This is a genomic window from Streptosporangium sp. NPDC003464, from assembly GCF_053588315.1.
The window spans coordinates 1-42933 of record NZ_JBSFPS010000050.1; the positions used below are offsets into that span (position 1 = coordinate 1).

Genomic DNA, 42933 nt, shown 5'->3' on the forward strand with positions numbered 1-42933 from the left:
CCGCACTTCGCCCAGCGCGACTACGCCCACGGCCACCCCTGGGGCGACGACAGTGACCAGTTCTTCTCCGCCTCCACCGGGACGGTGGCGGTGCTGACCACGCCGGGGGACTCCCGCGAGGACTGGATCATGGCAGGTCAGGCGCTGCAGCGTGTCCTGCTGCACGCCTCCGCCTACGACGTCGGCGCGGCCTTCCACACCCAGGCGCTGGAGATGCCCCACCTGCGGGAGTTCCTGCGGCAGGAACTGCTGTCCGGCGAACACCCCCAGATGATCATGCGTCTGGGCTACACCTCCGGCACGGGCGGGGGCGTCCGGCGGCCGGTCACCGACGTGCTGCAAGAACGCCGACCCAACTGACCTGAAGGGGGTGTCGGTAAGACTCACGCCACCAGGTAAATGTCGATGCCCTGCTCACAGGCGACGGCGGTAAGAGCGTCCAGGGCCTTCACGGGCCGTGCCAGATGCGGCGGCCGGTGATCTCGGCAGGAGTGATCTTGACATAGAGTTCGCGGTCGCCGCCGGCCCAGGGCCGGACATTCAAGGTCATCACGGCCGCCTGTTCCTCGGCGGTGGAGACGTGGTGGACGCCACCCCGGATGAGCACGCTCCAGCCTTCGCTGTTGGCATCGTCGATCCGATCGACCTCGAAGGCGATTTTGAACTCGACGCCGTTCACGCCGGTGCTCAGGTTCGCGTCGAACGGGCCGCCGAAGGCGGTGCGGAAGATCACGGAGCCTTCGTGGAGGACGTAGTTGACCGGCAAAATCATCGGGCCGCCGAGGTCGTTGAAGGCCAGCCGGCCGACCCCGCCGGGGGAGATGAGCCGTAGGCACTCCTCCGTGTCCAGTTTTTCCAGCTCAGGATGACGGGCGGCGGCGCCTCGCCCGGGTGGGAGGTCGATGGTTCCTCCGAGCAGCTCCGCGGTGCTGGTATCCAGAGCGTAGGCCAGGCGATTTATGGTCTCGATGGCGGGTGCGGCCGCCCGCTGCTCCACGTAGGCGAGGTAGGCGGGGGCGATTCCGGCACGGTTCGCCAGCTGCTCCCGGTCGAGGCCGAGGCTTTCACGTCGCCTGGCGATCCGGCGGCCGAGGTCACCAGGAGCATTGAGGCGTTCAGTCATGGGCTTCTCCCAAGAAAAGGCGGAAATCGTCGGCGGAGACCAGGTGCGCGGCGGCGGTCGGCGCTCCTTGCTGCAGCAGCGTTCTTGAACTTCTCTCATACGGTGGGTCTGCTTCGGATACGACGCCGAGCCTTCACGGCCGGCCTCTGAGGATGTCCTTTCATCAAGAACGCTATGGCGAGTCATTGAGAACGCTATGGCGAGGGGAAGCGGAGAGAACAGGGCCAAACGTCCTGTCCATCGCGGCCGGGCGACCTGACTTGTTCAGGTGCTTGACTCGGGTGATGTCCGCGGCCTGTGCGGGAAATCCGGTCGGACTGCTCGCCACAATGGCCACACGGCTCTGTCCTGGGGCTTGAGCAGCAACCGAACGGCCAGTGGCGTTGGTGAGCCAACCGCAGGTCAGTCCCACCCGCACGCCGACGGCACTTCCTCCGCCTGCGGAACGGCCCCATCGCCCTGGTGGTTCCCGCCGTCGTCGGCGGCAGACGCGTTCCGCAAGGCAGCCCTGATCAGCCACGGTTGACAAAGGCCGAAGGTCCCTCACCTCGATGGCCTTCGCCTCCCGCTCCGGCCGCCGGTCCGATGATCTGCTGAACGTATGCAGGCCGACACGGACACCCTGCCGGGCCTCAGCGAGGTTGAAGCCGTCCGACTGCTGGACGGATACGGGCCCAACGAGCTGCCACGGTCACGACCTCCCACCTTGCTCGCCCGCTCGGCCAGGCAACTCGCCGATCCGCTGTCGATCCTGCTGCTGATCGCCGGACTGGTGACGCTGGTGGTCCTGGCCGAGGTCCCCGAAGGCGTGGCGATCCTGACCATCCTGCTGGTGAATGTGGTCATCGGGGTCAGTCAGGAGGTCAAGGCCGACCAGGCGGTCCGTGCGCTGCGCAACCTCACCGCGCCCATGGCCAAGGTACGGCGCGGCGGCATCACCCGGCGCCTCCCCGCCGCAGAGGTCGTGCCCGGCGACGTGATCGAGGTCGCGGCCGGCGACCGGGTGCCCGCTGACGCTCGCGTGGTCAAGGCGAGTGCTCTGGGCGTCGACGAGGCCATGCTGACGGGGGAGTCACAGTCGGCCGACAAGCGGGCCGGCGGCGCCACCGGCCTGGGCACCCTGCTCGGCGACCGTGATGGGGAACTGTTCTCCGGCACCCTCGTCGTCCGCGGCGGGGGGACGGCCGTCGTGGAGCGGACCGGCGGCGCAACCGAGATGGGACGTATCGCCGGCGCCCTCGAAGGAGGGTCGAAGGGACCGTTGGAGATGGATCTGGCGCAGGCGTCCCGGCGGATCGGCCTGCTCGCCGTGGCAGCGGGTGTGGTCATGGTGTTGATAGGGCTGACCCGGGTCGGCCGGGGCGAGGCCGCGCTGCTCGACATCGTGCTGGCCGGGGTCGCGCTGGCCATCGCCGCCGTCCCCGAGAGCCTCGCCGCCGCGGTCACCACCGCCCTGGCTCTCGGTTCGCAGCGGATGGCGCGGCTGGGCGTCATCGTCCGCCGGCTTCCGGCGATCGAGGCTCTCGGCGCCACCACCGTCATCGCCTCCGACAAGACCGGCACGCTGACTACCGGGCGACTTACGGTCGTCGACCGGGTGCCCGTTCCCGGCGCGGACTTGTGGCGGGCCGCGCTGCGCTGCAACGACGCCCGTGACGGGCTCGGCGACGCGGTCGACGTGGCGCTGTGCGCAGCGGCCGAGCGTAGCGGGGCCCGGCTCGCCGACGGCGAGGCGCGGCTGGCCACCCGGCCCTTCGACGCCGAGACCCGGTCCATGGCCGTGGTGACCACCGGGCCGCTGCTGACCGTGAAAGGAGCGCCGGAAGTCGTGCTGGCCCGCTGCACGGCCGGCGGGCAGACACAGCACCTGACGGACGCCGTGGCAGGCCTCGCCCGGCGGGGATTGCGCGTGCTCGCACTGGCCGAGGCGGACACCGCGGATCTGGACACCGACGGGTTGCGCCCGCTCGGTCTGGTGGGGTTGCGCGACGAGATCAGGCCCTCGGCCCGTCAGGCGGTCGCCGACTGCCGCGCGGCAGGCATCCGGGTCGTGATGGTGACCGGAGACCACGGCGACACCGCCCGAGCCGTGGCAGAGGAGGTCGGCATCCAACCTGACCCCGTGGTCACCGGAGTCTCCCTCGACGGGGACGACAGGAACGCGCGGCTGCGCGGGGCGGCCGTGCTGGCCCGCGTGGACCCGGCCACCAAGCTCGATCTGGTCCACGCGCTGCGCGAGCACGGTGAGATCGTCACTATGACCGGCGACGGCGTCAACGACGCACCCGCGCTGCGTCACGCGGACGTGGGCGTGGCGATGGCGGGCGACGAGGGGACCGACGTCGCTCGGGAGGCGGCCGCGGTCGTCGTCACCAACGGTGAGCTCGGCACCATCGTCACCGGGGTGCGCGAGGGACGGCGCCTGCACCACAACGTCGCCTCGATGATCGGCTATCTGCTGACCGGGAACCTGGCGGAGATCATTCTGGTGCTCGTCGGCCTGCTCATCTGGCCAGACCTGATCATCCCCTTGCTCCCCGTGCACCTGCTCTGGATCAACCTGGTGCTGGACGGCATCCCCGCCATCGCCCTCGGTGTCGACAGGCCCGCCGGGGACCCTCTGGCACTCCGTCCACGGCGGGGCGGTCTGCTGTCCGGTGCTGTGCTCGGCCGCGTGGCGGTGCGATCGCTGATCGTCGGTCTGCTCGTGATCGCCGCGGTCGAGGCCACCCGGAGGATGGGCTGGAGCGCGGAGCAGGTCCGCACCCAGGCGGTGCTCACGCTGGTCTTCGCCCGGCTGACCCTCGCCTACGTCGTGCGGGCCCGCAGGTGGACCTTCGAACGAGGCTGGTGGCGCGGCCGCACGGTCCTGGTCGCGGTCACCGCCACCGCGCTGCTCCAGGCGTTCGTCACCCTCGTGCCACCACTCGCCGCCCCGCTGGCCCTGGTGCCAGTGCCTGCGGCCGGGTGGGCGATGGCCCTGGCGGCAGCGGCGCTCACCCCGCTGCTCTGCGACCTCGCACGGCCACTCGGCAGAGAGAAAGTCGACGCCGGCTGACAGCAGAACCCCGCGGCGGGTTCAGCCGCTCGGCACCCTCCGCTTCACGACGGCGACAGCAGGGCGCCGGTTGTTCCGGCGGTGATCGGCAGAGGGGGCTCCAACGGTGACCGGAGGTCCCATGGAGAAAGGACCTTTGCCGGTGTCGCCGCCATGCCGTCCAACGATGTGATGAGAGCGAGGAAGGGAGAACATCATGATCCTGGTAGGAGTCGACGGCTCACAGGCCGCGCTTGAGGCCGTGAGCTGGGCGGTACAGGAGGCTCGGCTCCGCGACGCCGGGATGCGCATCGTGCACGTCATGCCGGCTTGGCCGCTGGAGATGGCCGAGGACGCCCCATACGCCGACGTGGGCCGGTGGATGCGCGACGGGGCCGCTTCCATGCTGACGGACGCGGTGGAGCGAGCCCGTGAACAGGACGACCGCGTCGAGGTGGAGTCGCTGCTGCTGCCGGGCGACCCCCGGCTCGCCCTGACCGAGGCCGCGAAGGACGCCGACCTCCTGGTGGTCGGCAGCCACGGGCTGGGCGGGTTCTCCGGCATGCTGCTCGGATCGGTCGCGCTGGACGTGGCCGGACACACCTCCTGCCCGGTCGCCGTCATACGGAACCTGCCCACGCAGGAGCACAGCGAAGTGGTCGTCGGCGTCGACGGCTCCCCGGCCGGCGCGGCCGCCATCGAACTCGCTTTCGCCGAGGCGTCCCTGCGCGGCGCCGGTCTGCGGGCGGTTCACGCCTGGAGCCGGCCCATCGCCGGCTGCGGCCCCTTTGCCCTGGAGTCCGCGCAGGAGACGGCCGAAGGCGAGCGGCGCCTACTGGCCGAGGCGCTGGCGGGCTGGAGCGAGCGCTATCCGGATGTCAAGGTCACCGAGCAGGTGGAGCACATGCACCCGGTGGAGGCACTGAAGAACGCCTCAGCGCACGCCGACCTGTTGGTCGTGGGATCACGCGGACGCGGCAGCCTCGCCGGGCTGCTGCTGGGCTCGGTCAGCCACGCGCTGCTGCACCACGCCGCCTGCCCGCTGATCGTGACACCTGCTCCGGCGACGCCTCGGCACACCTGATCAGAAAGATCACCCTGGGGGCGGTCGTACGAATGGGTGGAGACACTTCCCCCTTGTCACCGGCCAATCCAGAGCCGTTGCCCGGCAGAGGTCTGAGAGCATCAGAAGCGGACCACGGCAAGGCGGCGCTGCGCGCCTACTGGGCGACATGCTGGAAAGCGACGTGAACGCGACCGCCCTCGCCGGGCTCACCGGCATCTGGCTGGACCGCGGCATCGACTTCGTCACCGGTGGACCATCGCCGACGGCAGACGAGACGGTGCTCCGCATCCAACGACTCACCGACCTCCCCGACCGCCTGTCACGCACGGACGCCTGACCGGTTCTCACGAACCTCAGCGTGGTTTGAGGGCGGGGAGTCCGGTCTTCTCCTCGATTGGGGTTGAGGAACCTGGGGACAGTCGTCGGCGCTGAGACTGGTCTTGGGGGCGGGTCAGCGGCGGTCGCGGCGTCGGGCGGCGCGGAACCCGGCCGCCGTGCCGGTTGATCGCCGTGGCGAATTCTCCCGGGGCGCACGCAGCTGGAGGACGCCCTCGCGCAGGGCGCGGCTACCGCCGCTGGGCTGGCCCGAGCCCAGGCCCGGCACGGAGCCGCCCAGGAGCACCACGTCACCGACCTGCGCGGTCAGTGCGCCGATCTCAAGGCCCAGCGCGAGGCCCTGCGCGCCGAGGTGAATCAGCTACGCACGCGCGTCGACTCCGACTCCGATCGAGCCGGGGAGGACCGGGGAAGAAAGGTGAACCGGGATTCGAATTCCATCGCACTCCCCGAGCTGGGGAGTTGCGACGACCGCTGGAAGGGAAGGGGCCGCCGAGGGCGTGGATGCTGCGAGTGGGCGTGTCCGTTGGAAGCGTGAACGCGTCCGGCTCGCGGAAGCCGGCCAGGCCGGGTCGGTGTGAGGATCGGGACATCCCCGGGCGGCAGTCGCCGCCCCGATCCAGGAGGTCCTCGTGATCATTGCCATTGTCGACTTCGACACCGCCGCTGCCGACCGTGTGGCTGCCCTGGCCCAGCTCGACAGCGTCTGCGACGAGGTGCGCGCGATGCCGGGCAACGTTGCCTTTCGGGCGTACGCCTCCCGGGAGGACGAGACCCGGGTAACCGTGATCCACGAGTGGGACGACGAGGAGTCGTTTGCCGGCTACCTGAGGTCGGACTCCTTCGCGCGCTCCGGTGAGATGCTTCGGCCGATGATGGTCGGGGCGCCGGTGAGCCGGCGCTTTCGCGCGGAGTCGCTGGAGACCGTGGCCTGACCGGTGTCATGGCGGCTGCCTACGATTGGCTCATGCGAGGCTGGTGTCATGGTGGCTCCTACGGTTGGTTCATGCGAGGCTGCGGATGAACCGGAAGGCGTACAGCTTCGTCCGCACGTTCCCGCAGGAGCCTGCTCGCACGCTTGAAGTGGACCGTCACTACCTGCTCTGCGCCTCGGCCGGTGCCCTCCGGCTCGAGGCGCAGGGCCAGGCGTGGCTGCTGCCGCCGGCACGGGCCGCCCTGATCGAGGCGGGCCAGGCGATAAAGGTGAGCATCCCGCAGCCGGTCACGACCGCGTCCGTGCTGTTTGACCCCCGATTCACCGCGGCCCCGCCGGCGCCGTTGACCGTATTCGACCTCAGCTCTCTGGCACGCGCACTGGTCAACGAGTGCGGCACCTGGGGCGAGAGCGACGAACCTCTTACGGCGTACGCCGAGACGCTTTTCACCGCGCTCGGCGCGGTGTGCTGGCGGCTCGCCGAGCGGCCGAGTCCAGTCGTCGTGCCGGCGGGGCGATCACCGGAACTACGTCGCGCCCTGCAGTTGACCGAGGAGCGGCTCGGCGGCGAGCTCCGCTTCGAGGACGTGGCTGAGGAGGTGGGCCTGGCGCCACGGTCGCTGGCCCGGCGCTTCGAGGATGAGACCGGTATGACGTGGCGGGCAGTCCTGCGCCGGATGCGGGTCCTGCGTGCGATCGAAGAACTGGCCGCGGGCGATACTCCGATCACCGAGATTGCGTTCACGGTCGGCTACACCTCACTGTCGGCGTTCAACGCCGCGTTCCGACAGCTGACCGCCCGTACACCCACGGAGTACCGAGCCAGCTTCCGGCCCTGACCAGATAGTCGCCGGCACAGTTCTCTCGCGGAGTTCGCGGGACGGTGACGGGCTGGACGGGCCGGAGTCCGTGCCGCTCGGTGTGGAAGCTGGCCGAGGAGCGGGGACGGACGTCGGGGACCGCATTGACGCAAGCCGCGATCGACCTGGACTGTCTGCCCGCACTCGAAGCTGCCGCTGGATCGGGATCGAAGCAGGCCGAGCTTGTGTGGCCTCGATATGAGCCGGTGATGCGAGTGCTGGACGACTTCCGCGGTCTTCGACAGGTGGGCCGAGGCGCCGGAGCGGGCGCGTCTGCTCGCGGCTGAGCTCCGGCAAGCGGCTACCGAGCTGGAGGCCGATCTATCTCTGGAGAACGATCTGAGTTGATCTTGTGTACCGGAACGCGGATTGGTGTACAAGATCAACTCAGCTGGGGCGCGGGCATACAGTTCGCGCCCGCTATTGCCGGAACGGCTCGTGTTTTGCCCAGAAGGCTCTGTCCGCGGTGGCAAGGCCCGACGAAGGAGGGCCGCGGCAGTTTCCTGAGTCAACCTAGGTGGGCTTCCTCCGTAGATTGCTCCTGTGTAAGCGGCCACGGGAAACCCTGGTCGGCGGACATGTGGGTCTAGGTGGGCGAACATCGGAAATTCTGGTCGATGGCTACGTAAATCTCTCGATCTTGACCGGCCTTCAGCCTCTGCGATCCGCCATGTGGCCGATCGCAGGGTGCAGGGAGCTCACCAGCGCCACGGCCTCGTCGAGGAGTTGTCTCTCGGCCTGACTCAGCGTCGGGTTGGCGGCCCGTATTGCGAGAGCCCATTCGAGGTCGATCGCGTGGTCGACGTCGCTGAGCAGGGAAACCAGGATCATGCGGGCCAAAGGCGCATCGGCCCGGGGGCCCACCGCGACCTCCGCCAGGATCAGAGCGGACATCCCCCAATCCAGCGCGGGCGGGCCCTCCCTGGTATCGGCCCAGTCGATCACCACTGGCCCCTCGGGCGTGAGCATCACGTTCTCCGGGTGCAGATCGAGGTGGAGAACACGATCCGTTGGATCGGTCGAGACCCGCGGCGGGAGAGCGTGCAGGCGACGCAGCAGCCCCGCGAGAATCGCGCCGGCTTCCGCTGGAGTGATCATGCCCTGCTGGAGCGCCTCGACCATGGTCGGGCCGGACAGCCGCTCCATGATCAGGTCCCCGCCTGCAATCGGTCCGACACGCGGCGCCGGATAACCCTGGCTGGAAAGGTGAGACATCACGGCCGCCTCGGCGGAGGCGTCACCGCCGTCCCGATAGCGGCGCAACACCCATGCGTCGTCGACCACGAACACGTCCGCAGTGCGGCCGGAACCGAGTAAAGGACCGGGTTGCATGCCAGGAGCATAGGGCGCACGACGGTATGAACGGCAACCGCCTCTTTGGTGATGTGCACCCTTCCGCTCAGGCCACTCACCACGACACCACCTGGCCACCCACCAGGAAGTTTCGGGCTCTGGGACAAAAGTCGTGAAGCGGTGACGGAACGTGCTCTTCTTCTAGATCGCGGTCAAGGTCTACTGTCCGGCGAGCCCGGTCTCGCGGGCGTAGCCGGGCGACAGGACGACCGGGCCGGTCCACTCGCGGACGACGGCTACCAGCTGGGAACGATCAGGCCTGGCGGGAAGGACGCTGATGCCCCGTGACCAGTTCTCCAGCAACCCCTCGGTCGTGGCGATGCAGGTAGTGACGAGGGTGTGGGGCTGGTGCTGGTTGTTCCAGGTGTGCCACAGGGCCCAGCCCTCGGCGCGTGCTTCGACCCCAAGACGGCCGCAGAGCTCTGCATAGGAGTTTGTGTCCGGCCCGATCAGCCCGGCACCCGCGATCCGGTACAACGGCCGTTCGTCGACGCATCCGTCGCCATCGAAGTGGTAGTGGCGCAAGGTTCGCGCGAGTTCATTGATCGCACGTTGGAGTGGATTTGCATCGTCTAGGTCGGGCGAGTAACTGAGCCGGTCTTCACCGAAGGCATGCTCGACCAGGTCGCGGGCGAGCAGTTCGACGCGGCGCAAGTAGTCAAGTTCATCAAGATCAGATGACACACGGATCAGTCTGCCAGTTGCCCATGCAAGGGGCTCGTGAATATTCCCGGGGTGATCGCGATCCCGTAACAGACTGCGTATGGATGCGGCCGCACCGTAATGATCGGGTTCGACCAAGAATCCGATCATCCGCGAGCGGCCGCGAGGGCTGTTGTGCTGCACTTCCAAGCGGGCGGCGAGAGCTCCCGCTTCGATCTTCTCCCACTCTTGTTCCCCCACCTGGCGGTCGTCCAGGTAGAGAAAGCGACGGAGGACGGAGGCGGCCTGCTGGTCAGCGCACGAGTGAAGACCTCCGAGGCCGGATGCGGCGCCTGCGGCACGCTCAGCCAGCGGATCCACAGCCGCTATCGTCGCCGTCTACAGGACATGACCTGCGGCGAAGTGCCCGTGACCATCGAACTGGAAGTGCGGCGGTGGTCCTGCGTCAATCTCGACTGTCCGGTCCGCACCTTCGCCGAGCAGGTGGCCGAGCTGGCCCCAGGCCGCATGCCTGGTCGGCCGGCCGCCGGGCGCGCGGCGGGACGCGCCGGGCGCGGGCCGCCCTTGATCTTGGTGGTCTGGCTGCCCTGGCACTTCACCGCCGGGGATCGGCCGCTTGTTAGTCTTTCCGATCATGCGAGCCCTCTTCCCAGGATCCTTCGACCCGGTCACTCAAGGGCACCAGGACGTTCTCCGCCGTGCCGCGCTTCTGTTCGACGAGGTCGTCGTCTGCGTGATGTTCAATTCGAACAAGACCGGCCGCTTTCCGATCACCGAGCGGCTGGACCAGCTCCGCGCGGCAGCAACCGGCCTGAGCAACGTCACGATCGACTCCCACACCGGCGGCCTGCTGGTCGACTACTGCCGCCGAGTCGGAATCGACGTCGTCATCCGCGGAGTCCGCAACGTTCACGACCTGGACTACGAAATGCCGATGGCCCACATGAACCACGAACTGGCCGGAGTCGAAACGTTCTTCATCGCTGCAGACCCCGCCCACGCCCACATCTCCTCCACCCTCGTCACCGCGATGAGCCGACAAGCCCTTGGATCGTGTCCTGAATGATGATTTGAGCGAGCTTCTTTCTGCAGGTGAGGGCGGCTGTGAGGGTGAGGAGGGCGGCGAACAGGGGGCCGTGGCGTTCATAGCGGATGGTGAGGCGACGGTAGCCGAGCAGCCAGGCATCCGGTGATGAGGTCGCTGCGGTACTGGATCTCGCGGAGTCCTCGGCGAAGGGAGCGGAGCAGTTGGCCGGGCTCGGTGAAGGTGAGGTTGGTCTGGCTGCTGCGTCGCAGCATGGGCCAGACGCTCTCCACCGGGTTGAGGCCGGGCGCATACGGCGGCAGACAGTAGACGGTGAGCCAATCGCGGGCGTCGATGAGGGCGCGCAGCCGGACATCGCGGTGCACGTTGAGGTTGTCCCCGATGAGCACGGTCGGGGCGCCGAGCCGGCAGTGGACCGCGATCAGCAGATCCCGGTAGTCGCTCCAGCAACTTCGTCAACTGCCGGCCGTCTCAGGAACGGCCCGGCTATGGCCATGGCGGAAACCAAGGCGGAAGGTCCCACGCCGGTGGGACCTTCCGCCCTGCCACGCTGAGGTCTTTGCCGCCGATCCTGGGAAGGGGGTGGAAGGGATGACTGATTCCCGCGACGTCGTCGTCGGCTATGACGGCTCCGACTTCTCCATGCAGGCCTTGGAATGGGCGATGGACGAGGCCGAGCTGAGGAAGCTGCCGCTGACGGTGTCCCACGCGTGGCGGTGGCCGTACGGCGAGGCCGACGAGGAGGCCAGAGGCCACCTGCGCAAGGCCGCCGAGCATGTGCTGTACCACGGCGGCGAGTGCGCCCGCTCGTGCAGCACGATCACCGACGTCGCCGTCGATCTGTACGAGGGAGCCGCCGCCGAGCGGCTGGTGGAGCTGTCGGCCCGCGCGGAGCTGGTCGTGCTGGGCTCGCGTGGCATGGGCGCTTTGGCCAGGACCGTTGTGGGGTCGGTGGCCGGCTACGTGGCGGCGCACGCGTGCTGCCCGGTGGTCGTCGTGCGTGGGCCCGGCCCGATTCCCGTTCCGCGGCACCGCGGGGCGGTGGTCATGGGGATGACCGCGCACACGCCCGACGCGGCGATCGAGTTCGCCTTCGCTGAGGCCGACATCCGGAGGCTGCCCTTGGTGGCGGTGCATGTCGGGCACCTGCAGCCGATGGCGTGGAGCGCGCCGATGCCGCTGGTGCCCGACACACAAGCCATTACGACGGCGGCCGAGGACGATATGCTCGAACGGTTGCAGCCGTGGCAGGCCGCCCGTCCCGCGGTGTCGGTGCGCACCTACTTTGTCGCCGCATCACCCAAGGACGCCTTGCTGGATCTGTCGAAGGATGCCGCTCTGATGGTGGTCGGCGGCGCACGTGGGCACGGCAGGCTCGGCTCGGTGACCGCCTCGATCCTTCAGCATGCGTCCTGCGCCGTCGCGGTCGTCCCTGTCCTGAAGGAAAAGCCACTGCAGGCCGAGGGTTCCCTTTCCGCCTTCCATGCCGCCGAAGGCTGATCAGAACATCCTCATCGAGGAGAAAGCCAGGGAACAGCTCCTGGTGACGCACGTGAAAGACGTCATGGGTGTGGTGGCCGTCGCGGTTCACCGGCAAGCGACGTTCACCGAATTGGTGGCGACCATGCGCCGGTTCAAGGTGAGCGCCGTCGCCGTGATCGACACCGACGGACGCGCAGTCGGGACGGTGTCGGAAGGCAACCTGCTGTTATACCCGAACAATGCAGATGATCAGCCAGGTTCCATCTGAGGGCGTCGGAACCGCCAGGAAACGGGGGGAGAAGCGTTGATCACCGTCAACGCCCGCTGCAATGCCTGTTCCGGGAGTGTGCTGGTGTCGATCTCGACTGCGTCGGGCCAAGGGGCCATCTTCGCCGCCACGGCCGCGCCGATCATCTGATCGGCGTCTGAGACAGCGCCGGTACGGCGGGCGAGGCGCTCGGCGGCGATCTGCGGTAGAGCGGTGCAATGCAAGGCCACCAGGTCGCTGGAGGTGCGCCGGGCGAGGCGCTCGGCCGCTGCCCGGTGCCCGGCGTCACCCCATGAAGCGTCGAGGATGACCGGCTCACCATGCTCAAGCAGCTTCCCGGCTCGCGAGAGCAACTCGTCGTAGGTGCGTTCGGTGTGCTCATGGGTGTAGATGCCTTCGCCGAAGGGAGCGGAGGCGGACTGGTCAGGCGAGATGCCGGCCAGTTCCTTACGGACGCGGTCGCTGTTCAGCAATGTGTAACCGAGACGGTCGGCGAGGGCGGCGGCCAGGGTTGATTTGCCGGTTCCCGGGGCTCCGCCGACGAGGATCAGGGTTATCGTGCCTGCCCGCAGGTGGCGCAGTGTGAGCTCGGCGAACCGGCGAGCCTCCCCGGCCGCACCGGAGTCTCCCTGCCCCCGCCGGAAGCAGGCGACCTTGGCGCGGACGAAAGCTCGGTAGGCGACATAGTGATGCCACAGCGAGGGCGGGGCGAGGTCGCCGGTGAACTCGGTGTAGTGGTGCAGGAACACCTCGGCCAGCCGTGGTGCTCCCAGCCGTTCCAGGTCCATGGCCAGGAAGGCCGCGTCGTCAAGGCCGTCGACAAAGCGCAGCCGTTCGTCGAATTCCAGGCAGTCCAAAATCCGTGGACCATCGTCCAGGCAGAAGATGTCCTCTGCGAGCAGGTCACCGTGGCCGTCCACGATGCGGCCCTCATCGGTACGGACGGTGAACAGGGCATCACGGCCGTCGAGGAAGCGCAGCGTGAGCCGTTCGATCTCCCCGACGATCTCGGGGCCGAGGACCGGCTCGGGAAGTGCCCGGACCTGATCAAAGCTCGCGCTCCACCGTGAACGTAGCGCCTGCCCGCTTCCCTGCTGGTCGATCTGGGGACTGTGGCGAGAGCGTCCGTGCATGCTCGCGACCATCCGGGCGATCTGTCGCAGGTGTTCCTCGACCGGTCTCCCCGAATCGATCATGGTAGCGAGGCGGCGCTCTTCAGGCATGCGCCGCATCACGACGAGATGCTCACAGATCTGACCGTCCGGGCCGAGCACGTCGGCGACTCCCTCGTAGACATCCGGAGCCAGCCGCCGGTTCAGCTCCACCTCCTCATGGCAGCTCATCTCCCGGGCCTGCCGGGTGGTGAAGTCCACGAATCCGAGGTTCACCGGTTTCTTGAGTTTGAAAGCGTGATCCCCGAGGAGGAGCACGACGCCGATGTGCGTCTCCTTGATCTGCGCCCATGGTCTCATCGACGATGCCTCCATGTCCGGGTCCGCCGTCCAGGCGATCGAGACCGGAATGGACAGATGGCGCCCATTTCCAATGCCGGCTCAGGTGAGGGGGACAGGCACCCCCATGCCTGATTTCTCCCCCGGCTGTGGCTGGTGAATCGGGCGGACCGTGACAGACCGTATCGATGACCGGGCGGGGTGCCGGTCCGTGAGAGGGGCCTTCCGGCCTGGCCTTCGGGTCTTTCGGCCCTGCTGCGCCTCTGTCGTGTGGTTGAAAGCTGGCGGTGAGCAGGGAAACCGATGGGGAGACCGGCTGATGATCACGCGAATTCGACTGCGCGGCCGGCACATGACGGGTAAAGCGAAGCCAGGACCACCGAATGAGCCCCCACCTCCGCCGACGACACCGCCGCCTCCCAACTGGCGGAGTTGGCTGCTACCGGCGGCGATGACGATTTTCCTGTTGTGGCTGCTGATACCCGTCATGTTCACCGGGTCGGCGGCCACGCCGTACTCCTACAGCGACTTCGTGACGAAGGTGAGCGCCGGGCAGGTCAAGGCGGTGACGATTGATGATCAGGGTGCGGTGTCCGGCGACCTGAAGGATGGTGCGAGGTTCACGACCCAGATTCCCACAGCCCTCAATGTCGGCCGGCTGGATGCCCAGCTTCAGTCCAATCATGTTCAGATCACCGCGACCCGGTCCGACGGCTCCCTGGGGTCGATCCTGATCAGCTTCCTGCCGTTGGCGCTGCTGGTCGGCCTGTTCATGTGGAGCGGACGGAAGGCGCAGCAATCCCTGGCCGGTGGTCTCGGGGGGTTCGGCCGGTCACGAGCGAAAATCATCGAGGCGGAGCGGCCGACCACCCGGTTCGGCGACGTCGCCGGTTATGACGGTGTCAAGCAGGAGATCAGTGAGGTCGTGGATTTCCTGCGGGCCCCCGAGCGGTACGCGGCGGCGGGCGCGAAGCCACCCCGAGGCGTGATCATGGTGGGCCCTCCGGGGACGGGAAAGACGCTCATCGCCCGCGCCGTGGCCGGTGAAGCAGCCGTGCCGTTCCTGTCGGTCACCGGTTCGGCGTTCGTGGAGATGTTCGTCGGTGTGGGCGCCTCGCGGGTCCGTGACCTCTTCGACGAAGCACGCAGACGCGCGCCCTCCATCGTCTTCATCGACGAGATCGACGCCATCGGCGGCCGGCGAGGCGGGGCGGTCACCGGCGGCAACGACGAACGCGAACAGACGCTCAACCAACTGCTGGCCGAGATGGACGGCTTCGATCAGAGCAGCGGAATCGTCGTCCTAGCCGCGACGAACCGGCCCGAGACCCTTGATCCGGCTCTGCTGCGCCCCGGCCGCTTCGACCGGCAGGTGACTGTGCCGCTGCCCAACCAGGTCGAGCGGGCGGCGATCCTGGCCGTTCACGCGGCTGGAAAGCATCTGGCCCCGGACGTCGATCTCGGGGTGATCGCCCGTGGTACCCCGGGATTCTCCGGCGCGGACCTGGCCAACCTCGTCAACGAGGCCGCCATCAACGCCGTCAGGGCGGGCCGTACGACCATCGACGCCCATGACCTCGACGCGGCACGCGACCGGGTACTGCTCGGCCGCCGGGAGACCTCCAATGCTCTGCTTCCGCAAGAGCGCCACGCGGTGGCCGTGCATGAGTCCGGGCATGCGCTGCTCGCCACGTTGTGCGAGCATGCCGACCCGGTCGCGAAGGTGACCATCCTTCCCGCCGGTCTGACGCTCGGCGTCACCGAGCAACTGCCCGAGGCCGAGCGGCACCTCTACAGCGAGAGCTATCTGGCCGACCTGCTCGCCGTACGGCTCGGCGGCCGGGCCGCGGAACTGGTCGTCTTCGGCGAAGGCTCCACCGGCGCCGCCAACGACCTGGCGGCCGCCACGCAGATCGCCACCCGCATGGTGCGTGACTTCGGACTGTCGCCCGCGCTCGGCCCGGTCGGCTACTCCTCGGCCACTCCCCAGTATCTGGGCGAGGACTCCGAGAACTTCCAGCGCAAGCCGTACTCCGAGCGGACCCAGAAGATCATCGACGAAGAGGTGGCCCGGCTTCTCAGCGGGGCAGAGAAGCGGGCGATCGACCTGCTGCGCGCTCACCGCGGCGCTCTCGACCGGCTCGCGGTGATCCTGGTGGAACACGAGACCATCGCCGGTGACGTCGTCGGCAGTGTGCTGCAGGCTGAGCCCGTGGTCGTGGCGACCGATACGCTGCACAAGGCGATTCAGGCCCGGAGCGGCCCACGATGAGCGGCTCCTTCCTGCTTTCCGACGGCAGGCGCCGAAGCCGGTGCGGACAGGCTGGACGTCCTCGCCGAGCAGACCTGTCGAACCTGAGATCGCCAATGGCGGCAATCACGGTGGACGTGGTTCCGGCCCGATCGGTGATCATAGGGGGAGCGGCCGGGATCGGTCATGACCGCTGAACCCGCGTCCGTCCGCAACGACATCCAGGGCGCCTGGACCGCCTGACACACCGACGTCTGAGGAGCCCCGTCATGAACAGATCCGTAATCGCCGGCACCGATGGCTCTCCTGCCGCGTCGGAGGCGGTGCAATGGGCCGCGCGTGAGGCCGTACTGCACGCCAGGCCCCTGAGGATCGTTCACGTTCGCGAGCAGTGGGCCGGCGACGTCCCCATCCACACGATGAAGAACTACCGGGATCCAGAGGCGAAACACTGCCGTGCGATGCTCGCGGATGCGGCCGAGGCGGCGCGGGTGAGCGCGCCTGGCCTGCAGGTCACCACCGCACTCGTTGACGGAGACCTCGTCCGAAGGCTCCTGGAGGAGTCCGAAGCGGCCGATCAGATCGTGATCGGCAGCCGAGGCCAGGGCGGGTTCGCCGGGCTGCTGCTGGGCTCGGTCGGCATGGGCGTCGCGGGCCACGCCGGCTGTCCTGTCGTCGTCGTCCGCGGTGACTCCGCGACACGCCACGGCCGGATCGTGGTCGGGGTCGACGGATCGGAGGGTGCGGAGGCCGCGCTCGCTCACGCCTTCGCCGAGGCCGAGATCCGAGATGCCGTCGTGCACGCCGTCCACGCCTGGCAGCCCCCTGGCCTGTCCACGCCGGCCGTCGAGAGCGGATCCGCGGGGGAGAGGATCATCGCTGAGAGAGGCGCGTTCCTCCGGCAGGTGCTGGCTCCGTGGCGGGAGCGGTTCCCCCGTGTCACGGTGACCGAGTCGATCGTCTGTGGTCATCCGGCCGGAGTCCTCTGCGACGCCTCCACCGAGGCCGACATGGTCGTCGTCGGCTCCCGGGGTCACGGCCTGCTCGCCTCCGCCGTCTTCGGCTCGGTCAGCCACGGCGTCCTTCACCACGCCCACTGTCCCGTCGCCGTCGTCCGTCCGAAGGGGGCGGCTCCGGAGCCGGCGTAGTCTCCCGAGCGGAGCAGGCGCCCGAATGCGATCGGCGGGAAAGGCGGTGCGGTGGCGCGCCTGATCGGCCGCGGCGCCGGAGAACCCTCAGCCACGTGACCGGACTCTCCGGCAGGGAAAGGGCGAAGGTCCTGTTCATGCCGGGACGATCGCCCCTGGGGAAAACGCCGGCGCCGCGGTCGGATGGAAGCGCAGCAGAAGCGAGAGGAACATGTCATGACCGAATCGATCACCGCTGCGACGGACGGCTCGCCCGCCGCCATGGCGGCCGTGAAATGGGCGGCTGATGACGCCGCCCGCAGAGGGTTGCCGTTGCAGATCGTCCACGTTGTGGACCGCTGGCCGTATGGCGTCGCCGCGTTCCCGCCGCCCGACTGGATCGAGCTCGCGGCGCGCGCCGGCGAGCAGGTGCTCGTCGAAGCGATCACCGTGGTCACGGAATACCGGCCGGACGTCCGGGTGAGGACCGAACTGATCGAGGGATCACCGGCCAAGGTTCTGCGCGAGCAGGCCGGCACGGCCACCGAGCTCGTGATCGGCAGCCGCGGCCTGGGCGGCTTCGTCGGCGCCCTGCTGGGCTCAATGGTCCTCCACGTGGCCGGTCATGTGCCCGGCACCGTCGTAGTCGTCAGGAGGGACGCCGACGAGCCGTACGGTGAGATCGTCGTGGGTGTCGACGGCTCCGCCGAATGCGAGCCCGCGCTGGCCTACGCCTTCGAGCAGGCCAAACTGCGCGGCTGCGCGCTGCGCGCCGTCCACGCCTGGCAGCGGCCGGTGTACGGCCTCATACCGGAGATCCCCGCCGACATAGAAGAGGTCCGCCGTTTCCACCAGCGTATGGTGCGCGACAAGCTGGGCACCTGGCGGGAGAAGTTTCCCGAGGTGGAAGTGGTGGAGGACGTTCAGGGCGCGCATCCGGTCGAGGCCCTGACCGATGCCTCGGCCAGGGCCGACCTGGTCGTCGTGGGCTCGCGGGGGGTAGGTGCGGTCGGCTCGGTGCTGCTGGGCTCCGTCAGCCGCGGCGTGCTGCACCACGCCCACAGCCCGGTGGCGGTGGTCAACTCGTGACCACCGGGCTCGCACGGCAGGCCTGACGAGCCGCCGGCCATCCGCTCACGTCCATCAGTCGCGGTTCGACCGGGGAAGAAAACCTCATGATCGTCGACGGCGTCGACGGCTCGCCAGGCGGTGCCGCCGCGATCGAGTTCGCGTTCGCCGAGGCCGGCGCCGACTGCGCCCGCGCGCGCGGCACGATCGTCAACGTGGCGACCGATCTTTACGGAGGCTCTGCCACGCAGCGGCTCGTCGAGTTGCCGGCCGGCGTGGAACTCGTCGTGGTCGGCTCTCGGGGACTGGGCGCCCCAGCCCGGAGAAGCGTGACCAGATCGCCAACCGCAAGAAGCGCGGCTCCCTCGGTGGCCGGCCGCCGAAGTTCGACGCGGCCGACTACAAAGAGCGCCACGCGGTGGAGTGCGGCATCAATCGCCACCGTGCGGTCGCCATGAGATACGACAAGCTCGCCGTCCGCTACGGGGCGACCGTGCTGGCCGCAGCCATCAACGAGTGGCTGTGACCAGCACTTTCGAAACCCGCCCCAGTGCTTCAGCCGGCACCGGAGCGGTGCAGTCGGCGAAAGTGAGTCCTCACGCGACGGAACGATCAAACTGCGGAAGACTTCGTCGGCGACGGAGGAGGGAGCCGTGATGGTGGGCGATGGTGCTGCAGCGGCCACCGGTGCCCCATGGTCGGCGCATCCGCAAGTGAAGGTGGGGACCGAATGAGTCTGCGCCTCTATCTGGACAGCGCCCGGCAGCCCCGTATGCCGGACGGGTCGGCGGGTGAATGGGCCGATTTCTTCGACGGGGCGATGGAGCTGGAGGCCAAGAACTGGCCGCCGCTGCTGTGGTGGGCGATGTTCAGCCCCGGAGACCTCGTGGATGCGAGGATCGCCGACACCGAGGACGCCGGTACCGATGAGCACGCGGAGTTGCTGAGCGAGTGGGGCGAGGCCACCTACCCGTACCTGGTGGTCGACCAGCGGACGGCGCTGTCGCGACTGCACGCCCGGCGGCAGGGACTGAGCAGTCGGCTCGGCGCGCAGTTCTCGCCCCTCTACGATGAGTTCGTTGCGCTCATCGACGCCCGGTTCGGCCCCTACGTGCTGCTGCGGACCGAGGCGTTGGCCGATGGCGGTGAAGGCGGCATCCGCCTGCTGTTCGAGGAGACCCTGGTAGACCTGGAGCGCCTCGACGTCGGTCGTTCCACAGCGGCCGGCGGGCGGGTGGACGGACTGATCTCGGATTTTCAGCGGTGGAAGCACACGGATCCGGTCTGGATACTGTCAGGTGCTGGCGACGGATGGCCGAGCGTCGCGCTGCGGGAGCGCTACGCCGCCACTGCGGTCAGGCGGTCATCCAGCCGGAGTGCCGAGCGGTCCGCCGTTGTGGGCTGGGTGTGGGGCGTTCTCGTCGTGGTCTGCAGCATCGGTGCTTACTGGCTCACCGGGAGTGTCTGGCCGGTCGTCGTCGCGTCCGGCGTGGTCCTGGCCGTGCTGGTGGCGGGTTTCGTCCGGCGACGGGGGTGAGCGGGCAGGTCGGCACGACGGGTCGGGTGACCAGCACGTGATCACCGCACGACCTTGATCCACATCTGAAACGCGCCTTGGTAGTGCTTTGTCAGGTCAGCCTGTTGTGGCTGGTCAGGTCGGTCGGGTGGTGGTCCGATGCGGGCGTGACCCCCGAACAGCTCGCTCGTATTCGCCGGCGACTGGAAAGGTGCTTCGCACGTCCTCCCGGCGCGCTACTCCTCCGCTGAGGGTTGATCCATCGGGCGCGGCTCACTCACCGTGCTACTTGTTCTGCGCAGATGCACGCCATCGGCCCAGATCCAGGTCCGCACGGTCCGCCCATCGTCATCGGCCCGACTCACCCACGCCTCAGCCACCCCCGGAAGCTGGGACTGCACCACCGCCCAGTCCGACGCCTGCTCCCACGTGGAATTGAGTACCCCGCCGATACCCTCCGTGCCGTCCACCATGGTGGTACCGACCGCATACATCACCGATGCCTCAGGCGAGATCATCCCCATCGGTCGCTGCCCCAGATAAGCGCCGCTGTATGCCTTCTCGTCACTGGCCGACCACCCAGCCCGCAGCATGAGGCCCAGCAGACCAGCCAGTAACGCGATGGCAACCACCACAATCCCTACCGTGCTCATGACACCTCCGAGAGTCGTGTTACCGCTTGCCGACTGCTATTTACGCGTCCGCAACTTGCCCTGCCAGTTCCACTGCAACGCCGTCTTGCTCGTCTGCCTGCCCCCGGCCCAGGTCCACGCCGTTGTCATCCGGGCTACCGGGTCGTCATGGGTCACCCACGCCTCCCGGACGTCCGGCCGCGCGGAGATCTCCTCCGCCCACGCGCGCACCTGTGGCCAGGACAGCACCCATTCCTGCGCATCGCTTCCCCGCCCGTCCGTACTGACCGTGCTGACCAGATAGGTACGCACCGGCCACGGCGCGCCGTTCTCGCGTGTCTCGTGGCTCGCCCCGCTGTCCGGTAGGACCAGGGCCTCTTTGCGCTTCAGCGCCCGCCGTGCCAGATCCAGCCGGACCAGCCGGCCCACCAGCAGCACCGCCAGAGCCGCCCCCAGCAGCAGCATCCACAACTCCAACGGCACCACGACCCGAACAGAACCCATGAACCCTCCAGCCTGTTGACCTGCCGCGTGGGCCGCCGGCCTCAACCTCTTCGAGGCCCTTCGGGTGCTCCGCATTGACGTCGGCCGCTCACGCTCCCGGACCCACTTTCCCGCCGACAACCAAGGTGCCTTCGGCCCGTTTCTCAGCGCGCGGAATCTCCACTGACCGCTGATCTGCCGGGCGCGGTATCCGGCGATCGGCCGTATCCCGTTACCTTGCGTATCTGCTTACCGTTCTGTCATGTCCATGTGGTCACACCCCACCAGGCGTTACAGCGGATCACATACACCGCTCCACGCGATCTTCCAGTTGCCTGGATGTGACACCTGGCCGCCCGCCCGGCCAGGTGTCACAGGACCTCAGCCCTTGATGAAGCGGCGGGTCATGTACCGGCGGACCGGGGGCAGGGAGGCCAGCCGCAGCGGGAGCAGGCTCAGCCACAGCAGCAGGGGGTTGGCCGGGGCGTAGACGCCTTTGACGCGGCGGCCGAGCTTCTGTTTGCGTTCGGCTTCGGGGCGGATGGCGGCCTCCCACGCGGCCAGTGCGGCGGGGATGTCGCCGGGGTGGGCGGCCAGTTCGGTGCCGAGCCGGTCGGCGCCGCCGACGGCCAGCGAGGAGCCGTATCCGGCGAACAGGGTGACGCACCAGGCCGCGTCGCCCAGCAGCACCACCCGGCCGCTGCTCCAGTGCGGCGCGACGACCTGGCTGATGGTGTCGGAGTAGACCGAGTCGGCCCGCTTCAGGCCGGCGAGGGCGTCGGGGATGACCCAGCCGAGGTCGCCGTAGACGCGTTCCAGTTGGGTGGCGACGTCCTCGCCGGGGCGGGCGTGGTCGGTGCGGTAGCCGAAGAAGGCGACGTTGCGGCCGTCGGGGATGCTGATGACCGCTGCGGTGCGGCCGTTGGAGGACAGGGTGCCGGTCGCGCCGGGTGCGATGGTCGCGGGCCGGTGGTCGAGCATGTAGACGGCGACCTTGTGCTCCAGGTCGAGCAGGAAGTCCTCCTCCGGGCCGAACAGCAGGGCGCGGGTGGCCGAGTGCAGGCCGTCGGCGCCGACCAGCAGGTCGGCCTCCTCGATGGTGCCGTCGCTCAGGGTGACGCGGACGGCGTGCTCGTCCTGGTCGAGGTGGGTGAGGGTGGCGCCGAAGCGGATCTCGGTGTGGTCGTGGACCTTCTCGTACAGGACGGCTTCGAGGTCGCCGCGCAGGATGGTGATCGAGCGCGGCCCGGTGGTGGCGGCGATGGTGGCGCGGTCGAGGGCGAAGCGGCGCGAGCCGTCGCTCCTGTGGTAGACGAGCTCGGTGGTGTTGAAGGCTTTGGCTCGCAGGTCGTCCACGATGCCGAGGTGTTCGGCGGCGTCGTAGCCGATGCCGCCGAAGGTGACCGCGTAGCCGCCGCCGCGCCGCTGCGGGGCGCGTTCGACGATGAGGGTGTTCCAGCCGATCTGGTGCAGGCGCAGGGCGGTGGCCAGGCCGGCGATGCCGGCTCCGATGATGATGGCGCGCATGAGAGTCGTCGAGTTCCTTAGTGGGAGAGCTGGTCGAGCAGTCGCTGTTCGGCGGCGGCATCCAGCCAGGTGTCGGGGGAGGGCGCGTCGGCGCGGGGTGCCGGGTCGCCTTCGGCCTGCAGCCAGGCCCAGGTGTCGGCGAGGGTGTCGCGCAGCGGGCGTGTGGTGAGCCCTTCGGCCAGGGCGGCGCTGACGTCGGCGTCGTGCATGCCGCTCGGCGCGCTGCCGTCGGGCAGCCGCAGCCCGAGCTCCATGCCGAGCGGCAGGCCGTGCCGCATGAGCAGCTCCGGCTGGGCCCACACGAGTTCGGTGTCGAAGCCGGTGACCTCCAGCGCCGTGGTGAGCAGGTCGCCGAGGGTGATCGCGCCGGGTGGTCCGGTCACGGTGAAGGCGCCGCTCAGGCCGCGTTCGGCCGAGCGCAGCATCCAGGCGGCCAGGTCCCGGACGTCGAGGTACTGCAGGGATGTGTCGGCGGGGGCGGGGGCCAGGACCCGGCCGCCCTTCTCCAGGCGGCGCAGCCACCACGGGATGCGGCCGACGTCCTCATACGGGCCGAGGATCATCCCGGCTCTGGCCAGCAGCGCCGCTCCGGGGAAGGATTCGGTGACGGCGAGTTCGCCGCCGCGCTTGGCCGCGGCGTAGTCGGCGGCGTCGGTGCTGCCGGGGTCGCCGTCAACCAGGGGCGCGTGCTCGTCGGCGCCCGCGGGCCAGGGCCAGCGGTGCACGCCGCGGCTGGAGACGTATCCGTAGTGCCCGGCCCGGCCGGACAGCAGGCGGGCGGCCTCGCGCACCACCCGCGGTGCCCAGGCCCAGGTGTCGACGACGGCGTCCCATTCCTGGCCGCCCAGCGCCCGGCGGACAGCCTCGGGGTCGGTGCGGTCGGCGATCAGCGCTCGCACGCCGGGCGCGGGGTCGCGGCTGAGGCCGCGGTTGAGCGTGCTCACCTCATCGCCGCGCTCCAGCGCGGTCTCGACGATCGCGCGGCCCACATGGTGGGTGCCGCCAAGGACAAGTACTTTCACGATGCTCCTGGAGTAAGAGGAAGCCAGAGGGCTGACGGATGCTGGTGGTCGTGGAAGATCTCGTGCTGCGAGCCGGACGATGCCGTCGCACACGTTGACCGATCGGCCGCGCGCGTCCACCTCGCACACCCGGGCGAAGTAGTCGACGTTCGGGTTGGCCGAGCGCGCGTGCAACCGCACGCGGACCGGGCCCACGGCCTCGACGTCTTCGACCGGAGGCGCGGTGGTGAAGGTGAGCACGTCGGCTCTGACCTCGATGGCGCGGTTGTCCTTCGCCCCCGCCGAAAGGCCCACCTGCGTGCCACCGACCGTGGGGGTGGGGTCCGCGGGGTCACGGCGCGTCCTGAATCAGCGCGATCCTCCATTCCGGGATGTCGCGGACGGCCGGCTCCCACTGCACGAGGCCGAGGTCGCAGGCGCCCCACGTGGCCGGCTCACCGCCGAACCACGGCCGGGCACGCACCCGGTGACGGAGGGCGGGGCGCACGCCGTACAGACGGCTGAGCAGGGTCATGGCCGGTCAACTTCCTGTCGAGGCTGATGAGATGTCACATCGCCGACCAGGCTTCCCGGCACACCATCGAACCTCTCGAGAGGCCGATGTCAGCAATATACCGACTTTTCAGAAATTTCTGAAGAGTCGAGGTGTTCGGTATCCTGTTCCTCCTCAAGGAGGCGAACACATGGACGACCGGCATGAGCAGTGGCAGGCGGCGGAACGGCTGGCCCTGACGTTGATCGAGGGCGGGCTACAGCGCATGGCCGCGCGCACCCTGGCGGTCTTCCTGTTCACCGACCAGGACAGCGTCACCGCCGGTGAGATCGCGACGCGGCTGGAGGCCAGCGCAGGCTCGGTCTCGGGCGCGATCAAATCCCTGCTGACGGTCGGGCTGATCGAACGCCTGCCGTCGCCCGGCAGCCGACGCGAGCACTACCGGCTCCGTGACGACGCCTGGGCCACCCTGTTCACCAGCCAGAACACCGTCATCCAGGCCATGCTCCAGGCTGCGGCCGCCGGAATCGCCGCCACTGATGAGGGCGATCCCGCCCGTCGGCGCCTGGCCCAGATGCACGCCTTCTACGAATTCCTGCTCGGTGAGCTCCCCGCCCTGCTGCACCGCTGGCACCAGCGGACCGGCTGACCCCAGCCCGAGACGCGAGAAGCGGCAGCCGCGCTCAGCCTGCGGCGAGGAATTCGCGGATCTCCGTGGCGATGCGAGGGTGGTCAGGGCCGAACCAGATCATGTGGCTGTCTGCCCGGCTCTCCATCAGCTCGGCGTTCGGCATGACCGACGCCAGGGCCCGCTCGGCGTCTTCACTGAGATCACCTCGGTGAGTGCTCGCCCGCTGGTTGGCTACCAGGTCCGAGTCTGCCTCGGACAGGCCCGGCAGCTCTCATCGGGCTCAATACAGCCGGGCCGGCCACCCTGACCCGGAACACCCCCGCAAGGGGTGATCGTCTCAGTCTGCCCCCAAGGAAAGCCAATTGAATTATTGGCATATTTCGGAATCGTCAACCCGATATACGGTGACTGACCGACCATTTACCAAGCAATGAGATGAGTCGTGCCAGCCGGGCGACAGGCGCCCAATATGTTTTATCTCGCACAGAAGAGGTATGGCCAGGCGTGCGCTAATCATACAAAAGAGCCAAATGTCCATGTTTGCAATCAATGGCCAATACAACTAAATTCATAACCATTTTAGATAGGAGTTCGGAAAATATATGCCTGAGCTTGTACGGCGACGCTTCCTGCAGATCGGCGCGATCGCCGGGGCCTCCATGCTGGCTCCGATTCGGTTCGCTGAGACATCCCTGGCACGAAGCCTGCCCGGAAGAACGCTTGACCCGACCGCCATCAGAAAGTACGTGACACCGCTGGTGATCCCGCCGGCGATGCCGCCGTCCAAGACAAAACGCAAGCTCGACTACTACGAGATTGCCGTGCGCCAGTTCAGGCAGCAGATCCTGCCTCCGGGCCTACCGTCGACGACGGTGTGGAGCTACGGATCGGTCGACCAGCCGAAGTCGTTCAACTATCCGGCGTTCACCATAGAAGCTCGCTATCGGCGACCGATCCGAGTCAAATGGATCAACGATCTCGTCGACCGGCACGGCTGCTTCCTGCCGCACCTCCTGCCGATCGACCAGACCTTGCACTGGGCCAACCCCCCGGGCGGCAAGCAGCACCGCGACTCGAACGGCACCGATCAGAACCCCTACCGCGGACCGGTGCCGCTCGTCACCCACGTCCACGGCAACCACACCTTCGACTACAGCGATGGATACGCCGAGGCGTGGTATCTGCCGGACGCCTCCAACATCCCAAAGGGATACGCACGCGAGGGCTCTTTCTTCAAGTTCTTCAAGGAGAAGTCACCGCTGGGCCACGACTGGGACACCGGTGAGGTGGTCTTCGAATACGGCAACGACCAACCGGCCAACACGCAGTGGTACCACGACCACACTCTTGGCATGACCAGGGCCAACGTCTACGCCGGGCCGGCCGGCTTCTATCTGCTCCGCGGCGGCCCCAACGACCTGCCACCAGGTTACTTGCCCGGCCCCGCACCGCAGGTCAGCGACCGACCGGGCAAGCGCTATTACGAGATCCCGCTGGCCGTCCAGGACCGCTCGTTCAACAACGACGGTTCCCTGTTCTACCCCAACAGCCGGGCCTTTTTCGATGGGTTCACCGGCCCGTACGCGCCGGACAGCGACGTGCCGCCGATCTGGAACCCGGAGTTCTTCGCCAACACGATCGTCGTCAACGGGAAGACCTGGCCGGCACTGGGGGTGGAGCCGCGACGGTACCGCTTCCGCATCCTCAACGGATGCAACAGCCGCTTCCTGATCTTCAAGCTGGTATCCGACCCGTTGGCGCCGCGTCCCGCACCAGCGGTGTTGCCTCTCTGGGTGATCGGCGCGGAAGGCGGCTTCCTGTCCGCACCGGTATCACTCGACAATCTGCTGATGTCGCCGGCCGAACGGGCTGACGTGATCGTGGATTTCACCGGCCTGCCCGTGGGCACGGAGATCTATCTGATCAACGAGGGGCCGGACGAGCCCTTCAACGGCCAGTCGGGGACCTTCGCCGATCCCGCCACCACCGGCCAGGTCATGAAGTTCAAGGTCGTGCCGCTCACCTCGCGTGACACCAGCACTCCACCGAATCAGCTGAAGCTGCCGGCACCCGCCCCGCTCGGCGCGGAGACCAACCGCCGGCAGGTTTCCCTCAATGAGCAGGATTCGGCCGTCCTGCCGGGTGTGGGCCCGGTTATAACGCTGCTCGGCACAGTGCAGAACGGTACGGCCGTCCCGTTGCGGTGGGACGACAAGATCACCGAGAATCCCGCCCTGAACTCCATCGAAGTCTGGGAGATGTACAACTTCACGGCGGACGCGCATCCGATCCATATCCATGAGGTGCAGTTCCAGGTCGTCGACCGGCAGCCGATCGATGGTAATCCGCGACCGCCGGAGCCATGGGAGCGGGGCTTCAAGGACACCGTCATCGCCTACCCCGGAGAGATCACACGGGTGAAGGCGAAATTCGACCTGCCCGGCCAGTACGTCTGGCACTGCCATATCGTCGAACATGAGGACAACGAGATGATGCGCCCCTACCACATCGGGCCGATCCCGCCGTCCCTGCCATAACCAAGTCGCGTCGATCGTCACATAGGAACAATTTCCGCGGAAGCGGTCTTGACCTATCGAGTGAATTCCGTTTGTCACTTCCGGCCCAACTCCCCCCGAGGGCCGTTGTGGACGCCGATCCCGGAGGGGCCTCGGCTCCCCTGCGCCGCTCATCGACCCACAACCGGCACCGCCGTTGGTCGATTCGCGGGGTGGGCTGAGCACGAAGATTCATCTGGTCACCGGCCGGCGGTGCCGTCCGATCGCGCGGATGATCAGTCCAGGCCAGTACGGTGACGGCCCGTATTTCCGGCGAGTGCTCCAGCGGGTGCGCATCACGCGTCGTGGTCGGGGTTGTCCACGCAGGCGTCCGGCTCGGGTACTGGCCGACAAGGCCTACTTCTCGCGCGCCGGCCGCATGCTGACGGGCGCGGAAGATGGTGGAGTCGATGCTGAAGGTCCACTCCACGGTGTCGATCGAGACGTCCTTGACCTGCATCTCCTCCAGCAGTCGCGCCCAGGTACCGCCCTGAGCCCAGCGCTTGAACCGCTCGTAACAGCTCTGCCGGAGCCCATACCGCTCGGGAATCTCCCGCCAGGGCGCCCCGGTCCGCAACCGCCACAAGATCCCATCGATGGCCTGGCGACGGCCACGCCACGGACGACCCCGCCCGTCCGTCGGGCAGCAACGGCTCAATCCTCCGCCAGGCCTTATCGGTCAGCTCGCCGCGTTTTACCATGAACGATCATCTGACCGCAGCAGCCATGATCATTCATCGGACAGACTCTAGGCCATGGCGCGGTCGATGAGCTCCTGGACCCGTTCGGGGGAGTAGAGCCCGTCCACCAGGAGTTGCGCGAGCCCGAGAACGCCCGTGCGCGGGTCCAGATCGCTGCGGACGATCTGCAGGTTGCGGGTCGCCAGCGGTAGGGACCGCCGGTAGACGATCTCCCGGATGCCGGCGAAGAGGAGTTCGTCGGTGTGGGCGAGCTGGCCGCAGATCGCGATGACGCGGGGGTTGAACAGGTTGACCGTGTCCGCGAGGGCGCCTCCGAGGATGCGGGCGGCCCGGCGGGCGAGCCGTACCGCGACGGGGTCGCCGCCGCGGATCAGCCGCACGGCGTCGTCGACGGTGGTGACCTCACGGCCCGCCGCCCGCAGGTCGCGTACCAGGGCCCAGCCGCCGGCGTAGGACTCCAGACAGCCGGAGTTGCCGCAGCGGCAGACGGGCGGTTCGGCCACTCCCTCGGCCATGACCTGGATGTGGCCGATGTCTCCTGCCGCGCCGTCGGCGCCGCGGTGCACCCGCCCGTCGGCGATGAGGCCGGTGCCCACCCCGGTGCCGATCTTGACCATGAGGAGGTGCGGGACGTCGGGATGGCGCAGGCGCTGCTCGCCGTACGCCATGGCGTTGACGTCCTTGTCGACCAGGACGGGGCAGTCGTACTGGGGTCTGAACCATCCGGGGATGTCGAAACCGTGCCAGCCGGTCATGATCGGCGGGCTGACCACGCGTCCCGTGGCGAAGTCGACGGGGCCGGGAACGTCGAGCCCGACGCCGAGCACCGCGTCGGGGGTCTGCCCGGCGCCGTGGAGGATCTCCGTGAAGAGCTTCTCGACGATCCTGAGGACGGTCTCGGGGCCCGCGGTGACGTCGGCCCGCGTCTCCCGCTCGATCCGCACCCTCCCGCCCAGGTCGCAGAGCGCGGTCCGCAGCGCGGTGGCGCCGATGTCGGCGACGAGCAGCACGCCGAGGTCGCGGCTGACAACGAACTGGCCCGCGGGCCTGCCGCGGGTCCTGGCCTCTCCCGGGCCCGGGATCACCAGCCCGGCGGCCAGGAGGCCCTCGAGCCGTTGGTTGACCGTGGTGCGGGAGAGGCCGGTAAGACGCACCACGTCGGACTTGGTGAGGCCGTCGGGGACGTCCCGGAACAGGCTGAGGATCTCGCCGCTGCTCACTCCCATCCTCGGCGTGGCGAGGGTTGTGGTGCGCATAGCCCCACTGTAGCTATGCCGGTAACTAGACGTAAGTCAAGAATCTTTCGACTAGATAAGTCGAAAGGCAGGTTTTTGGACGTCAGAAGAGAGGTTACGTTTCGGACATCTACGCCGAAAGGGGCATCCGATGTATGTCAACGCCAGAGGCCGTCGCGTGGCGGCAGCCGGCGCGCTCGCCGCCGTCGGCGCCCTCGTGCTGGGGGCCTACAGCTCCGGCCTGCCCGCCGGTTCGGCCGCCGCGACCGGAGAACGGGCCGCCGCGGCTCCCAGGATCGCCGCAGTGATCAAGGGCCTGGACAACCCGTTCTTCCAGACGATGAAACAGGGCATCGACGATCAGGCCCGCGCGGCCGGGGCCACCGTCACGGTCCAGGCCGCCAACTCCATCACCGACACGACCGGCCAGGCGGACAAGCTGAACAGCCTCAGCGGCCAGGACTTCTCCTGCTACGTGGTCAACCCGATCTCGGGCACGAACCTCATCCAGGGGCTCGCCAGGCTGTCCGCGATGAACAAGGCCATCGTCAACATCGACAGCCCGGTCGACCCCCAGGCCGCCAAGAGCGCCGAGGTCAAGCTCGCCACCTACATCGGCACCGACAACACCGAGGCCGGCAAGATGGCCGGGCAGCGGATGACCCAGCTCCTGCCCTCCGGCGGCAAGGTCGCGTCCGTCGGCGGCATCGCGGGCGACGTGACCAGCGGCGCCAGGCTCGGAGGCTTCCAGCAGGGGATCGGCCCCAACCTGAAGATCGTGCAGACGGTCGCCGCCAACTGGGACCGCCAGACCGCGCTGACCGCCGCGACCGACGTGATGCAGGCGCAACCCGACCTGGCCGGCTTCTTCGTCGCCAACGACGACATGGGGCTGGGCGTGGCACGTGCCGTGGCCAACGCCGGCAAGGCCGGCAAGGTGAAGGTCATCAGCGTGGACGGCATCAAGGACGCCCTGGAGGCGGTCAAGGCGGGCACCCTGGACGGCACCGTCGCCCAGTACCCGTATGTGATCGGCGCGATGGGCATCGAGGCGTGCCAGGCTGCGACGAGCGGCAAAACGCTGCCCTCCCATGTGAAGGCCCCGGTCGAAGTCGTCACCAAGGACAACGCCGACAAGGCATTGGCGGCCACGCCGAAGCCGTTCGGCGCCTACAGCGACCCGATCAAGAACCTCACCAAGTAGCCGCGGACACCGTCCCGCGGAACGAGGGGTGACACGCATGGCAAACACCACACTGACGGCCGGCGAAGGGCAGGCCTGGCCCGCGCGGCTGAAGGACGCGAGCTTCTGGGCCGAATGGGCGGCCCTCGTCGGGCTGATCGTGCTCGTGATCGTCTTCCAGGCGCTGAACCCCACGTTCCTGAGCACGGGCAACATCTCCTCGATGCTGGTCGCCGCCGCGATCCTGATCATCCTCGCGGTGGGGCAGACCTTCGTGATCGCCACCGCGGGCATCGACCTGTCGATCGCCTCGGTGATGACCCTGGGCGCGGTCGTGTTCGGCCAGGCGTACGCGGCCGGCCTCGGCCTGGCGCCGGCGTGCCTGCTGGCGGTGCTCGGCGCCGGGGCGGCCGGCGCGCTCAACGGGCTGATCATCGCCTGGGGCAGGATCGCCGACTTCATCGTGACCCTCGGGATGCTGTCGGCCGCCTCGGGACTCGCCCTGATCCTGTCCGACGGGAAACCCGTGACGATCATCGATCCGAAGTTGCTGAGGCTGTCCACCGGAGGCGTCGGGATCTTCGGCTGGTCGTTCGTCATCGCGGTGGTGGTCGCGGTGGCGGCGCACGTGGCGCTGTTCCACACCCGCTTCGGCACCCACCTGCTCGCCACCGGAGGGGCGCCGGAGTCCGCGACGGCCATGGGCATCAGCACCAGGCGCATCAAGCTCGCCGTCTACCTGATCAGCGGCCTGCTCGCCGGTCTGAGCGCGATCCTGCTGGTCGCCAGGATCGGCGCGGCCGAACCCGCCGCCAACACCGCCTTCCTGCTCAACTCCGTGGCCGCGGTGGTCCTCGGCGGGGTCAGCCTCTTCGGCGGGCGGGGAACCGTCATCGGCCCGCTCTTCGGCGCGCTGCTGCTGGTCGCGCTGGTCAACGGGCTCACCCTGCTCGGCGTGTCGCAGTTCTACCAGCCCTTGGCCGTCGGCATCGTCGTGGTGCTGGCCGCACTCCTCATGAGGTTCCAGCAATGACCGGACAGATGACTCAGCGGCCGACGCCCGGCACGCCCACCGGCGAGGTGCTCCTGGACTGCCGGAACGTCTCCCTGGCCTTCGGCAGTGTCCAGGCGCTCATCGACGTCTCGCTCACGCTGCGCCCCGGCGAGATCACCGCCCTCGTCGGCGACAACGGAGCCGGCAAGACCACGCTGGTGCGCTGCATCTCCGGAGTCCACCGGCCCGACAGCGGGCACGTCTACTTCGACGGCGCGGAGATCGCCTTCCACTCACCCGAGGACGCCCGCGAGGCCGGGATCGAGACCGTCCACCAGAACCTCGCGCTCGTCGAGGACCTCACCGTGTGGCAGAACCTCTTCCTCAACCGCGAGATCGTCCGCAGGCTGGGCCCCCTCGCCTTCCTCAACCGGCGCGCCATGCAGGCCCGCTCCCGCGAGATGGTCTCGACACTGGCGGTCAACGTGCCCGCGGTGGGGTCCCGCGTCCGGCGGCTCTCCGGCGGCCAGCGCCAGGCGGTCGCCATCTGCCGGGCCACCGGCTTCAGCTCCAAGCTCGTCATCATGGACGAACCCACCGCGGCGCTCGGCGTCCAGGAGACGGCCCGCGTCGAGGAACTCATCGTCAGACTGCGCGACGAGGGGCACGCCGTGCTCATCATCAGCCACAACTTCGCGCAGGTCATGCGGCTCAGCCACCAGGTGTGGGTGATGCGTGCGGGCCGCTGTGTGGGCGGGCGCCGCACCGCGGAGACCACCGGCGAGGAGATCGTCGCCCTCGTCACCGGCGCCCTCGCCACCTGACCACGTCACGAGACCTAAGGAAGCCCTCCGATGCCCACTGACACCGCGACCAACCCGATCGGCGTGCACGCGCTGGTATGGGTCGGCGACACCAGCCCCCGCTCGGTGGCCTACGCCGTCGAGAAGACGAAGGCCACCGGCTTCGACCTGCTGGAGATCTCCCTGCACGACTCGGGGAACCTCGACGTGGCCACCGCGCGTGAGGCCCTGCGGTCGGCGGGCCTGGGCGTCGCCTGCTCCCGCGGCCTCGCCTTCGACGCCGACGTCTCCAGCGAGGACCTCGCCGTGGTGGAGCGCGGCGAGAAGCTGCTGCACGACTCCCTCGCCATCACCCGCGCGCTCGGTGGCACCCACTTCACCGGCGCGCTCTACAGCGCACTGGGCAAGTACGGCAGGCCGCTCACCGACGCAGGACGCCGCAACGTCGTGACAGTGCTGCGCCGCCTGGCCCAGGAGGCCGCGGGCGAGAGCATGACGCTCGGGCTGGAGATCTGCAACCGCTACGAGACCAACGTCGTCAACACCGCGCACGACGCGTTGCGCCTGGCCGAAGACATCGGAGAGGACAACGTGCTCATCCATCTCGACACGTACCACATGAACATCGAGGAGGACGATCTCGTACGGCCGGTCCACGAGGTCGGGGACCGGCTCGGCTACGTCCACGTGGGCGAGAACCACCGCGGCTACCTCGGATCGGGGCACCTCGACTTCACCGCGTTCTTCCACGCGCTCGGCGACATCGGATACAGCGGGACGATCACCTTCGAGTCCTTCTCCTCGGCGGTCGTGATGCGCGGCCTCTCCAACGACCTGGCCATCTGGCGCAACCTGTGGTCGGACGGCGAGGACCTGGCCCGCCACGCCCGCGCGTTCATCGGCAACCAACTCCACACGAGCCGCTCTCGATGACCCTCGACGACCTGGCGGACCGGGCCCGCGCGCTGGCCGCGCGGCATGAACGAGTCCTGCTCGGAATCACCGGAAGCCCGGGTTCCGGCAAGTCCACGCTCGCGGAGTACCTGATGCGTCTGCTACGGCAGGCGGCACCCCGCGGCCACTCGGCGGAATGGGTGGCACACGTGCCGATGGACGGCTTCCACCTCGCCGACGTCGAGCTCGACCGGCTCGGACGGCGCGACCGCAAGGGCGCACCCGACACCTTCGACGCGGCGGGCTACGCGGCCCTGCTGCGCCGGCTGCGCGACAACGAGGACGACGTCGTCTACGCGCCCGCCTTCGAGCGTGATCTCGAACAGCCGCTCGCCGCCAGCATCCCCGTGCCCAAGGCCGCCAGGATCGTCATCACCGAGGGGAACTACCTGCTTCTCGACCAGGGCGACTGGGCACGCGTCCGGCCCTGCCTCCACGAGGTCTGGTACTGCGCCCTCGACTCCGCCGAGCGGGTGCGCCGCCTCGTCTCCCGCCACGAGAGGTTCGGCAAGGACCATGAAGCGGCCGTGGCATGGGTGATGGGGACCGACCAGCGGAACGCCGACCTGATCGCCACGACCAAGGACCGGGCGGATCTCGTGGTTCCCGACGCGATCCTGCGCTCGCTCGGCGATGACACCCCCTGACGACGACAGACCTGGACGAAAGGGGTTCACCCAGCGCAGGCGGGCTCACCCGGCGCCGGCGTTTCCCCCGTCCGGCCTGTTCAGGGCACCACGCCGGCTCAGCCAAGAGGTGACGCCCGTCCACGGATGGCTCTGAGCAACTGCCGGCCACCCGTGTGCGGCGTCACGTACATTGCGGTCCGGCGTGAGCCGGAGTGCGGTTCAGCCGTTCTCCTCCGCGATCGCTCCGCGTACGGCCGGGGCGATCTCGCCGGCCCACCGGCCGAGGAGGACGGGGTCCGGCGCGCCGTGACCGGAGGAGAAGAGCGTGAAGCCCGACGCGCCGTGTTCCAGCACGGCGCCGGTCAGTTCCTCGACCCACTGGTCGACGGAGCCGCCGATCCAACGGCCGTCGTGGTCGCGCGTGGCGGGCAGCGGCCGGTCGGTGATGCGTCCGGGGAGATTGAAGACCGTGCGGATCTCGCGTGGGTCGCGGCCTACGGCGGCCGCCGCTCCGTCGATGACCGGCCGCGACGTCCGGTATCGCTCGCTGAGCCAATCCGCCGCGTGGCCGGGGATCCAGCCGTCGGCCACGCGGCCGGTGGCGGCCAGGGACTTCCGGCCCACCGATCCGGTCCACACGGGAGGCACGGCCACCGGAGCCGGCTCGATCTGGTCCACCCGGTAGTGGCGGCCCTGGTAGGTGACCGGCGGACCACCCCCCGACAGTGCCTTGACCAGGACGATCGCCTCCTCGAAGGCGTCCACCGCATCGCTCGGTGACAGCCGCGGCACCCCCATGTCGGAGATCCGGTCCCACAGCCCCCCCGCGCCCATGCCGAGCACGATGCGGCCGCCGGACAGCGCCGACAGCGACGTCACCGTCCGCGCCAGCATGGGAGCGGGCCGGGTCGGCAGGTTGGTGACGTTGGCGAAGCCGGAGATGCGCTGCGTACGCCCGAGGATGAACGCGAGGGAGGCGTAGGCGTCCAGGCGGTCGCCGATGTAGGGATGGTCCGACAACGAGAAGTGGTCGAGCCCGTCACGGTCGGCCTGCTGAACCATGTGCAGCAACTCCGGCGCCTGGTCGATGCCGCTGTGCGCACCGAAACCGAAGACGACTTCTTGAACAGACAATGGTCTGCCTTTCTTCTGAAGGGGTTGGTCAACCGTTCGGCCCGCTGTGTCCGCCGAAGCGTCGTGGCACGGCGCCTCCGGCGACGGGCCGGACGTGACGGCCGGCGTGCGGCCGCCCGGGGCTGGGGTTGATCACCAGGCGTACGCCTCGGGGGCGGGCTTGGCCCCGTTCGGCGCGGGCGGCGGGAACAGCTCCTCCAACCTGGCCAGCGTGCCGTCATCGAGCGTGATCGCCAGCGCGCGCAGCGAGCCGTCGAGCTGCGCGGCCGTCCGCGGCCCGATGATCGGCCCGGTCACACCGTCCTGCGCGAGCAGCCACGCCAGTCCGACGTGGGCCGGGTCCTCGCCGATGTCGGCGCACAACTTCTCGTACGCCTCGATGGTCTCCCGGTGTTCGGCGAGCGTGTCGGCCGCGCGTCCCGAGCTGCCGCGGGAGGCGGCGCCCTGCTCACGCTTGCGCAGGGCGCCGCTGAGCACTCCGCCGTTCAGCGGCGACCACGGGATCACCCCCAGCCCGTAGTGCCGTGCCGCGGGCAGCACCTCCAGCTCGATCCAGCGGGTCATCAGGTTGTAGATGGACTGTTCGGTGACCAGTCCGAGGAAGTGCCGTGATCGCGCGGCCTCCTGCGCCTGCGCGATGTGCCAGCCGGCGAAGTTGGAGGAGCCGAAGTAGAGCACTTTTCCCTGCTGGCGGAGGACGGTGAACGCCTCCCAGATCTCCTCCCACGGCGTGTTCCGGTCTATGTGGTGCATCTGGTACAGGTCGATGTGGTCGGTCTGCAGCCGTCTGAGTGACGCGTCGCACGCGCGCCGGATGTGCAGCGCGGACAGCATGTTGTCGTTGGGCCAGTGGCCCATCGGGAGAGCGAGCTTGGTGGCCAGCACGGTCTTCTCGCGCCGGCCGCCGCCCGTGGCGAACCACCGGCCGATGATCTGTTCGGTGACGCCTTCGCCCAGCTTCGCGCCGTACACGTCGGCGGTGTCGAAGAAGTTGATACCGTGACCGTGCGCCCGGTCCATGATCGTGTGACTGTCCTGTTCGGAGGTTTCCGTTCCGAAGTTCATGGTGCCGAGCACGAGCCGGGACACCGAGAGGCCGCTCCGGCCGAGGTGGGTGTATTCCATGTGTTCCAGCCCTTCAGGCGGTGCCGAACTGTTCGGTGAAGCGGCCGGTGAACAGGTCGGCGCCCTTGTACTGGGAGACCGTCTCGGCCGTGACGACGGCCGGGCCGTCGGGTGTGGGCAGTTGGCCGACGCCGCCACGCGGTCCGAGCGGGAGCAGGATCATGGGATGGGGCAGGGGCCGGTAGGTGGCCGTGGGCCGCTCACCGTTCAGCTGGGCGGCGATGTTGCGCGCCACCACCTCGGCGTGCTGCATCGCGTATCCGGCCATCTTGGCCTCGGCCACGTCGGTGATGTCGCCGATCGCGTAGACGTGGTCGTAGCCGTGGACGTTGAGGGTCTCGGTGACGGGGACCTGTCCCTGCGGGGTGCGGGGGGTGAGGCGGCCGTCGGCGAGATAGTCGCTGTTGACGCGCCCGCCGTAGGCGCGGAACCAGATGTCGGCGGTGATCTCCTCCCCGTCGGTGGTGGTGACGGTGAAGGTGTCCGCGTGGCCGGGCTCGACCGGCGGCGGCACGGCCAGGCCGGTGCCCAGCCGTAGCCGGACGTCCAGTCCGTCGAGCTGGCGGTACAGGTCCCGGCGCAGCTCCGGCCGGAAGTCGGCCAGGTGCTGTTCGGTCGGGTCGACGATGGTCACCTGCTTGTGCGGCCAGACCTCCTTGATCTCCCCGGCCAGTTCCAGACCGACCGGCCCGGCGCCGAGGATCAGCACCCGCTCGGCGCCGGCCAGTTCCTTGTGGGTGCGGCGGAGGTCGTCCAGGACCTCACCGGTGGAGTCGGCGTTGGGCTTGGCCGGGTAGGTGTAGCTGGAGCCGGTGGCCAGGACCAGGTAGTCGGCCTCGACGCGCCGGCCTGAGGCCAGGGTGACGCCGCCGGGGTCCACCGAGACCGCGCGGTCACGGATCACCGTGCCCCGCGTCAGCCACCTGTCGTAGGGGAAGAACATGTTGTCTCCCCAGTCGGGCTGGGTCAGTGCCCGGAGGGACCCCGCCGAGTTGATGAACGCGTCCCGGGGGTCGATGAGGATGACGTCGGCCTCGGCGTCCAGCGCCTTGGCGAGCGCCGAACCCCCGTAACCTCCGCCGACGACCGCGACCGTACGACTCATGATTTCACGCCCTTACCGACAGAAAGAGTTGCAGTTCGTGCCACGAACAATATTAGTTCGTGACACGAACTGCAACTCCCGTCCCGGGAGCGGGCGGTCTCAGCGCCTGCGATCGGCGAGGGCTCCCTCGTCGGGCTCCAGGAAAACCGCCGGAACCTTGTTGTCCAGCACGACCCGGCCGAGCAGCCCGGCGAGCGTGTCGCGTTCGGCGGCGGCGAGCTCCGTCGTCAGCCGCTCGACGCGCCGGCAGGTCTCGACGTAGAACTCCTCCGCGAGCCCGCTGCCCCGCCGGGTGAGCGCGACCCGCACCGCACGCGAGTCCTGCGGGTCGGGCCCGCGCTCGACCAGGCCGTTGCGCTCGGTGCGGTCCACCAGGCCGGTCAGGCTCGACTTCGCCAGCCCCAGCGTCGCACCCAGCTCGCTCATCCCGTACGGCCGCGCCATCAGCACACACAGCAGCTGGCCCTGCTGCGAGGTGAGGCCGTACTCCCGGGCGGAATCGGCGTACACGGCATTCACCAGGAACGTCGACCGCACCAGCGCGGCCACAACCCCGATCTGGCCATCATCATCTTTAACCACTCGGCCATGCTACATTCAAGCGCCGCACAATTCGTGAGGCGAACTAGCTGGGGCCGGTCGCCGGCGGATCCGCCGGGGCGCGAGCACGGCGGCCGGGCCGCCCAGCAGGCGTTCGAGGCCGGAGGTGGGCGGGGCTCCAGGTCGAGCTCCGTGCCCGGCTCCGTGACCAGGTCGACCACGGCCGAGTCCGGGCGGCGGCCGTCGAGCTCGGCCGGGATGTCCTTCCGGCGTATTCCGGCCGCACCCTTATTGCGGATGAAGGCATTGAGGTGGCAGCGCAAACAAACAATCTTGTATATCTGATGCCATGGTTACGCCGCTCCTGCCCAGTGACCCTCGGCAGCTCGGTCCCTACTGGCTGGCCCGACGGCTCGGGGCGGGAGGTCAGGGCGTGGTCTACGAGGCGTACGACAGTCTGGGCGGCCGGGTGGCGGTCAAGGCGCTGCGCGAGGACTTCATCACCGACGCCTACCGCGACCAGCTACGCAGGGAGGTGGCGGCGCTCAGCCGGGTGGCCTCCTTCTGCACCGCGCGGATCATCGAGGCCGACCTCGACCACGTCCCGCCGTATCTGGTCAGCGAGTACGTCCCCGGGCCCGATCTGCAGAACCGCGTGGACAAGGACGGACCCTACCGCCCGGACGACCTGCACCGTCTCGCGGTCGGCATCGCCACCGCGCTGTCGTCCATCCACCAGGCCGGCGTGACGCACCGGGACCTGAAGCCGGCGAACGTCCTGATCGGCCCGGACGGTCCCCGGGTCATCGACTTCGGCATCGCGCGCACCGAGGAGATGTCCCGGAGCGCGACCGGGCAGCTGAAAGGCACCCCGCGGTGGATGGCCCCCGAGCTGTTCGGCGGCCACCGTGCCTCACCGGCCGTCGACATCTGGGCGTGGGGCGCCGTCGTCCTGTTCGCCGCCACGGGCAAGTCGCCCTTCGACGGTGACAGCATGCCCGCGCTGATCTACCAGGTCCTTCATCACCAGCCCGAGCTCGACGCGGTGCAGGAGCCGCTGCGCTCCCTGGTGGCGCGGGCGCTGTCCCGCGACCCGGCCCGGCGCCCCACACCGCGGGAGCTGCTGGAAGGCCTGATCGGCGGCCGGGGCGCGCTCGAGGAGGCCACCGCGGTCGCCGGCGCTCTTTCGACCACGGCGCTCCCCCCGTCGCTGGCGCAGGTGGCCGAGCAGGTCTACGCCGAGCTCACCCCGCACGAGCAGGCCACCGTTCCGCGCATCCTGCTGCGGATGGTCGCCGCGGAGCCGGAGGCCCGGCACACGCTGCGCAAGGTCGCCGCCGCCGAGTTCCTGGACATCGAGACGGCCGAGCAGAGCGTCTGGCGCATCCTCGACCGGCTGGGCGAGGCGGGGCTGGTGGTCCGCGACGGCGACCTCTTCACGCTCGCCACCCCGGCGCTGGTGCGGGCCTGGCCTCGGCTGCGCGACTGGGTCGCCGACGAACGTGAGGTCCTCGACGCCCACCACGAGCTCGCCGACGCCGCGCGGCGCTGGCAGAGCCACGGACGTAAGAGCGGTGACCTGCTGCAGGGCAGCTCGCTCGACGAGGCGCTCACCCGCGTTGCGGCCGGTCGCCGGCATCTCACCCTCAACCTGGTCGAACGCTCGTTCCTCGACCAGTCGGTGCGCGCCGCGCAGCGCAGGCGGCGCTACCGTACGCTGCTGAGCGCCGGCCTGACGGTCCTGCTCGTCGTGTCCACCGTGACGGCGGCCACCGCGATCGTCCAGGGCATCGAGCTGGCTGCCACGAACGAGACCATCTCCCGGCAACGGGACGCGGCCGTCGGCGACCGGGTGGCCAACCTCGCCACCACGATGCGGCGCCTCGATCCCGCCACCGCCAAGCAGCTCGCCGTCGCCGCCGCGGCCCTGGCGCCCGACGGCCAGCCGGCCAGGAACGCGCTGGCCACGCTCTACAGCCAGTGGGAGCAGTACACCTACCGGCCACCGGGCGTCGATGGCGACTGGTGGATGAACGGAGACGGCACCTACCGTCTGACGGCGTACGCGCGCGGCCACGAGGTGAAGCTCGCCGACGTCGACTCGCGCCGGGTGATACGGACGATCACCCTGACCGGAGAGCCGGTCGACGACCGTGCGCTCGGCCACGTCCTGTCCCTCACGGCGGACGGCAAGACCCTCTCGCTGGTCAGGAAGGACGGCACGGTCGGCATCTGGGACACGGCGACCGGCCGGCCGCGGCCGGTGTCGATCCGCATCCCCGAGCCGTACGCGGCGCTCGATCCCACGGGCACCCGCCTCCTGAGCTTCTCGGCGACGCAGGCGATCGTCTGGGACATCGGATCGGGCAAGCCCCTTCTCACGATCCCGCACCAGCTCCTGGCCGCGACCTTCACCCCGGACGGGCGGTCGCTGGTCAGCCTCCGGGGAGGGGAGTTCGAGTACTGGGACGTCGGCCGGGGCACGAAGAGGCCCCTGCCCCGGCTCGGTGCGGACTCCGAGAGGATCAACGGCATGGAGGTCAGCCCGGACGGCAGACGCCTCGGTGTGATCAAGGGCGACCGGCTGTGGGTCGTCCGCCTGGACAAGGAGGACGTGAGCTGGCGGCAGCTCCCGAAGAACGACGACAACACCGGGATCGCCTTCAGCGACGACGGCAGGTTCGTCGCGGTCGGCGGCACCGTCTGGGGCACCGAGGGCGTCCACGACCAGTCATGGGACCTGGTGGGCGAACGCGACGAGCCCGTCTTCAGGAACTCCGGCGGCTGCGCCAACCCGGTCTTCGGCCCGGGAGACCGCACCCTGCGCTGCACGGATCGCTCCACGAACATCACCACCGTCCTGTCCCTCGCTCCCATCGCGGACTCGGTCAAGCTCACCGACGCCTTCGTCGGCTCCACGGCGGTCCTCAGCGAGGACGGCTCGACCCTCGCCGTCGAATCCCGCCGCGACCTGGAGATCTGGGACCCGGTCAGGCGGGTCAAGCGGGGGGCGCTGCCGCTCAACGGTGTCAAGGGCACCAGCGAATCGCTGTTCGCGCTGTCGGCGGACGGAAAGCTCCTGGCGAGCAGCTTCCGCCGCAGCGGGAAAGTCGAGATCTGGGACGTCGCCTCGGCGACCAGGAAGACCACCCTGCAGACCGGGCACCCGATCAACGACCGGCTGCCCCTCAGGTTCTCGCCTGACGGCAGGACGCTCGCGGTGCTCACCACCCCCACCAGCCTGACCTCGCTCGAACTGTGGGACGTGGCCTCGGGGACCCTGCGGGTCAAGTCCGCCGGAGCCCAGGTGGAGCCCGGCCAGTCCGTCGGCGGCGAACCGCGTGTCCTCTTCAGCCCCGACGGACGGACCGTGATCTCCGGGCCGGACCAGGGCGTCGTCGACGTCGCCACCGGCAAGAGAGTCCTCGCCCCCAACCTTGAGCTGGACCCCGCCATGGCCCGCAGCCGGGACGGGCTCGTCGCCGTGGTCGACAGGGACAAGGTCGGGTTCTGGGACGCGCGGACCCTCCGGCACAGGTATGACGTGCTCCCCGGCGTGGAGCTGGGCAGGGCCGTCGCCTTCGCTCCCGACGGAAAAGTGCTCGCGCTGGCCGACACGACCGGCCGGATCCGCCTGTGGGACGTTCCGAACCGGCGCGCCCTCGGCCTTCCGCTCTCCGGTTTCCTGACGTCGAAGGCCGACGCGGGCCCGGACGAGATCAGGACCATGGCCTTCTCGGCCGACGGCACGGTGCTGGCGGCCGTTGACGACGACGGCCGCCTCCGCACCCACCTCGTCGCCCTCGACAAGGTCAAAAGTGCCCTCTGCCGCCTTTTCGGCCCGCTCTCCGAGGCGGACTGGAGAACCCACATCCCGGAGATTCCCTACCGCCGCACCTGCTGAGCGGCATCGGACGCAGGCCCTCCGGGCGCTTGCCGCCGCGACGTCACGCTCGGAGGTCTGTCCTCGATCAGCGCGCCGGACCCGGCGTCAGTACGGCAGGCAGTAACTCAGTACGGCAGGTAGTAACTCAGTACGGCAGGTAGTAACTGAGCACGTCGGCGGTGAGCGGCGGGAACAGCGCGTGGAACAGCTCGCTGTCGGGACCGGGGTAGACATCGGGCCGGATCCGGGACAGCCCGTCGATCCCGTGCGGGCCGAACAGCAGCGCCGGCAGGTAGTCGGGCGCCACCCCGGCGCCGCCCGCGGCTCCGGGCCCCTGCATCGCGCCACCGGCGGTGACCGCGCCCAGGCCGTCGGCACGGACCGGTATCCGGTAGTGGGCGCCGAAAGTGGAGATGACGATGTCACGGCCGGTGCGGTCGATCCCGGCCGCGACAAGGCGGCGCCACAGCACCGGCCGCAGCCGGTCCAGCAGTGCCGCCACGTCCGGGACGCGGATGTAGTACTGCTCCGTCCCCGTCCGTCGCTCGTCGGGGAGGAGGTCGCTCCAGGCCGCCGCGGCCACCGTGCCGGCCCGCTCGACGGCCCGCACCTGCCCGCCGGGGACGAGGGCGGCCACGCCGCGGAGCAGGTCCAGCGCCGCCGCCCGATCGAGCGCGGCGGCCTCGGCCAGGAGCACCTCGTCGTCGTCCGGCGGTGTGGTGCGCCCGGTGGCGACGATGTCGGCGCCGCGCTCCACCACCCAGACCGTGCTCGCCTCGTGGGCCAGCAGCCATCGCCAGCGCGCCGCCGGATGCGACACGGCCACGTCGAACCGGCTCTGCGTCATGTCCTGCAGCGCCGCCATCGCCGGGATGTCCGAGGGCCGGGCGGCCCGTAGCACGGGTGTCCCGTCACCGGCCGGCGGGGTGCGCACGACTGGCGCGGGCGGGATGTCGACGGCGTACTCGTAGCCGAACAGCCGGTAGAAGTAGGGGATCCCGATCATTATCTGCAGGAGGTGACCCCGGGCGGCGGAACGGTCGTGCGCCCACCGCATCAGCGCCCGCACCAGCCCACGGCCCTCGTACTCCCGGTCCGTGGCCACCAGCTCGATCTGGCCGGCGGGGAGCCGCACGTCGGCCAGGCGCAGCTCCTCGTCGAGGAGCGTCGCGGTGGAGACGACCCGGTCGCCGTCGACCACCACGGCGCAGGCCGGCCAGCCGGTGTCGGGATCCGTCACGACCAGCCGGTGGTCGAGGGCGTCGGCGGGCTCACCGCGTTCGGCCAGAAGCGCACCGATCTGGTCAAGGTCCGCCGGACGCGCCTGTCTCAGGACAAGACCGTCAGCCAGCGGGACCGGCGGGGGAGCGGCAGTCACGATCACGTTGGGGACTATTCCACCGCCCGGGCGACCCGTCCATCCATTTTCGCCGCCCGCCGCCCGCCGCCCGCCGCCCGCCGCCCGCCGCCTGCCATCCGCCGCCCGCCGCAGAGGCACGGCGGGGAAGGACGGGCGTCCGATCGAGTTCCTCCTCGCACCGCCGGCAGCGGCGGCTCAGCGAGTATCGCGGCGCCGTTCCCCCAGGGCGGCGTGGATCCTGGCGGCGATGCGGTCGACGTCGCCGCGTTCGGCCGGCGGCAGCGGGGCGCCGGCCGAACGCCTGGCACAACGAAGACCGCTTCCCCCGAATCAACTGGGAAGACGCCTTCGCCACCGACTT

Annotated in this window: 36 protein-coding genes and 2 pseudogenes; 21 read left to right on the forward strand and 17 right to left on the reverse strand. The window is 69.2% G+C overall.

What is annotated here, in order from left to right:
• Nucleotides 1-360, forward strand: a pseudogene (locus tag ACWDS7_RS13940) (Acg family FMN-binding oxidoreductase); the annotation flags it as partial.
• A gap of 88 nt (nucleotides 361-448) precedes the next feature.
• Here ACWDS7_RS13940 and ACWDS7_RS13945 read toward each other — a convergent pair.
• Complete coding sequence (locus ACWDS7_RS13945; RefSeq protein ID WP_451929575.1) at nucleotides 449-1222, reverse strand: pyridoxamine 5'-phosphate oxidase family protein; 774 nt, start codon at nucleotides 1220-1222, stop codon at nucleotides 449-451.
• Nucleotides 1223-1724: 502 nt separating this feature from the next.
• Here ACWDS7_RS13945 and ACWDS7_RS13950 point away from each other — a divergent pair.
• The 5 genes from ACWDS7_RS13950 (at nucleotide 1725) to ACWDS7_RS13970 (ending at nucleotide 7335) form a co-directional block, all read left to right on the forward strand.
• Nucleotides 1725-4181, forward strand: coding sequence for a cation-translocating P-type ATPase (locus tag ACWDS7_RS13950; protein ID WP_451929576.1), 2457 nt, complete (start codon nucleotides 1725-1727; stop codon nucleotides 4179-4181).
• Between the two features lie 196 nt (nucleotides 4182-4377).
• Nucleotides 4378-5244 carry a universal stress protein gene (locus ACWDS7_RS13955; protein ID WP_451929577.1) on the forward strand — a complete coding sequence of 289 codons (867 nt, stop codon included), beginning with the start codon at nucleotides 4378-4380 and terminating at the stop codon, nucleotides 5242-5244.
• 148 nt (nucleotides 5245-5392) lie between these two features.
• Nucleotides 5393-5563 carry a hypothetical protein gene (locus ACWDS7_RS13960; RefSeq protein ID WP_451929578.1) on the forward strand — a complete coding sequence of 57 codons (171 nt, stop codon included), beginning with the start codon at nucleotides 5393-5395 and terminating at the stop codon, nucleotides 5561-5563.
• Nucleotides 5564-6194: 631 nt separating this feature from the next.
• On the forward strand, nucleotides 6195-6497 hold the full coding sequence (locus ACWDS7_RS13965; RefSeq protein WP_451929579.1) for a putative quinol monooxygenase: 303 nt from the start codon (nucleotides 6195-6197) through the stop codon (nucleotides 6495-6497).
• Between the two features lie 85 nt (nucleotides 6498-6582).
• Nucleotides 6583-7335 (forward strand): AraC family transcriptional regulator, encoded by a 753-nt coding sequence (locus ACWDS7_RS13970; protein WP_451929580.1) that lies wholly within the window; start codon nucleotides 6583-6585, stop codon nucleotides 7333-7335.
• A gap of 672 nt (nucleotides 7336-8007) precedes the next feature.
• Here ACWDS7_RS13970 and ACWDS7_RS13975 read toward each other — a convergent pair.
• Both ACWDS7_RS13975 and ACWDS7_RS13980 read right to left on the reverse strand, forming a co-directional pair.
• The gene (locus tag ACWDS7_RS13975; protein ID WP_451929581.1) at nucleotides 8008-8688 is read right to left on the reverse strand and encodes a phosphotransferase; all 681 of its coding nucleotides are present in this window, start codon (nucleotides 8686-8688) and stop codon (nucleotides 8008-8010) included.
• Nucleotides 8689-8868: 180 nt separating this feature from the next.
• On the reverse strand, nucleotides 8869-9732 hold the full coding sequence (locus ACWDS7_RS13980) for a hypothetical protein (RefSeq protein ID WP_451929582.1): 864 nt from the start codon (nucleotides 9730-9732) through the stop codon (nucleotides 8869-8871).
• Nucleotides 9733-10006: 274 nt separating this feature from the next.
• Here ACWDS7_RS13980 and coaD point away from each other — a divergent pair, with 274 nt between their 5' ends.
• A complete protein-coding gene (coaD, locus tag ACWDS7_RS13985; RefSeq protein ID WP_451929583.1) occupies nucleotides 10007-10438 on the forward strand; it encodes a pantetheine-phosphate adenylyltransferase in 432 nt (143 codons plus the stop codon).
• Between the two features lie 77 nt (nucleotides 10439-10515).
• Here coaD and ACWDS7_RS13990 read toward each other — a convergent pair whose 3' ends face one another.
• On the reverse strand, nucleotides 10516-10845 hold the full coding sequence (locus ACWDS7_RS13990) for a transposase (protein ID WP_451929610.1): 330 nt from the start codon (nucleotides 10843-10845) through the stop codon (nucleotides 10516-10518).
• Nucleotides 10846-11008: 163 nt separating this feature from the next.
• Here ACWDS7_RS13990 and ACWDS7_RS13995 point away from each other — a divergent pair, with 163 nt between their 5' ends.
• Complete coding sequence (locus ACWDS7_RS13995) at nucleotides 11009-11917, forward strand: universal stress protein (protein WP_451929584.1); 909 nt, start codon at nucleotides 11009-11011, stop codon at nucleotides 11915-11917.
• On the forward strand, nucleotides 11901-12167 hold the full coding sequence (locus ACWDS7_RS14000) for a CBS domain-containing protein (RefSeq protein ID WP_451929585.1): 267 nt from the start codon (nucleotides 11901-11903) through the stop codon (nucleotides 12165-12167). The genes ACWDS7_RS13995 and ACWDS7_RS14000 overlap by 17 nt, the downstream gene beginning before the upstream one ends.
• Here the strand turns inward: ACWDS7_RS14000 and ACWDS7_RS14005 are convergent.
• The gene (locus ACWDS7_RS14005) at nucleotides 12149-13639 is read right to left on the reverse strand and encodes a bifunctional aminoglycoside phosphotransferase/ATP-binding protein (protein WP_451929586.1); all 1491 of its coding nucleotides are present in this window, start codon (nucleotides 13637-13639) and stop codon (nucleotides 12149-12151) included. The two genes, ACWDS7_RS14000 and ACWDS7_RS14005, sit on opposite strands and share 19 nt — an antisense overlap.
• A 190-nt stretch (nucleotides 13640-13829) precedes the next feature.
• Between ACWDS7_RS14005 and ftsH the strand changes: the two genes are divergently transcribed.
• The 4 genes from ftsH (at nucleotide 13830) to ACWDS7_RS14025 (ending at nucleotide 19601) form a co-directional block, all read left to right on the forward strand.
• Nucleotides 13830-15890 carry an ATP-dependent zinc metalloprotease FtsH gene (gene ftsH / locus ACWDS7_RS14010; RefSeq protein WP_451929587.1) on the forward strand — a complete coding sequence of 687 codons (2061 nt, stop codon included), beginning with the start codon at nucleotides 13830-13832 and terminating at the stop codon, nucleotides 15888-15890.
• A 248-nt stretch (nucleotides 15891-16138) separates the two neighbouring features.
• Nucleotides 16139-17017: a universal stress protein gene (locus tag ACWDS7_RS14015; RefSeq protein ID WP_451929588.1), complete on the forward strand. Its 879-nt coding sequence runs from the start codon at nucleotides 16139-16141 to the stop codon at nucleotides 17015-17017.
• A gap of 216 nt (nucleotides 17018-17233) precedes the next feature.
• Nucleotides 17234-18085 (forward strand): universal stress protein, encoded by an 852-nt coding sequence (locus ACWDS7_RS14020; RefSeq protein WP_451929589.1) that lies wholly within the window; start codon nucleotides 17234-17236, stop codon nucleotides 18083-18085.
• Between the two features lie 709 nt (nucleotides 18086-18794).
• A complete protein-coding gene (locus tag ACWDS7_RS14025) occupies nucleotides 18795-19601 on the forward strand; it encodes a hypothetical protein (RefSeq protein ID WP_451929590.1) in 807 nt (268 codons plus the stop codon).
• Nucleotides 19602-19816: 215 nt separating this feature from the next.
• On the opposite strand, the gene ACWDS7_RS14030 is transcribed toward ACWDS7_RS14025, so the two are convergent.
• The 5 genes from ACWDS7_RS14030 to ACWDS7_RS14050 form a co-directional block, all read right to left on the reverse strand.
• Entirely contained in the window at nucleotides 19817-20233 is a 417-nt protein-coding gene (locus ACWDS7_RS14030) for a hypothetical protein (protein ID WP_451929591.1), read from the reverse strand.
• Nucleotides 20234-20269: 36 nt separating this feature from the next.
• Nucleotides 20270-20716 (reverse strand): hypothetical protein, encoded by a 447-nt coding sequence (locus tag ACWDS7_RS14035; protein WP_451929592.1) that lies wholly within the window; start codon nucleotides 20714-20716, stop codon nucleotides 20270-20272.
• 360 nt (nucleotides 20717-21076) lie between these two features.
• The gene (locus ACWDS7_RS14040) at nucleotides 21077-22222 is read right to left on the reverse strand and encodes an FAD-dependent monooxygenase (protein WP_451929593.1); all 1146 of its coding nucleotides are present in this window, start codon (nucleotides 22220-22222) and stop codon (nucleotides 21077-21079) included.
• A 17-nt stretch (nucleotides 22223-22239) separates the two neighbouring features.
• Complete coding sequence (locus ACWDS7_RS14045) at nucleotides 22240-23538, reverse strand: CocE/NonD family hydrolase C-terminal non-catalytic domain-containing protein (protein WP_451929594.1); 1299 nt, start codon at nucleotides 23536-23538, stop codon at nucleotides 22240-22242.
• 37 nt (nucleotides 23539-23575) lie between these two features.
• Nucleotides 23576-23758: a hypothetical protein gene (locus ACWDS7_RS14050; RefSeq protein ID WP_451929595.1), complete on the reverse strand. Its 183-nt coding sequence runs from the start codon at nucleotides 23756-23758 to the stop codon at nucleotides 23576-23578.
• A gap of 169 nt (nucleotides 23759-23927) precedes the next feature.
• Here ACWDS7_RS14050 and ACWDS7_RS14055 point away from each other — a divergent pair, with 169 nt between their 5' ends.
• Both ACWDS7_RS14055 and ACWDS7_RS14060 read left to right on the forward strand, forming a co-directional pair.
• Entirely contained in the window at nucleotides 23928-24386 is a 459-nt protein-coding gene (locus tag ACWDS7_RS14055) for a GbsR/MarR family transcriptional regulator (RefSeq protein ID WP_451929596.1), read from the forward strand.
• A 584-nt stretch (nucleotides 24387-24970) separates the two neighbouring features.
• Nucleotides 24971-26905, forward strand: coding sequence for a multicopper oxidase family protein (locus ACWDS7_RS14060; protein WP_451929597.1), 1935 nt, complete (start codon nucleotides 24971-24973; stop codon nucleotides 26903-26905).
• A gap of 499 nt (nucleotides 26906-27404) precedes the next feature.
• Here the strand turns inward: ACWDS7_RS14060 and ACWDS7_RS14065 are convergent.
• Nucleotides 27405-27581 (reverse strand): annotated as a pseudogene (locus ACWDS7_RS14065) (transposase); the annotation flags it as partial.
• A 90-nt stretch (nucleotides 27582-27671) separates the two neighbouring features.
• The gene (locus ACWDS7_RS14070) at nucleotides 27672-28880 is read right to left on the reverse strand and encodes an ROK family protein (RefSeq protein WP_451929598.1); all 1209 of its coding nucleotides are present in this window, start codon (nucleotides 28878-28880) and stop codon (nucleotides 27672-27674) included.
• 130 nt (nucleotides 28881-29010) lie between these two features.
• Between ACWDS7_RS14070 and ACWDS7_RS14075 the strand changes: the two genes are divergently transcribed.
• Genes ACWDS7_RS14075 through ACWDS7_RS14095 form a run of 5 tightly spaced genes read left to right on the forward strand, consistent with a single transcriptional unit; the run spans nucleotide 29011 to nucleotide 33440 of the window.
• On the forward strand, nucleotides 29011-30063 hold the full coding sequence (locus tag ACWDS7_RS14075) for a sugar ABC transporter substrate-binding protein (protein WP_451929599.1): 1053 nt from the start codon (nucleotides 29011-29013) through the stop codon (nucleotides 30061-30063).
• A gap of 37 nt (nucleotides 30064-30100) precedes the next feature.
• Nucleotides 30101-31075, forward strand: coding sequence for an ABC transporter permease (locus ACWDS7_RS14080; RefSeq protein WP_451929600.1), 975 nt, complete (start codon nucleotides 30101-30103; stop codon nucleotides 31073-31075).
• An 8-nt stretch (nucleotides 31076-31083) separates the two neighbouring features.
• On the forward strand, nucleotides 31084-31860 hold the full coding sequence (locus ACWDS7_RS14085; RefSeq protein WP_451929601.1) for an ATP-binding cassette domain-containing protein: 777 nt from the start codon (nucleotides 31084-31086) through the stop codon (nucleotides 31858-31860).
• Nucleotides 31861-31890: 30 nt separating this feature from the next.
• On the forward strand, nucleotides 31891-32772 hold the full coding sequence (locus ACWDS7_RS14090) for a sugar phosphate isomerase/epimerase family protein (protein WP_451929602.1): 882 nt from the start codon (nucleotides 31891-31893) through the stop codon (nucleotides 32770-32772).
• The gene (locus ACWDS7_RS14095; RefSeq protein ID WP_451929603.1) at nucleotides 32769-33440 is read left to right on the forward strand and encodes a nucleoside/nucleotide kinase family protein; all 672 of its coding nucleotides are present in this window, start codon (nucleotides 32769-32771) and stop codon (nucleotides 33438-33440) included. Before ACWDS7_RS14090 ends, ACWDS7_RS14095 begins: the two co-directional genes overlap by 4 nt.
• Before the next feature lie 201 nt (nucleotides 33441-33641).
• On the opposite strand, the gene ACWDS7_RS14100 is transcribed toward ACWDS7_RS14095, so the two are convergent.
• The 4 genes from ACWDS7_RS14100 to ACWDS7_RS14115 all read right to left on the reverse strand — a co-directional run bounded on the left by ACWDS7_RS14100 (nucleotide 33642) and on the right by ACWDS7_RS14115 (nucleotide 37368).
• The gene (locus ACWDS7_RS14100) at nucleotides 33642-34556 is read right to left on the reverse strand and encodes an LLM class flavin-dependent oxidoreductase (RefSeq protein ID WP_451929604.1); all 915 of its coding nucleotides are present in this window, start codon (nucleotides 34554-34556) and stop codon (nucleotides 33642-33644) included.
• A gap of 132 nt (nucleotides 34557-34688) precedes the next feature.
• Nucleotides 34689-35681 carry an aldo/keto reductase gene (locus tag ACWDS7_RS14105; RefSeq protein ID WP_451929605.1) on the reverse strand — a complete coding sequence of 331 codons (993 nt, stop codon included), beginning with the start codon at nucleotides 35679-35681 and terminating at the stop codon, nucleotides 34689-34691.
• A 13-nt stretch (nucleotides 35682-35694) separates the two neighbouring features.
• Nucleotides 35695-36786, reverse strand: coding sequence for an NAD(P)/FAD-dependent oxidoreductase (locus ACWDS7_RS14110; RefSeq protein WP_451929606.1), 1092 nt, complete (start codon nucleotides 36784-36786; stop codon nucleotides 35695-35697).
• A 99-nt stretch (nucleotides 36787-36885) separates the two neighbouring features.
• The gene (locus ACWDS7_RS14115; RefSeq protein WP_451929607.1) at nucleotides 36886-37368 is read right to left on the reverse strand and encodes a MarR family winged helix-turn-helix transcriptional regulator; all 483 of its coding nucleotides are present in this window, start codon (nucleotides 37366-37368) and stop codon (nucleotides 36886-36888) included.
• Nucleotides 37369-37675: 307 nt separating this feature from the next.
• Between ACWDS7_RS14115 and ACWDS7_RS14120 the strand changes: the two genes are divergently transcribed.
• Nucleotides 37676-41230 (forward strand): WD40 repeat domain-containing serine/threonine protein kinase, encoded by a 3555-nt coding sequence (locus tag ACWDS7_RS14120; RefSeq protein WP_451929608.1) that lies wholly within the window; start codon nucleotides 37676-37678, stop codon nucleotides 41228-41230.
• 127 nt (nucleotides 41231-41357) lie between these two features.
• Here the strand turns inward: ACWDS7_RS14120 and ACWDS7_RS14125 are convergent, their stop codons facing one another.
• Nucleotides 41358-42596 (reverse strand): GNAT family N-acetyltransferase, encoded by a 1239-nt coding sequence (locus tag ACWDS7_RS14125; RefSeq protein WP_451929609.1) that lies wholly within the window; start codon nucleotides 42594-42596, stop codon nucleotides 41358-41360.
• Between the last annotated feature and the right edge of the window lie 337 nt (nucleotides 42597-42933).

Excerpts from the sequence above, each read along its gene's own strand:
- ACWDS7_RS14015 (WP_451929588.1), top strand. The coding sequence starts at position 16,139 with ATGAACAGATCCGTAATCGCCGGCACCGATGGCTCTCCTGCCGCGTCG.
- ACWDS7_RS14085 (WP_451929601.1), top strand. The coding sequence starts at position 31,084 with ATGACTCAGCGGCCGACGCCCGGCACGCCCACCGGCGAGGTGCTCCTG.
- ACWDS7_RS13950 (WP_451929576.1), top strand. The coding sequence starts at position 1,725 with ATGCAGGCCGACACGGACACCCTGCCGGGCCTCAGCGAGGTTGAAGCC.
- ACWDS7_RS14080 (WP_451929600.1), top strand. The coding sequence starts at position 30,101 with ATGGCAAACACCACACTGACGGCCGGCGAAGGGCAGGCCTGGCCCGCG.
- ACWDS7_RS14025 (WP_451929590.1), top strand. The coding sequence starts at position 18,795 with ATGAGTCTGCGCCTCTATCTGGACAGCGCCCGGCAGCCCCGTATGCCG.
- ACWDS7_RS14095 (WP_451929603.1), top strand. The coding sequence starts at position 32,769 with ATGACCCTCGACGACCTGGCGGACCGGGCCCGCGCGCTGGCCGCGCGG.
- ACWDS7_RS14000 (WP_451929585.1), top strand. The coding sequence starts at position 11,901 with ATGCCGCCGAAGGCTGATCAGAACATCCTCATCGAGGAGAAAGCCAGG.
- coaD (WP_451929583.1), top strand. The coding sequence starts at position 10,007 with ATGCGAGCCCTCTTCCCAGGATCCTTCGACCCGGTCACTCAAGGGCAC.
- ACWDS7_RS13970 (WP_451929580.1), top strand. The coding sequence starts at position 6,583 with ATGAACCGGAAGGCGTACAGCTTCGTCCGCACGTTCCCGCAGGAGCCT.
- ACWDS7_RS14070 (WP_451929598.1), bottom strand. The coding sequence starts at position 28,880 with ATGCGCACCACAACCCTCGCCACGCCGAGGATGGGAGTGAGCAGCGGC.
- ACWDS7_RS14035 (WP_451929592.1), bottom strand. The coding sequence starts at position 20,716 with ATGGGTTCTGTTCGGGTCGTGGTGCCGTTGGAGTTGTGGATGCTGCTG.
- ACWDS7_RS14050 (WP_451929595.1), bottom strand. The coding sequence starts at position 23,758 with ATGACCCTGCTCAGCCGTCTGTACGGCGTGCGCCCCGCCCTCCGTCAC.
- ACWDS7_RS14020 (WP_451929589.1), top strand. The coding sequence starts at position 17,234 with ATGACCGAATCGATCACCGCTGCGACGGACGGCTCGCCCGCCGCCATG.
- ACWDS7_RS13955 (WP_451929577.1), top strand. The coding sequence starts at position 4,378 with ATGATCCTGGTAGGAGTCGACGGCTCACAGGCCGCGCTTGAGGCCGTG.
- ACWDS7_RS14030 (WP_451929591.1), bottom strand. The coding sequence starts at position 20,233 with ATGAGCACGGTAGGGATTGTGGTGGTTGCCATCGCGTTACTGGCTGGT.
- ACWDS7_RS13960 (WP_451929578.1), top strand. The coding sequence starts at position 5,393 with ATGCTGGAAAGCGACGTGAACGCGACCGCCCTCGCCGGGCTCACCGGC.
- ACWDS7_RS14055 (WP_451929596.1), top strand. The coding sequence starts at position 23,928 with ATGGACGACCGGCATGAGCAGTGGCAGGCGGCGGAACGGCTGGCCCTG.
- ACWDS7_RS14060 (WP_451929597.1), top strand. The coding sequence starts at position 24,971 with ATGCCTGAGCTTGTACGGCGACGCTTCCTGCAGATCGGCGCGATCGCC.
- ACWDS7_RS14105 (WP_451929605.1), bottom strand. The coding sequence starts at position 35,681 with ATGGAATACACCCACCTCGGCCGGAGCGGCCTCTCGGTGTCCCGGCTC.
- ACWDS7_RS14120 (WP_451929608.1), top strand. The coding sequence starts at position 37,676 with ATGGTTACGCCGCTCCTGCCCAGTGACCCTCGGCAGCTCGGTCCCTAC.
- ACWDS7_RS14040 (WP_451929593.1), bottom strand. The coding sequence starts at position 22,222 with ATGCGCGCCATCATCATCGGAGCCGGCATCGCCGGCCTGGCCACCGCC.
- ACWDS7_RS14005 (WP_451929586.1), bottom strand. The coding sequence starts at position 13,639 with ATGAGACCATGGGCGCAGATCAAGGAGACGCACATCGGCGTCGTGCTC.
- ACWDS7_RS13945 (WP_451929575.1), bottom strand. The coding sequence starts at position 1,222 with ATGAGAGAAGTTCAAGAACGCTGCTGCAGCAAGGAGCGCCGACCGCCG.
- ACWDS7_RS13975 (WP_451929581.1), bottom strand. The coding sequence starts at position 8,688 with ATGCAACCCGGTCCTTTACTCGGTTCCGGCCGCACTGCGGACGTGTTC.
- ACWDS7_RS14090 (WP_451929602.1), top strand. The coding sequence starts at position 31,891 with ATGCCCACTGACACCGCGACCAACCCGATCGGCGTGCACGCGCTGGTA.
- ACWDS7_RS13995 (WP_451929584.1), top strand. The coding sequence starts at position 11,009 with ATGACTGATTCCCGCGACGTCGTCGTCGGCTATGACGGCTCCGACTTC.
- ACWDS7_RS14110 (WP_451929606.1), bottom strand. The coding sequence starts at position 36,786 with ATGAGTCGTACGGTCGCGGTCGTCGGCGGAGGTTACGGGGGTTCGGCG.
- ACWDS7_RS14075 (WP_451929599.1), top strand. The coding sequence starts at position 29,011 with ATGTATGTCAACGCCAGAGGCCGTCGCGTGGCGGCAGCCGGCGCGCTC.